51 protein-coding genes and 1 rRNA gene (1 of these 52 running past the window's edge) are annotated in these 57,671 nt (G+C 71.2%); 27 read left to right on the top strand and 25 right to left on the bottom strand.

The annotated features are described in order from the left end of the window. Window positions 1-9 precede the first annotated feature (9 nt). Window positions 10-126, top strand: a 5S ribosomal RNA gene (gene rrf / locus JAV51_RS14700). A 139-nt stretch (window positions 127-265) separates the two neighbouring features. On the opposite strand, the gene JAV51_RS14705 is transcribed toward rrf, so the two are convergent. From JAV51_RS14705 to JAV51_RS14720, 4 genes are all read right to left on the bottom strand, one after another. After that, window positions 266-718, bottom strand: coding sequence for a flavodoxin family protein (locus JAV51_RS14705; RefSeq protein WP_197321293.1), 453 nt, complete (start codon window positions 716-718; stop codon window positions 266-268). A 110-nt stretch (window positions 719-828) separates the two neighbouring features. After that, complete coding sequence (locus tag JAV51_RS14710) at window positions 829-2,478, bottom strand: phospho-sugar mutase (protein WP_197321294.1); 1,650 nt, start codon at window positions 2,476-2,478, stop codon at window positions 829-831. Window positions 2,479-2,870: 392 nt separating this feature from the next. Continuing rightward, entirely contained in the window at window positions 2,871-3,680 is an 810-nt protein-coding gene (locus tag JAV51_RS14715) for a purine-nucleoside phosphorylase (protein WP_197321451.1), read from the bottom strand. A gap of 112 nt (window positions 3,681-3,792) precedes the next feature. Further along, window positions 3,793-5,043 carry a serine/threonine-protein kinase gene (locus JAV51_RS14720; protein WP_197321295.1) on the bottom strand — a complete coding sequence of 417 codons (1,251 nt, stop codon included), beginning with the start codon at window positions 5,041-5,043 and terminating at the stop codon, window positions 3,793-3,795. Window positions 5,044-5,151: 108 nt separating this feature from the next. On the opposite strand from JAV51_RS14720, the gene JAV51_RS14725 reads away from it, so the two are divergent. The 6 genes from JAV51_RS14725 to JAV51_RS14750 all read left to right on the top strand — a co-directional run bounded on the left by JAV51_RS14725 (window position 5,152) and on the right by JAV51_RS14750 (window position 13,106). Then, window positions 5,152-7,005, top strand: a complete 1,854-nt coding sequence (locus JAV51_RS14725) for a methylmalonyl-CoA mutase family protein (protein ID WP_197321296.1) — start codon at window positions 5,152-5,154, stop codon at window positions 7,003-7,005. Next, entirely contained in the window at window positions 7,002-9,191 is a 2,190-nt protein-coding gene (gene scpA, locus JAV51_RS14730) for a methylmalonyl-CoA mutase (protein ID WP_197321297.1), read from the top strand. The genes JAV51_RS14725 and scpA overlap by 4 nt, the downstream gene beginning before the upstream one ends. Before the next feature lie 2 nt (window positions 9,192-9,193). After that, a complete protein-coding gene (gene meaB / locus JAV51_RS14735) occupies window positions 9,194-10,195 on the top strand; it encodes a methylmalonyl Co-A mutase-associated GTPase MeaB (protein WP_197321298.1) in 1,002 nt (333 codons plus the stop codon). Window positions 10,196-10,227: 32 nt separating this feature from the next. Continuing rightward, the gene (locus JAV51_RS14740) at window positions 10,228-10,542 is read left to right on the top strand and encodes a hypothetical protein (RefSeq protein ID WP_307845893.1); all 315 of its coding nucleotides are present in this window, start codon (window positions 10,228-10,230) and stop codon (window positions 10,540-10,542) included. Window positions 10,543-10,746: 204 nt separating this feature from the next. Next, window positions 10,747-12,027, top strand: coding sequence for an amidohydrolase (locus JAV51_RS14745; RefSeq protein WP_197321300.1), 1,281 nt, complete (start codon window positions 10,747-10,749; stop codon window positions 12,025-12,027). 191 nt (window positions 12,028-12,218) lie between these two features. Further along, window positions 12,219-13,106: an endonuclease domain-containing protein gene (locus JAV51_RS14750; RefSeq protein WP_197321301.1), complete on the top strand. Its 888-nt coding sequence runs from the start codon at window positions 12,219-12,221 to the stop codon at window positions 13,104-13,106. 170 nt (window positions 13,107-13,276) lie between these two features. On the opposite strand, the gene JAV51_RS14755 is transcribed toward JAV51_RS14750, so the two are convergent. After that, on the bottom strand, window positions 13,277-13,729 hold the full coding sequence (locus tag JAV51_RS14755; RefSeq protein ID WP_197321302.1) for a gamma-glutamylcyclotransferase: 453 nt from the start codon (window positions 13,727-13,729) through the stop codon (window positions 13,277-13,279). 101 nt (window positions 13,730-13,830) lie between these two features. Here JAV51_RS14755 and JAV51_RS14760 point away from each other — a divergent pair, with 101 nt between their 5' ends. Together JAV51_RS14760 and JAV51_RS14765 are read left to right on the top strand one after the other, a co-directional pair. Continuing rightward, on the top strand, window positions 13,831-15,231 hold the full coding sequence (locus JAV51_RS14760) for an NAD(P)H-quinone dehydrogenase (RefSeq protein ID WP_197321452.1): 1,401 nt from the start codon (window positions 13,831-13,833) through the stop codon (window positions 15,229-15,231). A 113-nt stretch (window positions 15,232-15,344) separates the two neighbouring features. After that, window positions 15,345-16,148, top strand: coding sequence for a VOC family protein (locus JAV51_RS14765; protein ID WP_197321303.1), 804 nt, complete (start codon window positions 15,345-15,347; stop codon window positions 16,146-16,148). 60 nt (window positions 16,149-16,208) lie between these two features. Here the strand turns inward: JAV51_RS14765 and glpK are convergent, their stop codons facing one another. Then, on the bottom strand, window positions 16,209-17,723 hold the full coding sequence (glpK, locus tag JAV51_RS14770) for a glycerol kinase GlpK (RefSeq protein WP_197321304.1): 1,515 nt from the start codon (window positions 17,721-17,723) through the stop codon (window positions 16,209-16,211). Between the two features lie 30 nt (window positions 17,724-17,753). Next, the gene (locus JAV51_RS14775; protein WP_197321305.1) at window positions 17,754-18,707 is read right to left on the bottom strand and encodes an MIP/aquaporin family protein; all 954 of its coding nucleotides are present in this window, start codon (window positions 18,705-18,707) and stop codon (window positions 17,754-17,756) included. A gap of 204 nt (window positions 18,708-18,911) precedes the next feature. Between JAV51_RS14775 and glpD the strand changes: the two genes are divergently transcribed. Then, window positions 18,912-20,627: a glycerol-3-phosphate dehydrogenase gene (gene glpD, locus JAV51_RS14780; protein WP_197321306.1), complete on the top strand. Its 1,716-nt coding sequence runs from the start codon at window positions 18,912-18,914 to the stop codon at window positions 20,625-20,627. Window positions 20,628-20,634: 7 nt separating this feature from the next. On the opposite strand, the gene JAV51_RS14785 is transcribed toward glpD, so the two are convergent. From JAV51_RS14785 to JAV51_RS14805, 5 genes are read right to left on the bottom strand one after another with little or no spacing between them, the layout of a single operon-like run. After that, window positions 20,635-21,528, bottom strand: a complete 894-nt coding sequence (locus JAV51_RS14785) for a hypothetical protein (RefSeq protein WP_197321307.1) — start codon at window positions 21,526-21,528, stop codon at window positions 20,635-20,637. Beyond that, window positions 21,525-22,775: a hypothetical protein gene (locus JAV51_RS14790; protein ID WP_197321308.1), complete on the bottom strand. Its 1,251-nt coding sequence runs from the start codon at window positions 22,773-22,775 to the stop codon at window positions 21,525-21,527. Before JAV51_RS14790 ends, JAV51_RS14785 begins: the two co-directional genes overlap by 4 nt. Beyond that, window positions 22,772-23,302 (bottom strand): GNAT family N-acetyltransferase, encoded by a 531-nt coding sequence (locus JAV51_RS14795; RefSeq protein WP_197321309.1) that lies wholly within the window; start codon window positions 23,300-23,302, stop codon window positions 22,772-22,774. The genes JAV51_RS14790 and JAV51_RS14795 overlap by 4 nt, the downstream gene beginning before the upstream one ends. A gap of 19 nt (window positions 23,303-23,321) precedes the next feature. Then, entirely contained in the window at window positions 23,322-23,729 is a 408-nt protein-coding gene (locus tag JAV51_RS14800; RefSeq protein WP_197321310.1) for a DUF1707 domain-containing protein, read from the bottom strand. A gap of 58 nt (window positions 23,730-23,787) precedes the next feature. After that, window positions 23,788-25,560 (bottom strand): acetyl/propionyl/methylcrotonyl-CoA carboxylase subunit alpha, encoded by a 1,773-nt coding sequence (locus JAV51_RS14805; protein ID WP_197321311.1) that lies wholly within the window; start codon window positions 25,558-25,560, stop codon window positions 23,788-23,790. Between the two features lie 180 nt (window positions 25,561-25,740). Between JAV51_RS14805 and JAV51_RS14810 the strand changes: the two genes are divergently transcribed. Continuing rightward, the gene (locus JAV51_RS14810; protein WP_197321312.1) at window positions 25,741-26,463 is read left to right on the top strand and encodes a hypothetical protein; all 723 of its coding nucleotides are present in this window, start codon (window positions 25,741-25,743) and stop codon (window positions 26,461-26,463) included. Between the two features lie 11 nt (window positions 26,464-26,474). Here the strand turns inward: JAV51_RS14810 and JAV51_RS14815 are convergent, their stop codons facing one another. The 3 genes from JAV51_RS14815 to JAV51_RS14825 are packed head-to-tail and all read right to left on the bottom strand — an operon-like array spanning window position 26,475 to window position 29,090. Continuing rightward, window positions 26,475-27,110 carry a nucleoside triphosphate pyrophosphatase gene (locus JAV51_RS14815; protein ID WP_197321313.1) on the bottom strand — a complete coding sequence of 212 codons (636 nt, stop codon included), beginning with the start codon at window positions 27,108-27,110 and terminating at the stop codon, window positions 26,475-26,477. 42 nt (window positions 27,111-27,152) lie between these two features. Further along, the gene (locus JAV51_RS14820; RefSeq protein ID WP_197321314.1) at window positions 27,153-27,401 is read right to left on the bottom strand and encodes an acyl-CoA carboxylase subunit epsilon; all 249 of its coding nucleotides are present in this window, start codon (window positions 27,399-27,401) and stop codon (window positions 27,153-27,155) included. Window positions 27,402-27,449: 48 nt separating this feature from the next. Further along, window positions 27,450-29,090, bottom strand: a complete 1,641-nt coding sequence (locus JAV51_RS14825; protein WP_197321315.1) for an acyl-CoA carboxylase subunit beta — start codon at window positions 29,088-29,090, stop codon at window positions 27,450-27,452. 101 nt (window positions 29,091-29,191) lie between these two features. Here JAV51_RS14825 and JAV51_RS14830 point away from each other — a divergent pair, with 101 nt between their 5' ends. From JAV51_RS14830 to JAV51_RS14860, 7 genes are all read left to right on the top strand, one after another. After that, a complete protein-coding gene (locus JAV51_RS14830; RefSeq protein WP_197321316.1) occupies window positions 29,192-30,025 on the top strand; it encodes a biotin--[acetyl-CoA-carboxylase] ligase in 834 nt (277 codons plus the stop codon). 88 nt (window positions 30,026-30,113) lie between these two features. After that, window positions 30,114-30,683, top strand: coding sequence for a PH domain-containing protein (locus JAV51_RS14835; RefSeq protein ID WP_197321453.1), 570 nt, complete (start codon window positions 30,114-30,116; stop codon window positions 30,681-30,683). After that, window positions 30,670-31,614, top strand: a complete 945-nt coding sequence (locus tag JAV51_RS14840; RefSeq protein WP_197321317.1) for a hydroxymethylglutaryl-CoA lyase — start codon at window positions 30,670-30,672, stop codon at window positions 31,612-31,614. The genes JAV51_RS14835 and JAV51_RS14840 overlap by 14 nt, the downstream gene beginning before the upstream one ends. A 135-nt stretch (window positions 31,615-31,749) precedes the next feature. Then, on the top strand, window positions 31,750-32,190 hold the full coding sequence (locus JAV51_RS14845; protein ID WP_197321318.1) for a YbaB/EbfC family nucleoid-associated protein: 441 nt from the start codon (window positions 31,750-31,752) through the stop codon (window positions 32,188-32,190). Next, window positions 32,187-32,519, top strand: coding sequence for a WXG100 family type VII secretion target (locus tag JAV51_RS14850; RefSeq protein ID WP_197321319.1), 333 nt, complete (start codon window positions 32,187-32,189; stop codon window positions 32,517-32,519). The genes JAV51_RS14845 and JAV51_RS14850 overlap by 4 nt, the downstream gene beginning before the upstream one ends. Before the next feature lie 11 nt (window positions 32,520-32,530). Next, entirely contained in the window at window positions 32,531-34,522 is a 1,992-nt protein-coding gene (locus tag JAV51_RS14855) for a TNT domain-containing protein (RefSeq protein ID WP_197321320.1), read from the top strand. Continuing rightward, window positions 34,519-34,788: a hypothetical protein gene (locus tag JAV51_RS14860; RefSeq protein WP_197321321.1), complete on the top strand. Its 270-nt coding sequence runs from the start codon at window positions 34,519-34,521 to the stop codon at window positions 34,786-34,788. Before JAV51_RS14855 ends, JAV51_RS14860 begins: the two co-directional genes overlap by 4 nt. A 27-nt stretch (window positions 34,789-34,815) precedes the next feature. Here the strand turns inward: JAV51_RS14860 and hisN are convergent, their stop codons facing one another. Continuing rightward, window positions 34,816-35,643, bottom strand: coding sequence for a histidinol-phosphatase (hisN, locus tag JAV51_RS14865; RefSeq protein ID WP_197321322.1), 828 nt, complete (start codon window positions 35,641-35,643; stop codon window positions 34,816-34,818). A gap of 9 nt (window positions 35,644-35,652) precedes the next feature. On the opposite strand from hisN, the gene JAV51_RS14870 reads away from it, so the two are divergent. Together JAV51_RS14870 and JAV51_RS14875 are read left to right on the top strand one after the other, a co-directional pair. Continuing rightward, window positions 35,653-36,375 carry a response regulator transcription factor gene (locus JAV51_RS14870; RefSeq protein WP_231642317.1) on the top strand — a complete coding sequence of 241 codons (723 nt, stop codon included), beginning with the start codon at window positions 35,653-35,655 and terminating at the stop codon, window positions 36,373-36,375. Between the two features lie 6 nt (window positions 36,376-36,381). Then, complete coding sequence (locus JAV51_RS14875; protein ID WP_197321324.1) at window positions 36,382-37,665, top strand: ATP-binding protein; 1,284 nt, start codon at window positions 36,382-36,384, stop codon at window positions 37,663-37,665. Window positions 37,666-37,676: 11 nt separating this feature from the next. Here JAV51_RS14875 and JAV51_RS14880 read toward each other — a convergent pair whose 3' ends face one another. Next, the gene (locus JAV51_RS14880; RefSeq protein ID WP_197321325.1) at window positions 37,677-38,207 is read right to left on the bottom strand and encodes a GtrA family protein; all 531 of its coding nucleotides are present in this window, start codon (window positions 38,205-38,207) and stop codon (window positions 37,677-37,679) included. Between the two features lie 10 nt (window positions 38,208-38,217). After that, window positions 38,218-40,572: a sigma-70 family RNA polymerase sigma factor gene (locus JAV51_RS14885; RefSeq protein ID WP_197321326.1), complete on the bottom strand. Its 2,355-nt coding sequence runs from the start codon at window positions 40,570-40,572 to the stop codon at window positions 38,218-38,220. Window positions 40,573-40,809: 237 nt separating this feature from the next. Here JAV51_RS14885 and JAV51_RS14890 point away from each other — a divergent pair, with 237 nt between their 5' ends. Genes JAV51_RS14890 through purE form a run of 3 tightly spaced genes read left to right on the top strand, consistent with a single transcriptional unit; the run spans window position 40,810 to window position 43,914 of the window. After that, window positions 40,810-42,135, top strand: coding sequence for a glycosyltransferase 87 family protein (locus JAV51_RS14890; protein WP_197321327.1), 1,326 nt, complete (start codon window positions 40,810-40,812; stop codon window positions 42,133-42,135). 36 nt (window positions 42,136-42,171) lie between these two features. Then, complete coding sequence (locus JAV51_RS14895) at window positions 42,172-43,353, top strand: 5-(carboxyamino)imidazole ribonucleotide synthase (RefSeq protein WP_197321328.1); 1,182 nt, start codon at window positions 42,172-42,174, stop codon at window positions 43,351-43,353. A gap of 51 nt (window positions 43,354-43,404) precedes the next feature. Beyond that, entirely contained in the window at window positions 43,405-43,914 is a 510-nt protein-coding gene (gene purE / locus JAV51_RS14900; RefSeq protein WP_197321329.1) for a 5-(carboxyamino)imidazole ribonucleotide mutase, read from the top strand. Window positions 43,915-43,921: 7 nt separating this feature from the next. Here purE and JAV51_RS14905 read toward each other — a convergent pair whose 3' ends face one another. After that, entirely contained in the window at window positions 43,922-45,580 is a 1,659-nt protein-coding gene (locus JAV51_RS14905) for a class I adenylate-forming enzyme family protein (protein ID WP_197321330.1), read from the bottom strand. Window positions 45,581-45,738: 158 nt separating this feature from the next. On the opposite strand from JAV51_RS14905, the gene JAV51_RS14910 reads away from it, so the two are divergent. Next, the gene (locus JAV51_RS14910; RefSeq protein ID WP_197321331.1) at window positions 45,739-46,242 is read left to right on the top strand and encodes a GNAT family N-acetyltransferase; all 504 of its coding nucleotides are present in this window, start codon (window positions 45,739-45,741) and stop codon (window positions 46,240-46,242) included. A 13-nt stretch (window positions 46,243-46,255) separates the two neighbouring features. On the opposite strand, the gene JAV51_RS14915 is transcribed toward JAV51_RS14910, so the two are convergent. From JAV51_RS14915 to JAV51_RS14925, 3 genes are all read right to left on the bottom strand, one after another. Next, on the bottom strand, window positions 46,256-46,969 hold the full coding sequence (locus tag JAV51_RS14915) for a TIGR03089 family protein (RefSeq protein WP_197321332.1): 714 nt from the start codon (window positions 46,967-46,969) through the stop codon (window positions 46,256-46,258). A 157-nt stretch (window positions 46,970-47,126) separates the two neighbouring features. Beyond that, window positions 47,127-48,674, bottom strand: coding sequence for an LCP family protein (locus tag JAV51_RS14920; RefSeq protein ID WP_197321333.1), 1,548 nt, complete (start codon window positions 48,672-48,674; stop codon window positions 47,127-47,129). A gap of 43 nt (window positions 48,675-48,717) precedes the next feature. Beyond that, on the bottom strand, window positions 48,718-50,292 hold the full coding sequence (locus JAV51_RS14925; protein ID WP_197321334.1) for an LCP family protein: 1,575 nt from the start codon (window positions 50,290-50,292) through the stop codon (window positions 48,718-48,720). 157 nt (window positions 50,293-50,449) lie between these two features. On the opposite strand from JAV51_RS14925, the gene rfbB reads away from it, so the two are divergent. Together rfbB and rfbD are read left to right on the top strand one after the other, a co-directional pair. Then, entirely contained in the window at window positions 50,450-51,442 is a 993-nt protein-coding gene (gene rfbB / locus JAV51_RS14930; protein WP_197321335.1) for a dTDP-glucose 4,6-dehydratase, read from the top strand. A 61-nt stretch (window positions 51,443-51,503) separates the two neighbouring features. Further along, window positions 51,504-52,439, top strand: a complete 936-nt coding sequence (gene rfbD / locus JAV51_RS14935; protein ID WP_197321336.1) for a dTDP-4-dehydrorhamnose reductase — start codon at window positions 51,504-51,506, stop codon at window positions 52,437-52,439. Here rfbD and JAV51_RS14940 read toward each other — a convergent pair. The 3 genes from JAV51_RS14940 to JAV51_RS14950 are packed head-to-tail and all read right to left on the bottom strand — an operon-like array spanning window position 52,415 to window position 57,008. Next, a complete protein-coding gene (locus JAV51_RS14940; RefSeq protein WP_197321337.1) occupies window positions 52,415-53,497 on the bottom strand; it encodes a glycosyltransferase family 1 protein in 1,083 nt (360 codons plus the stop codon). The two genes, rfbD and JAV51_RS14940, sit on opposite strands and share 25 nt — an antisense overlap. Continuing rightward, window positions 53,490-56,012, bottom strand: coding sequence for a glycosyltransferase (locus JAV51_RS14945; RefSeq protein ID WP_197321338.1), 2,523 nt, complete (start codon window positions 56,010-56,012; stop codon window positions 53,490-53,492). The genes JAV51_RS14940 and JAV51_RS14945 overlap by 8 nt, the downstream gene beginning before the upstream one ends. 30 nt (window positions 56,013-56,042) lie before the next feature. Beyond that, window positions 56,043-57,008: a glycosyltransferase family 2 protein gene (locus tag JAV51_RS14950; protein WP_197321339.1), complete on the bottom strand. Its 966-nt coding sequence runs from the start codon at window positions 57,006-57,008 to the stop codon at window positions 56,043-56,045. A gap of 40 nt (window positions 57,009-57,048) precedes the next feature. Between JAV51_RS14950 and JAV51_RS14955 the strand changes: the two genes are divergently transcribed. Then, window positions 57,049-57,671, top strand: the 5' portion of a protein-coding gene (locus tag JAV51_RS14955; RefSeq protein WP_197321340.1) for a glycosyltransferase family 1 protein. 472 nt of this gene lie beyond the right edge of the window; the window shows 623 of its 1,095 coding nt (coding positions 1-623); the start codon lies at window positions 57,049-57,051; the stop codon falls past the right edge of the window.

A 57,671-nucleotide genomic window follows, 5' to 3' on the forward strand; every position in this document is an offset into this window, starting at 1 on the left:
TCGTAGTGTTTCGGTGGTTATAGCGGTGGGGAAACGCCCGGTCCCATTCCGAACCCGGAAGCTAAGCCTGCCAGCGCCGATGGTACTGCACTCGAAGGGGTGTGGGAGAGTAGGACACCGCCGAACTATTTGTGGTGAGGGCCCGTCAGGGTTGGTCCAACGGCCAACCCCGACGGGCCCTTCTTCTATTTCGGGCATTATTTTGCTGATGGGCACGCGTAGGCGTGTCTCTTCATTTCCTTGAAGCTGCGGATTGTGCTCGCGCTCAGGGCATCAGGCTCGCGGCGATCGTCGCACCCAGTTCCCAGCACGCTTCCAGATCGGCCTTGCTCGGTTCACCGTGCACGACGACAGGCGCAGCCGCTCTGTGCCAGCTCAGACCCGTCGTGACCGAGTCGATCGACTTCGTGGCGCCTTCGGTGCCTTGATTGCCGTGCACGTAGTAGCCGAAGGGACGTTTCGCGGTCGCATCGAGACACGGGTAGTAGATCGTGTCGAAGAAGTGCTTCAACGCGCCGGACATGTAGCCGAGGTTCGCGGGAGTGCCCAGCAGGTATGCGTCGGCGTCCAGTACGTCCGAGACGGTCGCGGACAACGCCGGTTCCCGGACGACCTCCACGCCGGTGATCTCCGGATCGGTCGCACCGGAGACGACCGCGTCGAGCATGGTCGCCAGATGAGGGGACGGGGTGTGGTGCACGATCAACAACCTGGCCACGGTCATCGAGCGTGCCCGCCTCGCCTCTGCGCCGCAAGCGCTGTGCCGCGCAGCTCACCCGGCCACCGACCCAGGGCGGGCAGGCCGCAGGTCGATGGCCGGGTGAGTGGTCAGGACGACAGCAGTGCCGCGACGTCGTCGCGCAGGGCTCGCAACGTCTCCAGCGCCGCGTCGCGGGCTTCGGTGAGCCCGTCCGGTCCCGGCGGCGGGGCGGTGACCTCCAGGTACGCCTTCACCTTCGGTTCGGTGCCGGACAGCCGGATGAGGACCCGAAGTTGGTCGCCGCTGATCTTCAGCGCGCCGGCGTCGCGGATCTCTTCCGTCGACACGGCGACCCCCGCCAACGTGGTGGGTGGGTTGGCTCGCACCCTCTCCATCACCGCGGCGCGCTCGGCGAGGTCAGCGAACCGTGGCGCGACCTGGCCGGTCACCGAGACGCCGTGGTCGGCCATGAGCTCGTCGAGCAGGTCCAACAACGTGAGTCCTCGGCTCTTGGCCTCGGCGGCGACGTCAGCGGCGAAGACCGCTGCCCCGACGCCGTCCTTGTCCTTCACGAAGTCCGGGTTGACGCAGATCCCCAGTGCTTCCTCGTAGGCGAAGACCAGTCCTTCGCCGGCCCGCATCAGCCACTTGAAGCCCGTGAGCGTGCGCGCGTGTCGGGCGCCCCTGGCCCTGGCGACCTCCGCCAACAGGGACGAGGACACGATCGTGGTGGCGAGCAGCGGGTTCTCGACGGAAGTGCGGGCCAGCAAGCGGTCGCCGAGCAGCACGCCCGCCTCGTCACCCGTCAACATCCGCCAGGTGCCGTTGCGCTCCCGCGCGCCGAGGGCGCAGCGGTCCGCGTCCGGGTCGAGAGCCACGGCGAGGTCGGCGTCGACGTTCTCGGCGAGCTGCAGAAGCAGGTCGGTGGCGCCCGGCTCCTCGGGGTTGGGGAACGTCACCGTGGGGAAGTCGGGGTCGGGCTCGGCCTGCGCGTCGACGACGTGGACGTCGGTGAACCCCGCGCGTCGGAACGCGTCGACCACCACCGCGCCGCCGACGCCGTGCAGGGGCGTGACGGCGATCCGTAGATCCTTGGCACCGCTCGTGGCGAGCGTGGCGACGCGGTCGAGGTAGCCGTTCAGCACCTCGTCGTCGAGCACCTGCACGCCCCGGCCCCGGGGGACCGCGACCGAGGCGGGTGCCGCCGCGATCTCCGCCTCGATCTCGGAATCGGCCGGCGGGATGATCTGGATACCCGTGTTGTCGAAGACCTTGTAGCCGTTGTCGGCCGGAGGATTGTGCGACGCGGTGATCTGGACACCAGCGCAGGCGCCGAGGCTCACCGTGGCGTAGGCCAGCACCGGCGTCGGCAGCGGGCGGGGCAGGAGCTTCACGTCGAAGCCTGCGGCATCGAGAACCTCCGCCGCCGCCGTGGCGAACCGCTCGGAACCGTGTCGAGCGTCGCGGCCCACCACGACCGTGCCTCCCGGATTGCGCTGCGCGAGCCAGGCTGCGAGGCCCGCCGTCGTACGAACCACGACCGCGGTGTTCATACCGTTCGGGCCCGCTCGCACCGGCCCGCGAATGCCCGCGGTACCGAAACTCAGCGTGCCGGACATGCGATCGTCCAGTTCGGAGGTGGCGTCGTCGTCTCCCGCCATCGCGCGCGCAAGCAGGTTCTGCAACTCCGTGCGCGAGTCGCCGTCGACGTCGTCGGCGATCCAGCGGAATGTCCTGTCCCTGAGCTCGGGTGTGAGCTGGGGCGATCTGTGCTGCATCACGTCATAGTGGCAAGTCGAGTGGCCCGGGGATCGATCGACCCCCGGGCCGCGACTCTCGGCATGGTTCACCCGGAAGTGCACAATGCAATATTCATTGTGCGGAAATTGACAGTGATCAGCGGAAACGTCGCAATCTTTGTCATATTCCGGCACGTGTTGCCGATGGTGGACAGTCGTGTGCTCTGACAGCACACGATCGGGTTATTGTCGAACCGTCAATCGTTCGACAAATTCGTTGTCGGAGCGCGATCGCCGCTCGAAACCCACCACTCACGATGGCAGGGCGCTGCCTCCTGCGCGAAAGGACGAACGATGACGCGACCACCGGTATTGGCGGACTTCACCGACGTACCGATCACGACGGGAGGTACGACCGGGAAATAACGCGCTCAGACCTGGGCGGCCAGTGTCCGCAGAAGGGTTCCCATCCGTGTGGCCGACGCACGGCCCGCTTCGAGGACCTCTTCGTGGTTCAACGGCTCGCCCGTGATGCCCGCGGCCAGATTGGTGACCAGCGACAGCCCGAAGACCTCGACACCTTCGGCGCGGGCCGCGATGGCTTCCAGCACCGTCGACATGCCGACGAGATCGGCGCCGAGCGTGCGCAGCATCCGGATCTCCGCGGGCGTCTCGTAGTGCGGGCCCGGCAGACCCGCGTAGACGCCCTCGGCCAGGGTCGGGTCGATCTCCTTGGCCGCGGCACGAAGCCGGGGCGAGTACAGGTCGACGAGGTCGACGAAGTTCGCTCCCGTGATCGGCGAGGTCGCGGTCATGTTCAGGTGGTCGGAGATGATGACCGGCTGACCGACCTGGAAGCCGTCGCGCAGCCCGCCCGCGGCGTTGGTCAGCAGGACGGTGCGGGCTCCCGCGGCGGCAGCGGTGCGCACGCCGTGGACCACCCGTGCCACTCCCTTGCCCTCGTAGAGGTGGGTTCGGCCGAGGAGGACGAGGACCCGCTTGCCGTCGACGGTGACGGCGCGCGCGGTGCTGCCGTGTCCGACCGCGCGGGGCTTTTCGAACCCGGGCAGGTCACCGAGCGGGATCTCCGCTTCCGGCTGCCCGATGACGTCCGCGGCCGGTCGCCAGCCCGAACCGAGGACGACGGCGACGTCGAAGGCGTCGACGCCGGCGCGTTCGGTCAGGACGGACGCCGCGGCGGCGGCGAGGTCACGAGGTTGCGTGTCGCTGGAATTCACGATCGTGCAGCTTAGGCCCTGCCTGGCGGCTCCCGGTCAACGGCTGAGCGGCGGTCCGACGTGGACGCGCACGCGGTGTCCATCGTGGAAGGCACGAACGTCGAGCGCTCGGACCTCACCCCGCCAGGATGCGGGTGAGCGCGAAGCCGAGAGCGGCCGTCACCACGAACACCACGGCGGCCACCGCCAGCAGCACACTCCGACGATCGGTGATGGTGGCGGCCAGGTCCGTCAACATCTCGACGTGGCGACGCGGCACCCAGTCGGGCCACCGGTCGGCCGCCGTCCTGCGGGGCGGAGGGGACGGGGCGCGAGGGGCGGGAGGGCTCGACGCCGGGGTGACCGTGCGGTCGGTGGCGAACGGCAGCGGGCCCGGGTCGGCGGCCAGCGCGGCGTCGCCCTCGACCTCCGCCTCGGGCTCCGGCGCGAGTGTCGGCACCCGAGGGATGACTCGGGTCGCGCTGGCGTCGTCGCGGACCCGGCCGACGTCGCTCTCGGCGAAGAGTTCCGGCGGGAACAGCAGGTGACGGGGTTCCGCGAGCAGCGGATACAGCCTGCGCCGCACCTCGGCCAGCGACATGCGCTCGGACGGCTTCTTCATCATCAAGCCCCGGATCACCGGCGCCAGCGGACCGGGGGAGGGGCGCGGCACGTCGCCCTGCACGACGCTCACGACGGTTTCGAGCGGGTCGCCGTCGGCGTCGTAGGGCGGGCGTCCCTCGGTGGCGGCGAACAGCGTCGCGCCCAGTCCCCACAGGTCGGCGGTGTAGGTGACGGGGCCGCCGGTGGCGACCTCCGGGGCGATGAACGCGGGTGAACCGAGCATCATCCCCGTGTGCGTCATGGTCGCCTCGGAGACGTTGCGGGCGATGCCGAAATCGGTGAGCTTGATGCGTCCGTCGTCGGACACCAGCACGTTGCCCGGTTTCACGTCGCGATGGGTGATGCCCGCGTCGTGGGCGGCCTCCAATGCGCCGGCCACGGCCTCGCCCACCGCCGCCGCCTGCGCGACCGTCAACCGACCCGCCTGGCGGACGAGTCCGGCCAGGCTGCGCGAGGGCAGCAGTTCCATCACCACGTACGGGTCGTCGTGCTCCAGGACGACGTCGTGGAGGATCACCACGTTCGGGTGGGACAGCACCGCGATCGCTCTCGCCTCACGCAATGTCCGTTCGCGCAGCTCGGTGACGCGGGCGGGAGGCACCCCGTGCGGCATGCGGACCTCCTTCACCGCCACGGGGCGGTGGAGGAACTCGTCGTAGGCGGACCACACGGTGCCCATGGACCCGGAGCCGAGCACGGACCGCAGCCGGTATCGGCCGGCCACCAGTCGTCGGTCGTCAGTCGGAGCGGACACGCGCTCCATTGTCACCGAACGACGCCGGGAAGGACCGTCGGACCGCGAAAGCCGACGACGAAAAGTGAGAGAGCGAGGTCACAGGCTGAGACACAGGGGCCCACCTAGGATGCTGCTATGAGCAAGGGGGTAGCGCAGACGGACGATCTTGCGCTCGCGGCCGAGTTCGAGGCACCGAGCCGTCAGCAATGGGAACGACTGGTCGACAAGGTGCTGGAGCGGTCGGGCTCCCGTCGTGACCGGCTGGTGACGACCACCGACGACGGTATCGAGATCCAACCCCTGTACACCGCCGACGACCCGGCTCCCGAGCCCGGATTCCCCGGCGTCTTCCCGTACGTTCGCGGTGGTCGGCCGGACGGGCACGTGGCCGCGGGCTGGGACGTGCGGGCGTGGCACGAGGCCGACGACGTCGCGGCGGTCAACGAGGCCGTGCTCGCGGACCTGCACGGCGGGGTCACGTCGCTGTGGCTGCGGGTAGGCGACGGCGGCGTGCCGGTCGCGTCGCTGGCCGACGCGTTGCGGGAGGTGCGGCTGGACCTCGCTCCCGTCGTCCTCGACGCTGGAACGGAGTTCGTCCCGGCCGCCGAAGCGCTGCTCGCCCTGCACGCCGAGCAGGGCGTTCCCGACACCGAGGTCGCGGGCAATCTCGGCGCCGACCCGATCGGCGTGCGGGCTCGGACCGGGCAGGAGGCCGACGTCGCGTCCGCAGCCGCGTTCGCCGCGCGGCTTGCCGGACGTCATCCCCGACTCGCGACGTTCGTCGCCGACGGCCTGCCCTACCACGAGGCCGGGGCGTCCGACGCCCAGGAAGTCGGTGCCGCGATCGCCACGGCCGTGGCGTACCTGCGGGCGATGACCGACGCGGGCCTCGACGTGCGCGAGGCGGCGTCCAGGATCGAGTTCCGGCTGGCGGCCACCACCGACCAGTTCGGCACCATCGCGAAGTTCCGAGCGGCACGACGGGCGTGGGCCCGCGTGGTGGAGGTGTGCGGCACGCCGGAGTCGGCCATGCGCCAGCACGCCGTCACGTCGCCCGCGATGCTGACGCGCCGTGACCCCTCGGTGAACCTGCTCCGCACGACGGTCGCCTGCTTCGCCGCGGGCGTGGGCGGCGCCGACGCGGTCACCGTGCTTCCGTTCGACCACGCACTCGGCCTGCCCGACCGGTTCTCGCGGCGGCTCGCCCGCAACACCCAGGCGATCCTGCTGGAGGAGAGCCGTCTCGCCGCGGTGATCGACCCGGCGGGTGGTTCCTGGTACGTCGAGAATCGCACCGACGCGCTCGCCCACCGAGTGTGGGACGAGTTCACGGCCATCGAGCGAGCGGGCGGTATCGAGGCGGAACTCGACTCGGGCGCGCTGGAGGAGCGCATCGCGCGCACCTGGGAGGCACGGTCGCGACGGATCGCCACGCGCCGCGACCCGATCACCGGCGTCAGCGAGTTCCCGCTGCTGGAGGAGAAGGAGTTCGACCGCGCGCCGCGTCCGACGGCCTCGGCGAACGGTGGGCTGCCGCGTCGGCGTTACGCGCAGGACTACGAACGGCTGCGCGACCGCTCGGACGCCCACGTCGCCGCCCACGGCAGCCGCCCGAAGGTCTTCCTTGCCACGCTCGGCTCGTTGGCCGAACACACGGCCAGGGCGACGTTCGCGGCGAACCTCTTCCTCGCCGGAGGGATCGAGCCGGTGAACCCGGACCTCGACTCCGCCTCCACCGACGAGCTGGTCGAGGCGTTCCGGGCCGCCGGCACCCCGGTGGCCTGCCTGTGCGGCACCGACGCCGCCTACGCGGAGAAAGTGTCCGAGGTGGCGAACGCGCTGCGCGCGGCAGGAGCCACCACGGTGCTGGTCGCGGGCCACCCCGGCGACCACGGCACCTACGACGGCATCAGCGGGTACGTCCACCGAGGCTGCGACGCGCTGGCCGTCCTCACCGACACCCTCGACACCCTGGGAGTCGCGTCATGAGCATCCCCGACTTCAGCGGCATCGAACTGGGGGCGAGTCCCGCCGGTTCCGAGCCGGACGCAGGCCGGACGGCGTGGACCGACGCGCTGCGCGCCGCCACCGGGAAGGACGTCGACGCGCTGACGTGGGAGACCCCGGAAGGCATCGGCGTCAAACCGCTGTACACGGCCGAGGACCTCGCCGACGTCGACTTCCTCCACACCTATCCCGGCATCGCGCCGTACCTGCGCGGCCCGTACCCGACGATGTACACGACCCAGCCGTGGACCATCCGCCAGTACGCGGGTTTCTCCACGGCCGAGGAGTCGAACGCCTTCTACCGCCGCAATCTCGCCGCGGGGCAGAAGGGGCTGTCGGTGGCGTTCGACCTCGCCACCCACCGCGGCTACGACTCCGACCACCCGCGGGTGGCCGGTGACGTCGGCATGGCCGGGGTGGCCATCGACTCGATCTACGACATGCGGCAGCTCTTCGACGGCATCCCGCTCGACCGCATGAGCGTGTCGATGACGATGAACGGCGCCGTGTTGCCCGTGCTGGCGCTGTACGTCGTGGCGGCCGAGGAACAGGGTGTGCGGCCCGAGCAGCTCGCGGGGACCATCCAGAACGACATCCTCAAGGAGTTCATGGTCCGCAACACCTACATCTACCCGCCGCAGCCGTCGATGCGGATCATCTCCGACATCTTCGCGTTCACCTCGCGGCACATGCCGAAGTTCAACTCGATCTCGATCTCCGGCTACCACATGCAGGAGGCCGGGGCGACGGCCGATCTGGAGCTGGCGTACACGCTCGCCGACGGCGTCGAGTACATCCGCGCGGGGCTGGACGCGGGACTCGACATCGACGCGTTCGCGCCGCGCCTGTCGTTCTTCTGGGCGATCGGCATGAACTTCTTCATGGAGGTCGCGAAGCTGCGGGCGGCGAGGCTGTTGTGGGCCAAGCTCGTCAAGCAGTTCGACCCCGGCAATCCGAAGTCGCTGAGCCTGCGCACCCACTCCCAGACGTCGGGGTGGTCGCTCACGGCCCAGGACGTCTACAACAACGTGGTCCGGACCTGTGTCGAGGCGATGGCCGCCACGCAGGGGCACACGCAGTCGTTGCACACCAACGCCCTCGACGAGGCGCTGGCGTTGCCCACCGACACGAGCGCCCGCATCGCGCGCAACACGCAGCTTCTGCTGCAACAGGAGTCCGGCACCACCGACGTCATCGATCCCTGGGGTGGCAGCGCATACGTCGAGCGACTCACCTACGAGCTGGCCCGGCGCGCGTGGTCCCACATCGAGGAGGTCGAGTCGGCGGGCGGCATGGCGCGGGCCATCGACGCCGGGATCCCGAAGTTGCGGATCGAGGAGGCCGCGGCTCGCACGCAGGCGCGGATCGACTCGGGTCGACAGCCGGTGATCGGCGTCAACAAGTACCGCGTCGGCGCCGAGGACGAGACCGAACTGGACGTCCTGAAGATCGACAACGCCGAGGTGCGGGCCCAGCAGGTGGAGAAGCTGCGCAGGCTGCGTGAGGAGCGTGACGAGTCCGCCACCCAGGACGCGTTGCGCAGGCTCACCGCCGGAGCCGAGGGCGACGGCAACCTGCTGGAACTCGCCATCGACGCCGCCAGGGCCAAGGCCACGGTCGGGGAGATCTCCGAGGCCCTGGAGAAGATCTGGGGCAGGCACTCCGGTCAGATCCGTACCATCTCCGGCGTGTACCGCGAGGAAGTCGGCCGGACGGCGGGCGTGGAGACGGCTCGTCGGCGGGTCGAGGAGTTCGCCGAGGAGGAGGGCCGCCGCCCGCGCATTCTCGTGGCCAAGATGGGGCAGGACGGTCACGACCGGGGCCAGAAGGTGATCGCCTCCGCGTTCGCCGACCTCGGCTTCGACGTCGACGTCGGCCCGCTGTTCTCCACTCCGGCCGAGGTCGCCCGACAGGCCGTCGAGGCGGACGTGCACATCGTCGGGGTGTCGTCGCTCGCCGCGGGACACCTGTCGCTGGTCCCGGCGCTGCGTGAGGAACTGGAACGGCTCGGCCGCGACGACATCATGATCGTCTGTGGTGGAGTCATCCCGCCGCAGGACTACGACGAGCTGCGGGCCGCCGGAGCCGCCGCGATCTTCGGACCGGGCACGGTGATCGCCGACTCGGCCGTCACCCTGCTCGACGAGCTCGAAGCACGACACTCGTAGGCATGGCACGCATCCTCGACGTCCCCACGTACGCCAAGGGTGTCCTCGACGGTGATCGCGGCATCCTCGCCAGAGCGATCACGCTGGTGGAGTCGCAACGCGCCGAACACCGCGAACGTGCGCAGGAGTTGCTCGTCGAACTCCTGCCGCACGCGGGCAAGGCGACCCGGGTGGGCATCACCGGGGTGCCCGGCGTGGGCAAGTCGACCTTCATCGACCAGCTCGGCACCCAGCTCACCGCGGCGGGACACCGTGTCGCGGTGCTGGCCGTCGACCCGTCGTCCACGCGCACCGGCGGGAGCATCCTCGGTGACAAGACCCGCATGTCCCGGCTGGCCGTCGACCCGGCGGCCTTCATCCGGCCGTCGCCCACCTCCGGCACGCTCGGCGGGGTGGCGAGGGCTACCCGCGAGACGATCGTGCTCATGGAGGCGGCCGGCTATGACGTCGTCCTCGTCGAGACGGTCGGGGTGGGGCAGTCGGAGGTCACCGTCGCGGGAATGGTCGACACCTTCCTCTTCCTCACGCTGGCGCGCACCGGTGACCAACTGCAGGGCATCAAGAAGGGCGTGCTCGAACTCGCCGATGTGATCGCCGTCAACAAGGCCGACGGCGAGCACGAACGCGAGGCGCGGCGTGCCGCGCGGGAACTGTCGGGCGCACTGCGCATGATCTACGGTCCGGACGCCGATTGGACGCCTCCCGTCCTGACGTGCAGCGGACTGACCGGGGCCGGGCTCGACACCGTGTGGCGGCAGCTCGTCCGGCACCGGCAGCACCTGGCGGACTCGGGTGAGCTGGAGGCCCGCCGCCAACAGCAACAGGTGGACTGGACCTGGGCCATGGTCCGCGATCAACTGCTCGACCGGCTCGTGCGGCACCCCGACGTGCGCGCGATCGTCGACGAAGTCGAACAGGACGTCCGTGAGGGACGCAGCACCGCGACACTCGGAGCCGAACGGATCTTGCGCGCGTTCGGCGTCGAGTCCCGGCGTGGGGGCTGACGCATCGCCACCGGACACGGCAGACTGTGATCGTGCGTGTTCTCACGGTTCTCCTGGGTGCCCTCACCGTCCTCGTGCTGTTCGCCGCCGGCCCTACGCGTGATGCGCTGGCGGCCACACCGGATTCGCCGGTCGGCCCGGTGCTCGTCCAGCTCGCGCAGGACTCCGATTCGGAGGACGAGGAGTCGTCCGACTCGTCGGAGGACGGACCTGCGCTCGACCCGCAGTCGGAGGCCGACGCGGCCAAGAACAAGAGCAAGGTCGTCGTCGGGGTCATCGCCGCCGCGTTGCTGGGCATCGTGGTGTGGGGACGCTACGTGCGCGCCAAGCGGGCCAAGAGTGGCTGACGGGCAGTACAGCCAGGCCGAACGATGCGTCACCGTTTAGCGCAAACGGGCTACCTTCCGTCTACCCATTAGGACATCCGGGTTACGCATACTCTGGTTGGTGTCAAACTGACAGCAAATGCGTATGGCAACGATGGACCAGCGGACGACGGAGACTGTCACGACGTGTGACCTCGGAGCGCTGGTCGCGTGCGGAGGTGCGGCGTGACCGTTCTCGACTCGCGACCCGACCTGCCGGGCGAATCCGGCCCGGACACGTCGGTCGAAGACCTGCTCGCCGCCTCGGGTGCGGCCACCATCGACGATGTGGGACAGGGACGTGGCCCCGACTGGCTCGATGCGTGGCTCGCCGAACGGACGACGGACGTCGTGGCGTGGCGCAGGCACATCCACGCACACCCCGAGCTCGCTCGGCGCGAGTACGGCACCACCGAGCTGGTGGTCAAGCTGCTCACCTCCGCCGGGCTCCGGCCGAAGGTGCTGCCCGGCGGAACCGGCGTCGTGTGCGACGTCGGCACCGGCTCCCGATGCGTGGCCCTGCGGGCCGACCTCGACGCGCTGCCGCTGACCGAGGCGACCGGGTTGCCCTTCGCCTCCACCGTGGACGGCGTCGCCCACGCATGCGGCCACGACGTGCACACCACCGTGTTGCTCGGCGCCGGGCTCGCGCTCGCCACCGCGGCCGAACTGCCCGGCCGGGTGCGGCTCATCTTCCAGCCCGCCGAGGAGGTCATGCCCGGCGGCGCGCTCGACGCCATCGACGCCGGTGCGCTCGACGGCGTGGAACGCATCTTCGGATTGCACTGCGACCCCCGGTTGCCGGTCGGCAAGATCGGGACGCGCGTCGGCGCGCTCACCTCGGCCGCCGACCTGGTGGAACTCTCCCTGTCGTCGCCGGGTGGGCACACGTCCCGGCCGCATCTGACTGCCGACCTGGTGCACGGCCTGGGCACGGTGATCACGTCGCTGCCCGCCGTGTTGTCGAGGCGGGTCGACCCCCGCTCGGGAACCGTGTTGGTGTGGGGCGCCGTTCACGCCGGTGAGGCCGCGAACGCCGTGCCGCAGGAGGGGGTGCTGCGGGGGACGCTGCGCACCGCCGACCACGAGACGTGGACGATGCTGGAGCCGCTGGTCGAGTCGTCGGTGAAGGCGTTGCTGGCGCCCACCGGCGTCGGCTACGAGCTGAACTACCGACGCGGTGTGCCACCCGTGGTGAGCGAGCCCGAGAGCACGAGCCTGCTGCGTGCGGGCGTCGAGGCGGCGCTGGGCGCCGACGCGTTGACCGGCACCGAGCAGTCGTCCGGCGGAGAGGACTTCGGCTGGTACCTGGAGCACGTGCCCGGGGCGTTCGCGCGACTCGGCGTGTGGTCCGGCGAAGGGCCGATGCGGGACCTCCACCAGCCCACGTTCGAGGCCGACGAGCGCGCCCTGATCACCGGCATCCGGATGATGGTGCACACCGCTCTGGCGGCGCTCGCAGCCTGATTCCCGGGTCTCTGCGCATCGTGTCCGCGAGTTGCGCGCGCGTGTCCGCAGTTCCCGCGCGCATGTCTGCGACGTGGGGCGCGGACACGCGTTCCTGCGTCGAGGACACGAGTTATCCACAGGTTTGAGAGTTATCCACAACCTGTGGACAACTCGTGGTGTGGGTCGGTGGCTGCCGTCAGGCTGGGCCCATGTCGCAACTCTGGGAACGTCGCGGCGCCGTCCCGCGGCGCGAGGTGGTCGCCCACATGGGCGAGCGGGCATTGCGGGCGGCACTGGCCGTCGGCACGTTGACCCAGCCCTGGCGTGGCGTCGTGATGCGGACCGCCGACCTCGACGATCTGCGGATTCGTGCCGAAGCTGCCCTGTTGGCCGCCCGCTCTCCCGCCGTGGTGTCGGGTCCTACCGCCCTGGCGCTGCATGGCTGCGTCGCGGTCGGCCAGACGGGGCCGATCCATGTCACGGTGCCCTACTCCAGGTCGGCGCGGTCACGGCCGGGACTGGTGATGCACCAGAACCGGTACGCGCCGGACGACGTCGTCGACCTCGACGGACTGCCCGTCTTCGCGCTCGACCTCGCCGTGGCCGACCACCTCTGCGGTCGCGACCGTCGACGGGCCTTCGGCTGTCTCGACGAGGTGCTGCGTTCGCACCCCGATCCCGAGTCGTTCCGCGCGTCGGTGCGTCGGCGACTCGCGACCCGTGACGATCGGCGGGGTGTGGCGAAAGCCTCCCAACTCACCGACCTCGCCACCGGACGCGCGGACTCACCGCCCGAGAGCTCGTTGCTGTTGATCGTGGTCGAAGCCGGGTTGCCGATCCCCGAGGCCCAGCACTGCGTGTACACGATCGACGGGCGGCTGCTCTACGTCCTCGACCTGGCGTGGGAGTCGTGGCGGATCGCGCTGGAGTACGACGGCTACGACGCACACGAACACCGCGCCGACGCCGATGCCGAGCGTGATCGCCGGTTGGCAGGGCGGGGCTGGCGGGTGATCCGTGCGACGGCGGCGGACCTGCGGGATCCCACCCGGATGCTGACGGAGCTGAGAGAGGTTTTCGCCGCGCGGTTCCGGTGAACGTGTCCGCCGGCGCCGTGCGCCGCGGACACGTGTGCGTGGGGTCGTGACACGTGTGCGTGGGGTCGTGACACGTGTGCGTGGGGTCGTGACACGTGTGCGTGGGGTCGTGACACGTGTGCGTGGGGTCGTGACACGTGTGCGTGGGGTCGTGACACGTGGGGTGGGGGTTAGGGGCCTACTCGTTTGCAGGGGCGCGTGCGCAGGTCGTCCACGTAGTCCGCCGGGGCGCCCGCCGCTTCCGCGGCGTCGGCCAGCACTCCGAGGTAGCGCGCCGACGGCAGGCCGCCCTCGTAGGCGTCGAGGACGTACAGCCAGGCCAGCACGGACCCGTCCATGGTCTGCACCCGGAGCCTGATCTTGTTGTGCAGCCCGAGTTCGCCGCCCTCCCACTGGTCGAGTCTCGACTCGTCCAGTGAGGTCACGTCGTAGAGCACCACGAAGACCCGCGAGCCCGGGTCCTCCACGATCGTGGCGAGTGCTCCTTCCCAGTTCAGGTCTTCGCCACCGAAGGTGAGCCGCCAGCCTTCCAACCAGCCGGTGCCCGCCATCGGCGAGTGCGGGGCTCGCTGCGTCATCTGGGAGGGATCCATGTTGGACCCGTATGCGGCGTAGAGGGGCACGGTCCCAGGGTAGCGACCACTGCGTCACCCGAGCGGATGCACTCGGCGTGTCCCCACATAGAGTTGGGGACCGAGCGCTGGTGTCCGAGGAGGGAACGAAGTTGACCAAGATCGTGATCATGGGTGGCGGGCCCGCCGGTTACGAGGCGGCACTGGTCGCCGCGCAGCACGACGCGGACGTCACCGTGGTCGAGCGGGACGGTCTCGGCGGCGCGTGCGTCCTGTACGACTGCGTTCCCTCGAAGACGTTCATCGCCTCGTCCGGCGCGCGGGCGAGTCTGAAGAGCTTCCCCGAGCTGGGGATTTCGGTCCAGCCGTCGAGTATCGACCTGCCGACCGTGCACGGGCGGGTGCGGGGGCTCGCGCTGGCGCAGTCGGCCGACATCCGGGCCCGCGTGCAGCGCGAGGGCGTTCGGGTGATCCACGGCACGGCGCGGTTCCGCGACGCCGAGCCGGGGCTCGCGACGCACAAGGTCGGGGTGACCGACGCCGAGACCGGTGAGGAGGAGATCCTCGACGCCGACGTCGTGCTGGTGGCCACGGGTGCGACGCCGCGCGTGCTCCCGGGCGCGGTGCCCGACGGCGAGCGCATCCTCGACTGGCGGCAGCTCTACAGTCTGCCGGAACTGCCCGAACACCTCGCCGTGGTGGGGTCCGGTGTCACCGGTGCGGAGTTCGCCTCCGCCTACACCGAGATGGGCGTGAAGGTCACCGTCGTGTCCAGCCGCGACCGCGTGCTGCCGCACGAGGACGCCGACGCCGCCGCCGTGCTGGAGGAGGTCTTCTCCAAGCGCGGCACCACGGTGGTCAAGCACGCGCGGGCCGACCGGGTCGAGCGCACCGACGACGGGGTGATCGTCCACCTCACCGACGGCAGGCAGATCGAGGCCAGCCACGCGCTCATGACCGTCGGGTCGGTGCCGAACACCACGGACATCGGGTTGGAGCGCGTGGGCATCGAGCCCGGCCCCGGCGGGTTCATCAACGTCGACCGGGTTTCGCGCACCAGCGCGCCCGGCGTGTACGCGGCGGGCGACTGCACGGGCGTGCTCATGCTGGCGTCGGTCGCGAGCATGCAGGGACGCATCGCGATGTGGCACGCCCTCGGTGAAGGAGTGGCGCCGATCCGGTTGCGGACGGTCGCCGCGAACGTGTTCACCCACCCCGAGATCGCGACGGTGGGGGTCAGCCAGCAGGCGATCGACTCCGGTGAGGTCCCCGCGCGCACGATCATGCTCCCGCTGTCGACCAACGCCCGCGCCAAGATGGAGGGCGTGCGGCACGGCTTCGTGAAGCTGTTCTGCCGCCCCGCCACGGGTGTCGTGGTCGGTGGGGTCGTGGTGGGTCCGAACGCCAGCGAGCTGATCCTGCCGATCGCGTTGGCGGTGCAGAACCAGCTCACCGTCGACAACCTGGCGCTGACGTTCTCGGTGTACCCGTCGCTGTCCGGTTCGGTCACCGAGGCGGGCCGCCAGCTCATGCGGCACGACGACCTGGACTGACCTCGGCGACGAAGTCCGGGCGGCGTTTGCGGGCCTTGCGCTCCGGTCGCATGCTGGACTCGTCGGCGTGCCGCGACGTCGCGGTGTCGGCCGACCGGTCCGAGGAGCGAGCGATGACTGTCCGCGACACCGCGTATCCCGACGGTGCGCCGTGTTGGGTCGAGCTGACGGTGCCCGATCCGCGCATGGCGATGGACTTCTACGGCGCGTTGTTCGGCTGGGCCTTCGCCGACCAGGGCGACGAGACGGGCAACTACCTGGTGTGTTCCGTGGGCGGGCACCGCGTGGCCGGGCTCGTGGGCGGTGATCCGTGGCAGGAGGCTCCGGCGGCCTGGACCACGTATTTGGCGACGTCCGACGTGGACGCGACGATCGCCGACGTCGAGCGTGCGGGTGGGACGGTGCTCGTCGGACCGAAAGTCGTGTTCGGCGACGGGCGCACGGCGATCGTCTCCGACCCCACGGGCGCGGTGTTCGGGCTGTGGCAGGCGGGCCGGGTCGCGGGAGCCGAGATGACGGACGAGCCGTCGTCGGTGATCTGGAACGAGTGTCTGACGCGGGACTTCCGGACGGCTCGGACCTTCTACGAGAGCGTCTTCGGCCACACTGCCCGGTTGTTGGAAGAAGAGGAGCTCACCTACGCGACGTTGCTGGTGGGCGACGAACTGGTGGCCGGACTCGGGAAGCTGCCCGCCGAGGTGCCCGCGGACGTGCCCGCGCACTGGATGACGTACTTCGCCGCCGCCGACGTCGACGCGATCGTGTCGAGGTCGGCGGAGCTGGGCGGCACCGTCGTGTCGCCGCCCACCGACAGCCCGTACGGGCGCCTTGCCGCGGTGGCCGACAACCAGGGGGTGGTGTTCTCGCTGATCACCCTGGTCGGCGAACCGGATCTCGAACGACTCGAACGACTCTGAGCACGCCGAAGGCCGTGCCCCGGGAGCAGCGGGACACGGCCTTCGTGATCGGTTCGTCCGTCAGTCCTCGTCCTCGACCCAGTCGAAGGTGCGGGTGACGGCCTTCTTCCAGTTCCGGAACTCACGCTCGCGCCGCGCCTCGTCCATGTTCGGCTCCCAGCGCGTGTCCTCCGCCCAGTTCTCGCGGATGTCGTCCTCGCTTTCCCAGAACCCGACGGCGAGACCCGCGGCGTAGGCGGCACCGAGCGCGGTGGTCTCGTTGACCTTCGGCCGGATCACCGACACTCCGAGAATGTCGGCCTGGAACTGCATGAGCAGGTCGTTGACCACCATTCCGCCGTCCACTTTGAGTGTCTTCAGTGGAACACCGGAGTCGGCATTCATGGCCTCGATCACCTCGCGGGTCTGGAACGCGGTCGCCTCCAGCACCGCCCGGCATAGGTGTCCCTTGTTGACGTAGCGGGTCAGCCCGACGATGGCGCCGCGGGCGTCGGAACGCCAGTAGGGCGCGAACAGACCCGAGAACGCGGGCACGATGTAGGCGCCGCCGTTGTCGTCCACCGTGCGGGCGTGCTGCTCGATCTCGGCCGCCGACCCGATCATCTTGAGGTTGTCGCGCAACCACTGCACCAGCGAGCCCGTGACCGCGATGGAGCCCTCCAGCGCGTACACGGTGTCCTTCGAGCCGATCTTGTAGCAGACGGTGGTGAGCAGACCGTTCTGCGACATGACCTTCTCGTGGCCGGTGTTGAGCAGGACGAAGTTGCCGGTGCCGTAGGTGTTCTTCGCCTCGCCGACGTCCAGGCAGGCCTGCCCGAACGTCGCCGCCTGCTGGTCGCCGAGGATGCCCGCGATGGGCACGCCGCCGAGCGCCCCGCGTTCGCGGGTGGTGCCGTACGTCTCGGACGACGACCGGATCTCCGGCAGCATCGACAGGGGAATGCCCATGTCGGCCGCGATGTCCTCGTCCCACGACAACGTGTCGAGGTTCATCAGCAGGGTCCGCGACGCGTTGGTGGGATCGGTGACGTGGACACCGCCGTCGACGCCGCCGGTCATGTTCCACAGCACCCAGGTGTCCATGTTGCCGAACAGCAGGTCGCCGTTCTCCGCCCGTTCGCGGGCACTCTCCACGTTGTCCAGAATCCATTTGATCTTGGGTCCGGAGAAGTACGTGGCGAGCGGCAGGCCAGTGCGATCCCGGTAGCGTTCCTGGCCGCCACCGAGCGCGCCCAGCTCCTGGATGATGCGGTCGGTGCGGGTGTCCTGCCAGACGATGGCGTTGTAGACGGGTTTGCCGGTCTTGCGGTCCCACACCAGCGTCGTCTCGCGCTGGTTGGTGATGCCCACCGCGGCGATGTCGGCCGCGGTGAGGTCGGCGTTGGCGAGCGCCCCGGCGGCGGTGGCCCGCGAGTTGGCCCAGATCTCCTCCGCGTCGTGCTCGACCCAGCCGGCCTTCGGGAAGATCTGCTTGTGTTCCCGCTGGTCGACGGCCACCACCTGTCCGGAGCGGTCGAAGATCATGGTGCGCGTCGACGTGGTGCCCTGGTCGATCGCGGCGACGTACGAAGTCATGGTGTCCTTTCCTTCCGCGGCAAGGTCGGCTCACTCGGCCGACTTGCGCGTCTCCGTCTCGTCGGTGGGCTCGGGCACACGTCCCGGCGGCGGTCCCTCGACCTCGGCGGGTGCGGTTTCCCTGGCCTTCAGGACCTGGCCGATGAACAGGTCGTAGACCACGATGCCGATGACGCCGCCGACGAGCGGCCCCAGGATCGGAATCCACCAGTAGTTGCTGAACCATTCGCCGTTGCCGGGGAACGCGGCGTCGCCCCACCCCGCGAAGTACGCGAGCAGCCGGGGCCCGAAGTCACGGGCCGGGTTGATGGCGTATCCGGCGTTGGTGCCGAAGCTCAGGCCGATCGCCGTCACGACGAAGCCGATGGCCCACGGACCGAAGTTGCTCTGTGGCGCCTGGTTACGGCTGTCGATCAGCGCGGCGATGGCCAGCACGAGGATGGCGGTGCCGACGATCTGGTCGAACAGCGGTCCCCACACCCCGCCGCCGAAGTACTCGGCGGGGAACGTCGCGAAGATGGAGAAGCTCGGGACGGACTCGGACCTCTCGGCGAACCCTTCCGCCGCGTTGAACGCGTTGATCGCGTCGGCGTACACCCAGTACACGATGGCCGCGCCGACGAAAGCCCCGAGGACCTGCGCGATCCAGTAGGGCACCACCTTGACCCAGGGGAACTTCCGGCGCACCGCGAACGCGAGCGTCACCGCCGGGTTGATGTGCGCGCCGCTGACCCCGCCCGCGACGTACACCGCGAACGTCACCGCGAGTCCCCAGCCGAACGCGATGATCAGCCAGTTGCCCGGTCCGAAGGCATCCATCTGCCGACCGGATCCGGGTAGGCCGGCGAGCGCGACCGCGACCGAACCGCACCCCAGCAAGATGAGTACCGCCGTGCCCAGGAACTCGGCCAGCAACTCCCCGCCGGTGGTCGACCGGAGTCGTGCCAGGCCGCTGGACCGGTGACTGGTGTCCTTCACACTCATGCCACACCTCCGCCGTCAGCCGGGACGTCGTTATCCCTAATCCCTCATCGTGCTCCGCACGTACCGGCCGAACAACATCTGAACGGCGCAGTCGCACTGGTTCTGATTGCCCCTGATTGCCCACACCGGAACGTGGGAACCTCAAGTAGGGCCGTATGTTGCGAATGAGGACGGTGAGTGATCGCCGTTGGCGAGGAGGGCAGCGTGACTGTGGCGTTGGGACCCGCGAACCGCGAAGAGACCTGGCAGCGACTGGGCAGCGAGACCTTCGACCTCGTCGTCGTGGGCGGAGGGGTGGTCGGCGTCGGCACGGCACTCGACGCGGCCACGAGGGGACTGCGGGTCGCCCTGGTGGAGGCGCGGGACCTCGCCTCGGGGACGTCGAGCAGGTCGAGCAAGTTGTTCCACGGTGGGCTGCGGTACCTCGAACAACTCGAGTTCGGGTTGGTTCGGGAGGCGCTGCGGGAACGCGAGTTGATGCTCACCACCATCGCGCCGCACCTGGTGAAGCCGGTGAGCTTCCTGTACCCGCTGACCCACCGGGTGTGGGAGCGGCCGTACACGGCGGCCGGGTTGCTGTTGTACGACACGATGGGCGGCGCCCGATCCGTGCCGGGGCAGAAGCATTTGACGCGGGCCGGGGCGTTGCGCATGGTGCCCGCGTTGAAGCGGGACGCGCTCATCGGCGGCATCCGCTACTACGACGCGACGGCCGACGACGCCCGGCACACGATGATGGTGGGCAGGACCGCCGCCCACTACGGCGCGGTGGTGCGGACGTCCACCCAGGTCGTGCGGTTCCTGCGGGAGGCCGACCGTGTCACCGGGGTGCGGGTGCGTGACGTGGAGGACGGCAGGGAAACCGACGTCCACGCGTCCGTCGTGGTCAACTGCACGGGAGTGTGGACGGACGAGTTGCAGCACCTGGCGGGCAGCCGGGGCCGGTTCCGGGTGCGGGCGAGCAAGGGCGTGCACATCGTGGTGCCGCGCGACCGCATCGTGTCGGAGACCGGGATGATCCTGCGCACCGAGAAGTCGGTGCTGTTCGTGATCCCGTGGCGGAGCAACCACTGGATCGTCGGCACCACGGACACCGACTGGAACCTGGACCTCGCGCATCCCGCCGCGACGCAGGCCGACATCGACTACATCCTGGGCCACGTCAACAAGGTTCTGGCCACCCCGTTGACGCACGACGACATCGAGGGTGTCTACGCGGGACTGAGGCCGTTGCTCGCGGGGGAGAGCGAAGAGACGTCGAAGCTGTCGCGGGAGCACGCCGTGGCGCGGGTCGCGCCGGGACTGGTCGCGATCGCCGGTGGGAAGTACACGACGTACCGGGTCATGGCGGCCGATGCGGTGGACGCCGCCGCGGCCGATCTTCCCGGACGCGCGCGTTCGTCCATCACGGACAAGGTGCCGCTCGTGGGTGCCGACGGCTACCACGCGCTCGTGAACCAGGCCGACCACTTGGCGGCGCAGCACGGTCTGCACCCTTACCGCGTGCGGCACCTGCTCGATCGGTACGGCTCGTTGGTGACCGAGGTGTTGGCGGAGGCCGAGGGGAAACCGGAACTGCTGAAGCCGCTCGACGCTGCACCCGACTACCTGAAGGTCGAGGTCACCTACGCGGCGAGCCACGAGGGCGCGCTGCACCTGGAGGACGTCCTCGCCCGGCGTACGCGGATCTCCATCGAGTACCCGCACCGAGGAGTGGACTGCGCCGAGCAGGTGGCCGAGCTGGTGGGCGAGGTGCTGGGCTGGTCGGCGGAGACGAAGGCCCGGGAAGTGGAGGTGTACCGGGCACGGGTCGAGGCCGAACGGGAGTCGCAGACGGAGCAGAGCGACGAGGGCGCGGACGCACGCAGGCTGACGGCCCCCGAGGCTCGGTCGGGCCTCGCGGACCTGGCCGCGAGCTGACCCGGGCTCACCGCAGGGTCGTCTCCAGCCGCTCGACCTGCTTCGCGACCTCGTCGAGTCGACGCCTGTCCTTGCCCTTGGCGACCTTGTCGAGCTGCTGGTACGCCCGCGCGTAGGCTCTCGCCGTCGTCGCGATCTCGGGGTCGGTGAGCCTGCCGGGGGCCATGAGCCGGGGCGCGAGCCGGTCGAGCCGTTCCCGCAGTCCGGTGGCGCGGGGTCGGGTGACGCCGCTGTGGACCAGAGCCCACGTGACGTCGCGCGTGATGAGGTAGCCGCTGACACAGATGCCGAAGATCGCGAGGAAGCCGAGGCCGAGTTCGGCGGCGTCGGGCGCCGCCGCGATCGGCCCACGACGCGGCGGATCGCCGTATGCCGCGCCCAACTCCCGGTCGAAGGCGAACACGTACTCCGTGACGAGCGCGGTGACGTCGGCGTCGGGGTCGAGGTACGTCGCCGCGCCCTCGGCGCTCCATCGCACGGACGACAGGACGCTGTCCGCGTCACGGTCGACGAGTGTGGGAGCGGGAAACTCCCAGCCCGTGCACAACAGATGCTCCGTCTCGTCGTCGGCGAGCGAGACGGCCAGCACCGCGGTGGTGGGAGCCAACTGGGCGATCTCGTCGCAGAGCTCGTAGGTCGACGACACCTCGTCGAACACGCCCACCACCAGGTTGCGGTCGCCGATCACCTGGCGGATCGGCTCGGGGTCCACGGCCACGCCCTCGGCGACGTGGACCGGGGTGCGCGTGAACGTCTCCACGGCGGCGACGGCTCGGTCGTCGTGCCGCGCCAGGTCGTACGTCGAGAAGAAGAGCGTGATGCCCATGATGATCGTCACCACGACGCCGTAGGGGAATCGGGCCTGCGTGGTGTTCTGTCCGGACCGTTTCGTGGCGGTCATGACGTCTCCCGGGTCGCGTCGGCTCGTTTCGTCAGTGCCTTCGAACCGCGCGTGGCGAGCTTCTTGACCTCCCGAAGCTCTTCGGCGGTGGTGGCCCGCTCGAAGAGCATGGTCGCCGTGGCGTGGCGTTCGGCTGCGGCTGCCGTGGTCTCCGAGGGCTCGCTCTTGCTCAGCCGGGCTCCGAGCTCGGCGAGGGAGGCGAACGCGTCGGCCCTGGCCCCGCGGAAGGCCAGCCGCGCGGCGCGCCGGTCCCGCCAGCGACGCAGCAGCGCCCGCCGCAGGGGAGTGGTGACGATCAGCACCACCGAGCTGCCTATCAGGAAGAGCGCGGAGTCGGAGACCTCCTGACGCTGCGTCGCCGGGGCGGGCTCACCCAGCGGGCGGTCGAGGCTCAGCTCGCGCGCGCGGCTGAGGATCCAGTCGATGCGGTCGGCCATCGAGGGCCGGGACACGGATTCGATCGTCTCGTCGTAGTGCTGGTTGCGAGCGGAGATCAGGGCGGGCGGACCCGCCACGTCCACCCAGTCCCCGTGCGCCACGAGGACGACGTCGTCGGGGAAGTGCTCGGCGAGGGCTGGGGCGTGGTCGACGAGAGCCTCACCGGGGGCGACCGGCGGGAACGCGGCCACGCGGACGGTGAAGCCGGTCCTGCGCGTGAACTCCTCCGCGGTCACGTCGATCGGATCGGTGCGGCCGGGCGCGTTGACGATCCGCTCGTCGGTGAGCTGCTCCACGAGCGCCGCCGTCTGACTCCGCGTCGGGGACACGACGTCGAGGGGCGGGTGCGGGGAGGGCTCGTTCCGTCGGAGCGTGGGGTAGTGCACGGCCTTCCACAGTTGGTTGGTCACGTCGTGGGCGGCGGTGTGCTGGCGCAACGCGGGCAGGTCGGCGGGGCCGCGGACGTAGTCGGCGGTCGACGTGACAAGCAGCCCTTCGACGTGGATCAGCGTGTGTCCGTTGCGGTCCACCCACTCCTCCACCTCGTCGAGCCCCGAGTCAGCACTCAGCGTCGGTGTGACGAGGAGGCGGAACTCGTCGGTCAGTTCGCCGCTGATCAACTCCTCGTCGAAGGTGGCGATCGCGCCCGGCGCCCGGTGGATGCGGTTGGCGGCGAAGTCGGCCAGCACGGCGGCGACGTCGAGGGTGGCCAACTCGTCGGTGGTCTGGCGAGCGTGTGCGGGGGTCGACCCGAGCAGCACCAGCAGCACCGCGACGGACACCCCGAGGGTGCGAAGTGTTCTGCTCACGCGTCGGTGTCCTGACCCCGGACCCAGAGCTGTCGGCCGTCGACTGTGCTCCGTGTGGTGAACCCGCAGCGCCGGGCCAGCGCGCGGGCGGCCGGGTCGTCCTCGGCGTGCGCGCAGGTGATCTCTCGCAGGCCGAGTGCGCCGAACCCGAACCGGACGACCGTGTCGACGACCGTGGTGGCGAGGCCGTGGCCACGCTGCGACGCCGCGACCCACGCCGTCGCCCGGGCGGTGCCGTTCGCCAGGTCGAGCTCGGCGAGCCCCACCTCTCCGAGCAGGTCCCCGGTCGTCGGCTCCGCGACCGCCCACGAACAGCGCCGGTCGGACTCCCACTCGTCCGCGCGGCGCAGCACGTAGTCGGCGGCGGCGTCGAGGGTGTCGGGGGTGTTGACGACGAGGGCGGGGTCGAACCGGCGCAGCAGTGGGTCGGTGAACGCCGCGACGAGTGCGGGTCGGTCGTCGAGCAGGCGATCCGCCCGCAACTGGCGCAGGTAGTAACCACCCGCGTTGATCTCCACCGGCTCCATGAGCGGGGAGTCTAAGGCGTCACCGCCGCGGTCGGGTGATCATGCCCATCGCCAACGCGACGATGATCGGAATGACGAAGACGAAGATGCCGAACCGGCCCACGGTGAAGAACAACACGGCCGCGATCACCGCGGCGGCGGGGACGGCCATCGCCGACAGTCGCTGCCCGACGCTCGGGGCGGGCGGAGCCGCCGGTCGGGCCGTGTCGGGCGGGCGTGCCGACGCCAGCACACTCGGCCGTGGGTCGGGCAGGTCCTCGAACGCGGGCAGCAGGTCACCGCGGGTCTTCGCCGCGCTCACCAGCGCCGACCGTTCCTCGTACTCGGTGAGGTCGAGTCGCCCCGTGCGCACGTGCTCCGCGAGCGCGTCGAGGGCTTCGGCGCGCTCGGCGTCGCTGAGACGGAAGTGCGGTCGGTCGACGGCCATCAGTCGATGATAGGTCGGGTGGGTGAGGCCGAACCACGCCGGAGCGTGGCCGTGCGACTCAGTCCTTGAGCTCCAGCAGCACGGAGCCCTGGCTCACCGACTGGCCGACCTCGGCCGCCAGCCCGGTGACGGTGCCTGCCTTGTGCGCGGTGACCGGGTTCTCCATCTTCATGGCCTCCAGCACGACGACGAGGTCACCTGCCTCGACCTGCTCGCCCTCGCTCACCGCGACCTTGACGATGGTGCCCTGCATCGGCGCGGCGACCGCGTCCCCGCTGACGGCGGTCTTGGTCCGGCCGCCGCGCTTGCGTGGCTTGGCCTTCGCCGTGGGCGCGGGGCCACCGCCGAGTGCGAGGTCGCCGGGCAGCGACACCTCCAGCCTCCGGCCACCGACCTCGACGACGACGTTGCGTCGCGGTGCCTCGGCCTCGGCTTCCTCGGCGGGTGCCGTGAACGGCTCGATGGTGTTGTCGAACTCGGTCTCGATCCAGCGGGTGTGCACGGAGAAGCCGTCGTCGTCGCCCACGAACGCGGGGTCGCGCAGCACAGCGCGGTGGAAGGGCAGCACCGTGGCCATGCCCTCGACCTGCATCTCGTCGAGCGCCCGCCTGCTGCGTTCGATGGCCTGCCGCCGGTCAGCGCCGGTGATGATCACCTTGGCGAGCATCGAGTCGAACTGCCCGCCGATCACACTGCCTTCCTCGACACCGGAGTCGACGCGCACGCCGGGGCCCGACGGGAAGCGCAGTGTCGTGACGGTGCCGGGCGCAGGGAGGAAGTTGCGGCCCGCGTCCTCGCCGTTGATCCGGAACTCGATGGAGTGCCCGCGCGGGGTGGGGTCCTCGGTGAAGGGCAGCGTGCCGCCCTCGGCGATGCGGAACTGCTCGCGCACCAGGTCGATGCCGGTGGTCTCCTCCGACACCGGGTGCTCCACCTGAAGTCGGGTGTTGACCTCCAAGAAGGAGATCGTGCCGTCGACGCCGACGAGGTACTCGACGGTGCCCGCGCCGTGGTATCCGGCCTCCCGGCAGATCGCCTTGGCGGACGAGTGGATGCGCTCGCGCTGCTCGTCGGTGAGGAACGGCGCCGGAGCCTCCTCGACCAGCTTCTGGTGGCGCCGCTGCAACGAGCAGTCGCGCGTGCCCACGACGACGACGTTGCCGTGCTGGTCGGCCAGGACCTGCGCCTCCACGTGCCGGGGCCGGTCGAGGTAGCGCTCGACGAAGCACTCGCCGCGGCCGAACGCGGCCACCGCCTCCCGGGTGGCCGACTCGAACAGCTCGGGGATCTCCTCGCGCGTCCGTGCCACCTTCAGCCCACGACCGCCGCCGCCGAAGGCGGCCTTGATGGCCACCGGCAAGCCGTGCTCGTCGGCGAAGGCGACGATCTCGTCGGCGCTCGACACCGGGTCCTTCGTGCCCGGCACGAGCGGCGCGCCCGCCTTCAACGCGATGTGGCGGGCGGTGACCTTGTCGCCGAGGTCGCGGATCGCCTGCGGGCTCGGGCCGATCCACGTCAGGCCCGCGTCCAGCACCGCCTGCGCGAAATCGGCGTTCTCGGAGAGGAAGCCGTAACCGGGGTGGACGGCGTCGGCGCCGGAGCGCTTCGCGACGTCCAGCAGCTTGTCGACGACGAGGTAGGTCTCCGCGGCGGTGGAGCCGGACAGCGCGAACGCCTCGTCCGCCATTCGGGTGTGCGGGGCGTCGCGGTCGGGATCGGCGTAGACGGCCACACTGGCGATCCCCGCATCCCGGGCTGCGCGGATGACGCGTACGGCGATCTCTCCGCGGTTCGCGACGAGCACCTTTCGCACAGCGGCGGACTCCGGCACGCTTACCTCCTCGTTAGCTGCTCAGGCGATGAGTCTACGGAGCGAGTACGGGAGCCGAGACGAGAGAAGGGTCACCCCGGCCAGGTGGGTACTGGTTCCCGTACCGGTGCCGCACCGAGGTGGTGTGCCCACGACGGGCCCTCCCTTACCCTCTCCCACGACGAGGGAGGAGGTCGGTCGTTGACGCGCGCAACGCCACCCCGAGGCGTGGTGGTCACCGTGGTGGTGTCCTGCGTCCTTGCCCTGGGCGCTCAGCTCGCCGCCGCGCTGTGGGGATCGACGGCACCCGATCCGGTGGAGCCCGAACCGCCGCGCGCGGCCGAGGACGTCGGCTGTGGGGACGAGGCGTGTCGGGTGCTCGCGTCGACGGTGGTGAACGGCATGCCGGTGGAGTTGCTCGCCGACCGTGAGGGCGGGCACGGGCGGCTCCGCGCGGGCGCGCCGTCGGGCGGCAGTGTCACCGCGGTGGCGCTGACCGAACGCGGCATCCGCCTGCACCACGACTCGTTGCGGTGCGCGCTCGGTGCGACACCGGTGTGTCTCGTGCGAGGCCCGTACCGCGGTGAGGTGGCGGGGGAGGTCCACACCTGGCGTGGCGACAGTTGGCAGGCCGTCGGAGGTGTCCGGTTCGCCGACGGCGGGGCGTTGGTGCTCGCCGACGTCGTGGATTCCGGACTGCCCGAGGTCGTGCTGGTCCGCCAGGCGTGCGCGGACGAGAAGTCCGGTGAGGACGGCGGAGCGTGCTCCGATCCGGGAGTGCTCGCCGAGGTGGTGCGGCTCGACGGCGGGACCGTCGGGTGCACGCGTCCGGTGAGTTCGCCGGGGGAGCTACGCGGCTGGCCGGAGGTCGAGGTGACGGAGTCCGACCTGACCGAGTGCCCCGCCGATCTCGACGCGTCCTGACGACGTGTCGCTCAGGACCGGGCGGACCACAACGACACGACGTCGACACCGACCTCGGCGAGCAGTCGCCGAGTGAGGGGCAGGCTGATGCCGATCACGCTCGACGGGTCGCCGTCCACCCCTTCGACGAACCAGCCGCCCAGGCCGTCGAGCGTGAACGCGCCCGCGACGGCGAGCGGCTCTCCCGTGGCGAGGTAGGCGTCGAGTTCCGCGTCGCTCGGCGTGGAGAATTGCACGGTGGTGGTCCGGGTGCCCTCGGCGCGAGCCACGACGGCGCCGTCACGCAGCCGCACCACGGCGTGCCCGGTCAACAGGTCACCGGTGCCGCCCGCCATGGACTTCCAGCGGGTGCGGGCGACGTCGGCCGTGCCCGGCTTGCCCACAACCTCCCCGCCGATGGAGAGCATCGAGTCGCAGCCGACCACGACGGTGTCGACGGACTCGGCCGCGTCGTCGTTCAGTCGCGACGCCACCTCGTCGGCCTTGGCCCTGGCCAGGGCGGTCACGAGCTCCGAAGGAGTGGGGTTCGACAGCGACGCGGTGATCGCGTCCTCGTCGACACCGGAGACCACGACGTCGGGCTCGACCCCGGCCGCGCGAAGCACGGCCAGCCGGGCGGGTGAGGCGGAAGCCAGGACGAAACGCACGCAGCAAGGCTAGGACATCGCGAGTCCCGTCCGTGCGCGACGTCAGGCCGGGTAGCCGGAGGTCCGCCACCCGGTCGGCCCGGGGCGGGGAGCCAGCCGCAGGCGCGACGCGGGGTCGGCCCAGCGGGACGTGGGCCCGGCCGCCGGGGCCTCGGGCCGCGCCGACGCGAGCGCCGCCACCACGGCGGTGAGCGCGGCCACCTCGTCGTCGGTGGGAGCACCCTTCACGACGTGCAGCAACGGGCGGGCCTGCTCGGAGGTCTGCCCGGCGGCCTCAACGCTGTGCGACATCGACGACTCCTTCGCTCGCGAGCGGGCACATTCCGCGCGGACGGGCTGTCACAGCGGGATGTTGCCGTGCTTCTTGGGCGGCAGCGTCTCGCGCTTGTCCCGCAGCAACCGCAGCGCCCGCGCGACGTGGCCCCGGGTGTGGGACGGCGGGATGACGCTGTCCACGTACCCGCGCTCGGCGGCGACGTACGGATTGCACAGCGTGTCCTCGTACTCCTGGATCAGCTCCGCACGCAGCGCTTCCACGTCCTCGCCGGCTTCGGCGGCCTGGGCGAGCCGCTTGCGGTGCACGATGTTGGCGGCGCCCTGCGCGCCCATGACCGCGATCTGGGCGGTGGGCCACGCGATGTTGATGTCCGCGCCGAGGTGCTTGGAGCCCATCACGTCGTACGCGCCGCCGTAGGCCTTGCGCGTGATGACGGTGACCAGCGGGACCGTGGCCTCCGCGTAGGCGTACAGCAGTTTCGCGCCGCGGCGGATGATGCCGTTCCACTCCTGGTCGGTGCCCGGCAGGAAGCCGGGGACGTCCACGAACGTCAGCACCGGGATGTTGAAGGCGTCGCAGGTACGCACGAAGCGCGCCGCCTTCTCCGAGGCGTTGATGTCGAGGCAACCCGCGAACTGGGTCGGCTGGTTCGCCACCACGCCCACGCTGTGGCCCTCGACCCGGCCGAAGCCGACGATCACGTTCGGGGCGAACAGCTCGTGCACCTCGCAGAACTCGCCGTCGTCGACGACCCGCGAGATCACCTCGTGCATGTCGTACGGCTGGTTGGCCGAGTCGGGGACGAGCGTGTCGAGTTCGAGGTCGGAGTCGGTGAGGTCGTCGGCGATGGAGCCGGCGCCGGAGTCGGGGGCGTCGAAGACGGGCGGCTCGGAGAGGTTGTTCGACGGCAGGTACGACAGCAGCTCCTTGACGTAGGAGACGGCGTCTTCCTCGTCCGAGGCGAGGTAGTGGGCGTTGCCCGACTTCGTGTTGTGGGTGCGCCCGCCGCCGAGGTCCTCCAGCGTCACCTCCTCGCCGGTCACCGTCTTGATGACGTCGGGGCCGGTGATGAACATCTGCGACGTCTTGTCGACCATCACCACGAAGTCGGTGAGCGCGGGCGAGTACACGTGGCCGCCCGCGTTGGCGCCCATGATCAGCGAGATCTGCGGGATCACGCCGGACGCGTGGGTGTTGCGACGGAAGATCTCGGCGTAGAGCCCGAGCGAGACCACGCCCTCCTGGATGCGGGCACCGCCGCCCTCGTTGATGCCGATGATCGGTCGGCCCGTCTTCATGGCGAGGTCCATGACCTTCACGATCTTCTCGCCGTAGACCTCGCCGAGCGAGCCGCCGAACACGGTGACGTCCTGGCTGAACACGCACACCGGACGGCCGTCGACGGTGCCGTAACCGGTGACGACGCCGTCGCCGTAGGGGCGGTTGCGGTCCTGGCCGAAGTTCGTCGAGCGGTGACGGGCGAGCGCGTCGAGCTCCACGAAGGAACCCGGGTCGAGCAGCAGGTCGATCCGCTCGCGCGCGGTCTTCTTGCCCTTCGCGTGCTGGCGTTCGACGGCGCGCGCCGAGCCCGCGTGCACGGCTTCGGAATCGCGGCGGTACAGATCGGCGAGCTTGCCCGCCGTGGTGTGGATGTCCGGCTCCTCGGCCGAGGGCGTTCCGAGTGGCTCCGTCGCGCTGCTCATGGTGGCCGAGCTTAATCAGCCGGGCGGCGTCGTAACGGATCGCGTAGGCAATCTCACCACGTCGTTCGGCCCCGTGACAGGCCGCTGTCTAGGGTGAGGGCGTGACAGCGTCGCGACACCTCGACGCGAGCCGGTTGCGCTCGCTCCTGCTCGCCCCGGACGGGCCGTACGCGTCGGTGACGGTCGTCGAGCGGACCGGGTCCACCAACGCCGACCTGCGGGCCGCGGTGGCGTCCGGACAGCCGGACCGGACGGTGCTGATCGCCGAGGAACAGACGGCGGGCTCCGGTCGTCGGGGCCGGAGCTGGTCCTCACCACCGGGGCGTGGCCTCTACCTCAGTGTCCTGTTGCGACCTGCAGAGGTGCCGATGGCGGCACTCGGCTCGCTCGCCGTCGTGGCCGGGCTCGCGCTGACCGACGTCACGGCCGAGTTGGGTGTCGACGCGGTGCTGAAGTGGCCGAACGATGTGCTCGCGGGCCCCGACCGAGCCAAGTGCGCCGGGGTGCTCGCCGAGGCGGTCTCCTCCGACGAACAAGCGGTGGTGCTGGGCATCGGGCTGAACGTCCTGCCGCTGCGGGAGCCGGTGCGGCCCGGCCCCGGCGGACTTCCGGCCACTTCGCTGGCCGAGCAGGGAGCGCGCCTCACCGACCGCACCGACGTCGCCGCGTTGCTGCTGGCCGCGTTGCACGAGCGGGAGGTGCCGTGGCGGCGCGCGAGGGGCGACCTCGCGGAGGCCGGACTGCTGGACGACTACCGCGAACGCTGTGCGACGCTGGGCCGGCCGGTGCGGCTGGAGGTCGCGGGCGGTCGGGGCCGGATGGGCAGGGCCGTGGACGTCGACCCGAACGGCGCGCTCGTGGTGGACGAGGAGAGCGGTCGCCGGAGGACGGTGTACGCGGCCGACGTCGTGCATCTGCGACCGTTGCCCGACTAGGGCACGACCGCCGAAACGGCGGGTGACACGCTTCGCGCACGCGGTACGGTGAGGCCACGGCGACGGACGAACGGTGGGGGTTGACGAGGTGGCCTATCCCGACAGCCTGCTCAGCGAGGGCGAGCAGGTCGTGGCGCACAAGCATCCACACGCCAAGATGCTCGTCTTCCCGGTGCTCGCGCTGGTGCTGACGGTGGCCGCTGCGGTCGCTGTCGCCGTGTGGGCCCGTGACCTGGACCCGCCGTGGGACATGGTGGCGCTCGTCGCGGTGGCCGCGATCGGCGGGATTCTCGTGATCTGGCTCTTCCTGGTGCCGTTCGTGCGGTGGCGTACGACCCACTTCGTGGTCACCACCGACCGGGTCATCGTCCGCGAGGGCGTGATCAAGCGCACGGGCATCGACATCCCGATGCAGCGCATCCACAGCGTGCGGTTCGAGCACGGGCTCGTCGACCGGATCTTCGGGTGCGGCACGCTCGTCATCGAGTCCGCCTCGGACGAGCCGCTCACCTTCGACGACATCCCGCAGGTGGAGCGGATGCACACCTACATCTACCGGCAGGTCAACGACAACCCCTACGACGACTTCGACGCCCGGGGCGGCACCCGGCCCTATCCCGTGGCGGACGAACGGCAGGAGCGCTATGGGCGTGCGTGAACTGGGGCTGCCCGAACGACTCGGCTCGACGGACGCGTTGCCGTCACGGGTCACGATCTGGGAGGTCGGCCCCCGCGACGGGTTGCAGAACGAGTCGGACGTCGTGCCCGTCGAGGTGAAGCTGGAGTTCCTCGACCGGCTGGCGCGCGCGGGCCTCACCACGCTGGAGGCCACGAGTTTCGTGCACCCGAAGTGGGTGCCGCAGCTCGCCGACGCCGAGGAGCTGCTGGCCAGGCTCGACCGACGGGACGGTGTCCGCTACCCGGTCCTGGTGCCGAACGAGCGCGGGCTCGACCGCGCGCTGGCGGCGGGCGTGACTCACATCGCCGTGTTCGCCAGCGCCACCGAGACGTTCGCGCGTCGCAACCTGAACTCCGGCCTCGACGCCCAGTTCGCCATGTTCGAGCCGGTGATCGCGCGGGCCAGGGAGGCGGGCCTCGACGTGCGGGGCTACGTGTCCATGTGTTTCGGCGATCCCTGGGAGGGCGCGGTGCCGCCCGAGCAGGTGGTGGCCGTGGGCAAACGACTGCTCGACGCGGGGTGCTCGCAACTCTCCCTCGGCGACACCATCGGGGTGGCCACCGCCGCGAGCGTCGAGCGCGTGCTCGACGCGTTCACCGCGGCCGGGGTCGCGATCGACGACCTCGCGGTGCACTTCCACGACACCTACGGTCAGGCGCTGGCCAACACGCTCGCCGCGCTGCGCAAGGGTGTCACGACGGTGGACTCGTCGGCCGGTGGGCTCGGCGGTTGCCCGTACGCCGAGTCCGCCACCGGCAACCTCGCCACCGAGGATCTCGTGTGGCTGCTCGACGGTCTCGGCATCGAGCACGGGGTCGACCTCGACGCGTTGGTGGAGGCCAGCGTGTGGATGGCGGAACGGCTGGGCCGGCCGAGCCCGTCCCGCGTGGTCCGCGCGCTCGCCGGGTGACGTCGGACTCCGGTCAAGCCACCGAAGGGTCGTGCCGATGGGGGTGCGTGGGGTCGGGAACCGATCCGGCGCCGCGTACGTCAAATTCGGGGCCACTGCTGCCATCAGTGACCCTTCGACGTCGGGGGAGAGGCCGTGACGGAGCATCGGCTGCGCGTGGAGGAACTCGTCGCCGAGTATCGCCGCAGTAGGGCGCAGCTCGCCGAGGTGCACCAGCAGTTGGCGAGGGTGAGCGCCACCGCACAGAGCGCCGAGGGGCTCGTGACCGCGACGGTGGGTGCGCGTGGCCAGCTCGTCGACCTGGTCCTCGACCCCGAGGTCTACACCCGCTACCGGCCGTCCGAACTGGCCGCCCACATCGTGCGCGCGGTGAACGAGGCGACGGCCGAGGCGTTCAGCGGGGCCGAGGAGGTGTTGACGCCCGCACTGGGGAGAGGCGTCGATCCGGGTGCGGTGTTGTCGGGGACCGCCGATCTGTCCGACGACGAGCTGGCCGAGGCCGACGCGGGCCCGGACGACGGTGGCTTCGAGGACCACAACTGGATCGACGACAGCGAATGGTCGAAGACCCGATGAGCGGCGGGTTCGAGGTCGATCCCGGCAGGCTCGCCGCCGAGGCGGGGGAGTTCGCGGCGCTCGCCGAGCGGGCGCGGGCCGTGGCCAGGGAACTCGCGGACGCGCTCGACGCGGTGCCACGGCCATGGGGAACGGATGCCGTGGGGGAGAGCTTCGCGGCGATCCACGTCGACGCGGCAGGTCGGACGCGGTCCAGGGCCTCCGAGGTCGCGGCGGCCCTGGAGCAGTTCGGGACCGCTCTGCGGGAGGCGTCCGGGGCGTACGCCGACGCCGACACCGACGCCGCCGACGCGGTGCGCGCCGTCGAGCAGCCGGACCGCACGCGGTAGAGGGGGCTCCGATGGGAATCGAACTGCCCCCCGAACTGGCGGCCATGGCCGACGTGACCGGGGTGAGGTGGCCGGAGGCCGACGAGGACGCGTTGCGTGCGCAGGCCGAGGCGTGGCGCCGCGCCGCACGGGAGCTGACGGCGCTGGCCGGTGACGCCGACGCGTGTGCCGAACGAGCGCTCGCGGCGCTGGCGGGCTCGACGGCGGAGGCCGCTCGTCGGCGATGGTCCTTGCTCGGGGACTCCGACACGGGCCTGCTCGCCGAGGTCGTGCGCGGTGCCACGCAGGCGGCGGATCGGCTCGACCACGCCGCGGAGCAGGTGGGGAGGGCCAAAGTCGAGATCGTCCGGCAGCTCGTGACGGCGGCGAGTACCCGTGACGCCGCCGTCGTGGCCGCCGACGCCGGTCATCCCACGGCGTTGCTCGGGGTCGACACGGTATTGCGTGCGGCGGCACACGAGGTCGGGGCGGTGACCGAGGACTTGATCGGCGCCGTGGCCTCGCCCGCGTTCGGGGGTGAGACCGCGACGCCGGTGGCCGACGTTCCGGTGTCCGGCGATCCCGACGGGCGCGAGTCGGCCGAACCGGTCGAGGCGATCGACCCGGCGGAGCCCGGCGACGTGTCCGATGACGCGTCCAGCGATGTATCCGGCAGCGGCCCCGACGACGTGGTGGAGCAGGACGGCGCTCCGACCGACGCGGGCGACGCCGGGCTCTCGACGGAGGACACCGGCCCGATCGCGATCACCCAGTTGCCCACACCACCGAGCGGACAGGCCGTGCCGGGCGCGGACGCACCCACACCCCCCAGCGGGACGGCCTTCCGGCCGCTGGACGTCGCCGCCGCGGGCACGCACCTCTCCGGGTTGGCATCCTCACCGGCCGGTGCGCCTCCCGTGTACTCGCCACCGCCCGGACCGGGGATGCAGGCCGGGCCGCCGCCCGCCCAGACTCCGTTCGGCCATTCCTGGGCACCGCAGCAGCCCTACCGTCCTCCCACGGCCTACGCGCCCGGTCACCAGGGTCAGTACGGTGCGGCCCCGCCCGCGTACGGCGCGCCCGCGCAGCCCGGTCGTGTCCCGGCCGGGCCGACGCGTGGGCCAGCACAGGGGCCCTGGCCCACGGCGTATCCCGCCACGGGCTACCCGGCGCCCGTGCCGCCCGGACGACCGCCCGTGGCACCACCTCCCGCGCCGCCTGCGTCCGGGGCATTCGCCGGGGGACCGCCACCACAGCAACAGCCACAGCCGCAACCACAACCACAGCCGTCGGCGCCACACCCGGGCGCGGCAGCGGTCGCCGTGGGCGCGCCGCGACAGGAACGCGAGAGCATCGTCGCGCTGTTCGTCGTGCACATGTTCCCCATCGGGCACCTGCCGGTGGCCTCCGACAAGCCCGCGCGCCAGCTTCCCGTGCCGACGGGGGACGGTGAGTGCGGCGTGGCACGGTTCGAGCCCCACGACCACCCGCAGTCCCATCTCGTCGACGGTGAGCAGGCGTTGGCCGCGCTGCGACACGGAGGGCGACGACCGGCTCCGCCCCCGACGGAGGTGCTTCCCCCGGTACCGTCCGAACTGCTCGACGAGTACGAGCCGTTCGGGGAGCTGTCCGAGGCCGAGTGGAGGAAGCGCTACCTCGTGCGGGACGGCGAGCGGCCCGAGTACGCGTGGCCGCCGCGCGAGAACTGGCCGGAAGGGGGCCATGAGCCCGGCGAACCGGTCGTGCTGGAGGAGGGCACTGTGCTCGACCGCTTCGGCGACGCGAACGGCCGCGTCTTCGCCGAGGACGGCACGGCCTTCGCGCGGCGCTCGTTGCCACCTTCCCACCGGCAATACGGCTATCGCCGGTATCGGGTGGTGCGGTCGGTGCCCGCGTGGAAGGCGATCTCGGCGCCGTGGTTCGGTCAACCTGGTGGCGGTGTGCGCTACCGCACGGTGTACTCGGCGGCAGAGCTGGTGGTGCTCGGCCACCTGGCGGACATCACGTTCGAGGAGAGGGCATGAACACCGAGTCGATCAAGCGTTGGCTGGACGCTGTGGGGGTGCCCGGCGAGGTCGTCTCGATCGGCAGCGAGACGGACAACGCCTGGTGCTTGCTCCGTGCGGAGGAGGGTGCCGACGGGACGGTGGCGTGGGAGGTCTTCTGGCGGGAGCAGGGCAACCGGTACGACTGGGCCCGGTTCTCCAACGAGCAGGTGGCGTGTCACTACCTGTTCGGCAGGCTCGCCTGGGCCCAGGTCGCGCGGGGAGCCGTCGGCGTCCTGCCGTAGGACCGAGGTCGACGGTCCCGTCGATCGTCAGGCGTCGGAGGTCGAAGCGGCGTTCGGCGCCTCGTCGGTTCCCGCCAGCAGCGTCAGCGCGGGTTCGTGCAGCAGTCCGTTGGTGGACAGCGCCGAACCACCGTCGATGCCGGGCTGCCCGGAGAGGTCGCTGAACCGGCCGCCCGCCTCGCTCACCAGCACCCGCAGCGGTGCCACGTCCCACGGGTTGACGATCGGTTCGACCGCGACGTCGAGGGCACCTTCGGCGACGAGGCAGTGCTGCCAGAAGTCGCCGAAGGCGCGGCTCTCCCAGCAGGCGTCCACGAGCCGCAGGTAGGCGTCCCGCGAGTGGTGGGTGACCCACGACCCGAGGTCCGTGGTCGACAGGGTCGCGTCGTCGAGCGAGGCGACCTTCGACACCGAGATCCGCCGTTCACCCGCCGCGTCCCGCACGAACGCGCCCTCGCCCGTGGCTGCCCACCAGCGCCGCCCGAGCAGCGGGGCACTCACCACACCCACCACGGGCACCCCGTCCTCGACGAGCGCGATCAGGGTGGCCCAGACCGGCACGCCGCGCAGGAAGTTCTTCGTGCCGTCGATCGGGTCGATCACCCAGACCCGACCGGGCTGCGTGGCCGATCCGCCGCGTTCCTCGCCCGCCACCGCGTCGCCGCCGCGCTCGGCGGCCAACAGGGCACGCACGGCGTCCTCGACGGCGGTGTCGGCGTCGGTCACGGGGGTGCGGTCGGGTTTGCTCCGCACCCCGAGGTCGAGTGCGCGGAACCGTGTCGTGGTGATCGCGTCGGCGGCGTCCGCCAGGCGCTGGGCGAACGTGAGGTCAGCGGAGTATCCCAACACGGTCACGATGGTTTCATGTCGGCGAGCCGTAAGGTTGGCGAGGTGAGCGTGGTCCTACTTGCCGAAGACGATCCGGCGATCGCCGAACCGCTGTCGCGCGCGCTGCGCCGGGAGGGGTACGAGGTCACCGTGGTGGCCGACGGGCCGTCGGCGTTGGAAGCCACGGCGCGCGAACGGGTCGATCTCCTGGTGCTCGACCTGGGGCTTCCCGGGATGGACGGCCTGGAGGTGTGTCGCAGACTGAGGGCCACCGACCAGGCACTACCGGTGTTGATGTTGACTGCCAGGACCGACGAGGTGGACTTCGTCGTGGGGCTCGACGCGGGCGCCGACGACTACGTGGCCAAGCCCTTCCGGCTGGCGGAGCTGCTGGCGCGCATCCGGGCTCTGCTGCGGCGGCGCGCACCGGAGGTGCTGGAGTCCGGTGGTGTGCGCATGGACGTCGCCGCGCGGGTCGTCACCGTGGGTGGTCGCGAGGTGGCGCTGGCGAACAAGGAGTTCGAGCTGCTGCGGGTGCTGCTCACCAGGGCGGGGCAGGTCGTCAGCCGGGCTGAGATCCTGTCGGAGGTCTGGAACGACCTCTCGCCCGAGACGTCGCGGACGTCGAAGACGCTCGACATGCACATGTCGTGGCTGCGTCGCAAGCTCGCCAGGGCGGCCAACGGGACGGCACGCAAGCAGGGTGAGGAACGCATCGCCACCGTTCGGGGTGTCGGATTCCGGTTCAACACCGACTAGGACTTCATGCGTCGGCGCATTCTCTTCGCGATCCTGTCGGCCGTGGCCGTCACGGGCATCGCGCTCGGCATCCCGCTCGGGGTCACCGGCTGGTTGTTCGTCGAGAACCTCACCCGGGAGGACCTGGCGTCGAGTGCGCAGCGCATCGCCGCGATCCTGGACGACCAACTCGCCGACGGCCGTCCGCTCGACCTCAGCCAGGTGCGGGCCGCGGTGCCGAGGACCGGCAACCTCGCCGTGATCAGGCAGGACGCGCCCGCGTTGCGCTACGGTCCGCCGCTCGGCGACGACGTGGTCGTGGAGACGGTGCCGATCGCGCAGAACGGCACCGTGCGGTTGGCGGTTCCGGCGCAGCCGATGCGCACGCAGCAGACTCAGGTCGCGGCGGCGGTGTTGTTGCTCGTGGTGTTGTCCGTCGGCACGGGCACCGTGGTGGCCACGGTCACCGCCCGTCGGCTCGCCCGGCCGCTGCGACACGTGGCCGATCGGGCGGCGCGGCTCGGCGGTGGCGACTTCCGGCCCGACCCGCGTCGGTACGGCGTCGCGGAGCTCGACATGGTGGCCGACGCGCTGGACACCTCCGCCACGGCGCTCGCCCAGCTCCTGCAGCGGGAGCGGCAACTCGTCGGCGACGTCTCCCACCAGCTGCGAAGCCGACTCACGGCCCTGCAACTGCGGTTGGAGCCGCTCACCGACCACTCCGACCCGGAGGTGGCCGAGGCAGCGGGGACGGCGCAGGAGCAGGCCGATCGGCTGGCGGCCGTGCTCGACGAACTACTCGCCGCCGCCCGTGCCGCGAGCGAGGTGGGGGCCGAACCGATCGATCTCTCCGCAGTGTTGAACGAGATCGCCGACGAGTGGCGGCCCGTCCTGCGGCGGCACAACCGGTCGCTGCGCCTGCGGGTGCCCGACGGGCTGCGGGCGCGCGCCACGCCGGGGCGGCTGCGGGAGGTGCTGGGCGTGTTGCTCGACAACTCGACGAAGCACGGTGCGGGCACCGTGTCGGTGACGGCTCGGCGCGGCAACACCGACAGCACCGTGGTCGTGCAGGTGTCCGACGGGGGCACCGGCATTCCGGACGACCTGGCCTCGCACGTGTTCGAACGGGGGTTCTCCGGCAGCGGTTCCACCGGGGTCGGCTTGGCACTGGCGCGGGCGCTGGCCGAGGCCGACGGGGGACGGCTGGAGCTGTCGGTGAAGCGGCCGGCCACGTTCAGCCTGTTCCTGCGGATGCCGAACCCCGGTGACGTTGGCGGGGTGAGCTGGCCCGCCGAGCGGGTGCCGCGATAGCGGCGGAGCACTCAGCGCGGGGCCTCGGCCTCGGCGGGCGCGTCGCGGCGCTTGCGGCCGAGTTCGTCCGGGAAGACCCAGCGGCGGAAGCCCCAGAACCGGAACGCCATCGCGAGCAGCATGCCGATCACCGAGCCCGTGGCGAAGTCCGCGACCTCCTGCACGAACCGCGAGACGTGTGGGACCTCCAGGTCGAACACGTATCGGGACAGGTACAGCGGAATGAGGTTGATGACGATCGCCACGCCGCTGACCAGGAAGAACAGGGCTGCCTCGTGAGCGCGTTCGCGCCCGCCCCTGGTGCGGAAGGACCACTCGCGGTTCAGCACGTACGACACGACGACCGCGATCATGATCGCGATCGCCTTGGCCGTCGTGGGTTTCGTCGCGAGGATCGTGAGTTTCAGCAGGTACCAGATGCCGTTGTCGACGACGAACGTCGTGCCGCCCACGACCGCGAACTTGAGCAGCTCCCGGTGCTTCACCAGGACGGCGCGCAGGGGCTGGGGCACGCGGGCGAGAACGGATTCGACGACGGCCACGTCGCGCAGTCTACGCAGACCGACCTCGCCGGACGTGCAGCCCGGGGCGGCGGGAACGCCGTTCGTGCAGGAAGGAACGGATCGGTGACCGTGCGTGGGCGACGTCGGCGACGTCCGGGGTGGTGCTGGTCGGTGGGCTCACGATCGGCTCGTCCGGCGCGGTCGTGGTGGGCATGACCGGCGTCGGGGTCGGCTCGGCCGTCCCGTCGGTCTCGTCCGTGGGATCTGCCTCGTCGTGCCCGAGGAACCCGGGCAGCAGGGACGGCAGGTCGACGGTCTCGGACACGGTGTCCTCACCGAGCGTGGCGGTGACCGTCACGGTGTCCGCCCGGTGGCCGAGAGGGACGTGGGCGCCGAGGCGCGCGCTGTCGCCGGGGTCGAGGGCGGACCGGGACGCGCACTGCAGCGACTGTTCGTCGCGGTCGCACGTCCACCGGTGCGCGTGGACCGCCCACGCGGGCGCGTCGACGACGACGGAGGCGTCCGCACTGCGTACGCCCTCGCTGCGCACGGTGACGTGGAGGTGCCTGCCGATGGCGCGGACGTCGAGGTCGAGGACGTCGAGTCGCACGGTGACCGGGACGCTGAACGGCGTCGGCCGCGCACCGGCCGCGCTCACCACGCCCGCGAGCGTGCCCGACCGGGCTTCCGGCGAGGCCTGCAACCGGAATCGCAGCACCTCCCGTTGTCCGGGGGCCAGCTCATCCGGGACCTCGCAGGAGACCGACTGCTCCCCGGCGGGGCAGGGCACCGGCGCCGCGACGGAAGGTTCCGTCGATTCCGAGTCGGTGTCCTCGGCGGTGTCGTCGGAGGCCCGGGGGGTCGCCTCGGGCGACTCGGCCGAGGGGGTGTCGTCCGCCTCGGTGCTCGACGCGTCCTCGACGTCGTCCGGGACACCGGTGTCGTCCGGCTCCGGGTCGGTGGCCCCACCCGCCTCGGGCTGGGCGATCGCCGAGACGCCTTCGGGCAGGGTCAGCTCCACGGCCGGTGCCGCCGCCACCACGTCGCCGTCGTTGCGCACGGTGACGTCGAGATCGGCGGGCGCGCCACCGGCGTCGAGCGTGACGCCCTTGTCGGAGGACGCCGACACCGTCGGTTGGGACGCGGGCCGCTGCGGGCGCGGGGGCACGGCACCCTGGTCCGGTTCGCGGTCGTCCGGTGGTGTCCCGGGTTCGTCGTCGTCGGGCGGAGGTGTCGGCGAGCTGGGTGGATCGAGCGTCAGCGGAGGTGGGGGCAGCAGCGTGGGCGGCACGAGCGGCCGGTAGGAGTCCGGCCGGGGCTGCGGCACCGGCAGCGTCGGATGGGACGGTTCGGGCGCCGGGGTCTCCGTCGTCGGGGCGGTCTCGCTGGGAGCCGACGTGCTCGGCGCCTGGGGGGACTCGTTTGCCTGCGGTTGGTACGACGCCATCGGCCCGCCCGTCACTCCGCCCGCGGCCAGGGCCACGGCCACGGCGGTGGCCAACGCGACGCCGGAGACGGCCACGCCGAGGAACTGCCGGGGGCCCGCCTCCACCGACCCGGGTGAGTCCCCGGGACCGGCCGTGGTCGTCGTGGCCGCCGCCGCGGTGGGCGCGGTCTCGGCGGAGAGGTACCCGAGAGCGGCGCTGCCGAGGACGAGGAAGGCCACCACCCCGCGCAACGCGCCGTTGACGTCGGCGAGCTCGTCGGCCAGGGCACGGCAGCGGGCGCAGCGGTCCAGATGGTGCTCCACCTGCGCGCGCTCCCGCAGCGAGAGGCCGTCCCGGGTCCAGGCGCCGAGCTTCGTGGCTGTCGCCCGGCACCGAGGTGCCGACGTCTCGGAGAGATGCGCCTGCAGGTACTCCTGACGCAGCCCCGCGCGTGCCCGGTAGGCCAGCGCGGACACGGCGTTCGCCGACATCCCGAGCAGGGGAGCGACCTCAGCCGGGGGCTGCTGCTCGATCACCGTGTGCCACAGCACCGCCTGCCACCGCTCGGGCAGGCGATGGAAGGCCCGGGTCACGAGGCTGCGTTCCAGCTCTTCCACCGCGGGGTCGGTGAACGTCGTGGTCGTGTCCGCGACCGTCGGGATGTCGTCGGTGGGTCGGACCCGGTTCGCCGCCTTCGCCCGGCCGTAAGCCGTGTGGCGCACCGTGGTCAGCAGGTACGGGCGGAAGGCGTGGTCGGGGCCCTTGCCGTCGCGGATCGCGTCGAGCACCTTGGCGAAGGACTCCGCCACCACGTCGTCGGCGTCGGCACTGCTGCGGCACAACTGCCGGGCCAGCCGGGTCGCGGACGCGACGTGGCGTTCGTACAGAACGCCGTACTCCTCGATCCGGCCCGCGCGGACCGACGCGATCAACTCGGCGTCGCCGCGGTCGTGCGGACCCCCGGAGTCGGTGGTCAACGGCTGTCCTTCCTCTCGCGCGAGAACCTCGGTGCGGTCGCGGTCAGTGTGCCGATCCGCCAGAGGGCAGCATGCCTCGGGGCGGGCTCTCGCGGAACTGCGACACCCGCCGTCATTCCATCGGATGACGTCGAACGGATCGGGGGCCGCAGCGGGGCTGGCGGCCTCGCCGATGTCGTTTCGTGATTTCCTTGTCATCGTGAGGCAGTCGATGTGTGACAAGTGGTGACGCCCCCGATGTCCACCACCACCGGTCCCGAGGTGTCCGCCGAGTCGCAGCTGTCGCTGAGGGCGTCGCTCGCGAGGTTGTCGGTGCGGCCCCGGTCCCTGGCCCTGCTGGGTCTGTTGCCCGGGCTCGCCGTCGTCGCGGGCGTGCTCGGCTGGCTGTTCGACTGGCGACTCGGGGTCGACAGTGCCGTCTACCGTGCGGGCGCGTTGACCCTGCTCCAGGGCGACCCGCTGTACGCGGGTGACACGCTGGGGTCGGAGCCGTGGTGGGCGCTGCTGCCGTTCACGTATCCGCCGGCGGCGGCGCTGCTGTTCACCCCGCTCGCGTTCTTCCCGGTGCAGGTGGCCTGGGGCGTGGTCGCGGCCGTGTCCTTCCTGGCATTGGCCCTGGTGGTGCGCATCACCATCGCCGCACTGCCGCGACTGAGCCGGGACCTGCCGCGCTGGGCCTCACCGGCACGCGCGACGCTCGTGTTCACGATCGTCTTCTTCGGGCTCGAGCCCGTGTGGCGCACGATCTTCCTCGGCCAGATCAACATCATCCTGATGGCGTTGGTCATGGTCGACGTGCTGGTGGTCTGCCGCAGGGACAGCCGCTGGGGCGGGGTGCTCGTCGGGGTGGCCGCCGCCGTCAAACTCACTCCGTTGATCTTCATCCCGCACCTGTTGTTCACCGGCCGGAAGTGGGACGCGGCCAGGGCGCTCGGCACGTTCGTCGGGTTGCAGGCGCTCATGTTCGCGGTGGCCCCGTCCGACGCGGTGCGGTTCTGGACGCACACCGTGTTCAACCAGGGTCGCATCGGGCCGATGCACTGGGCCGGGAACCAGTCGCTGAACGGCTTCTTCAACCGGGTCAGCGACCTCGCCCCGTGGGCCACGACGGCGGCGCTGGGCCTCGGTGCCCTGCTGGCGCCGTTCGCGATCTGGGTGATGCTCCGCTTCCACCGTCGGGGACAGCACCTCTACGCGTTGCTGGTGACCGCCTTCTACGCGCTGCTGGTCTCGCCCGTGTCGTGGTCGCACCACTGGGTGTGGGCCGTCCCGCTGATCGTCGTCCTGGTGGCCCGCCTGCCGCAGACCACACCCGCCACGGCGTGGCGACGCTGGGTGCTGGCGGGCTCGGTGGTCGTCGTGTTCCTGAGCTGCGTGCTGCTGGTGCTGCCCAACGGCCGCAACCTCGAACTGCACTGGGAGTTCTGGCAGTTCGTCCTCGGCAGCGCCTACCTGCTCGTGCCGGTGGCATTGACCGCGACGTTGGGTGTGCGGTGGTGGCTGCGGCGCCGCACCGCCGCGCCCGAGGCCGTGGGGGACGACACCTCGGCGCGGGCGGGCTGAGTCACCGAGCGAGGCCCCCTTAGGGTGGGAACCACCATGGACTCCCGAACAGGACTGCCCGTCGTGGGCATGGTGGGCGGCGGTCAGCTCGCCCGCATGACTCATCAGGCCGCCATTTCCCTCGGCCTGTCGCTGCGTGTGCTCGCAGCCGGAGAGAACGAGTCCGCCGGCCTCGTGGCGGGCGACGTCGTGCAGGGACACCACACCGACCTGGAGGCGCTGCGCCGTTTCGCCGGTGACGTCGACGTGGTGACCTTCGACCACGAGCACGTTCCCGGCGAACACCTGCGCACGCTGGAGGCCGAGGGCGTCGTGCTGCGGCCGGGGCCCTCGGCGCTCGCGTACGCCCAGAACAAGCTGCTCATGCGGGAGCGGCTCGCCGCGCACGGGCTGCCGGGACCCGACTTCGCGGCGGTCACCGACCCCGACGACGTGCGGAAGTTCGGTGACGCGCACTCCTGGCCCGTGGTGCTCAAGGCGGCCAGCGGTGGGTACGACGGCCGCGGCGTGTGGGTCGTCGACTCGGCCGACGAGGCGCGCACCCTGGTGCCGGAACTCCTCGACGCGGGCACGCCGTTGCTCGTGGAGGAGAAGGTCGCCATGCGGCGGGAGCTCGCGGCGCTCGTGGCGCGGTCGCCCTTCGGCCAGGGATCGGCGTGGCCGGTGGTGGAGACCGTCCAGCGCGACGGCATCAACACCGAGGTCCTCGCCCCCGCACCCGGGCTCTCCGAGGAGCGCACCCACCAGGCTCAGGAGCTCGCGCTTCGCATCGCCGACGACCTCGGCGTCGTGGGGGTGCTGGCCGTGGAGCTGTTCGAGACCGACTCCGGCCTGCTCGTCAACGAGCTCGCCATGCGGCCCCACAACTCGGGTCACTGGACCATGGACGGCTCCCGGACCTCGCAGTTCGAACAGCACGTCCGTGCGGTGCTGGATTACCCGCTCGGCGTCACCGAGCTGTTGTCGCCCACCGTGATGGCCAACGTGCTCGGGGCTCCCGAGACGCCGACGATGAGCCCGGACGAGCGGCTGCACCACCTCTTCGCCCGCTTCCCCGACGTGCGCGTCCACCTCTACGGCAAGGGGGAGCGGCCCGGGCGCAAGCTCGGCCACGTCAACGTGCTCGGCCCGATCGACGACGCGACCCGGAACCGGGCGCGGTTGGCCGCGCACTGGCTGTCGCACGCCGAGTGGCTCGACGGTCACCAGAACCACTGACGACCCGACGGCCGTCCGCCGTCGCCGGTCCCGCACAGCAAGGAGCACCACGTGAGCACGCCCGCCGTCGGCCTCATCATGGGCAGCGACTCCGACTGGCCGGTGCTGGAGGCCGCCGCGACGGCACTCGACGAGTTCGACGTGCCGTACGAGGTCGGGGTCTACTCCGCGCATCGCACGCCGCAGCGGATGCTGGACTACGCCACCTCGGCCGCGGGCCGGGGACTGCGTGTGATCATCGCGGGTGCCGGGGGAGCGGCGCACCTGCCGGGCATGGTCGCCGCCGCGACGCCGCTGCCGGTGATCGGCGTGCCCGTGCCGCTCAAGCACCTCGACGGGTTGGACTCGTTGCTGTCGATCGTGCAGATGCCCGCCGGGGTGCCCGTCGCCACGGTGTCCGTGGGCGGTGCCCGCAACGCCGGGCTGCTCGCGGTCCGCATGCTGGCCGCCTCGGACGACGCGCTCCGCGCCCGGATGGAACGGTTCCAGGCCGATCTGGAGACGCTCGTCCTCGACAAGGACGCCGCGCTGCGTCAGCGGGTCGCGCAGCCCGAGGACTGATCGCGCCTCAGCGCAGCCGCTCGCGTAGCTCCCGCTTCAGCACCTTGCCCGCCGCCGACACGGGAATGGTGTCGACGAAGTGCACCTCCCGTAGCCGCTTGGCGGGTGGTACCTGCGCGTTGACGGCCGCCAGCGCGGTGTCGGCGGTGAGCGAGTCGGCCTCCGGCGAGCGGACGACGAAGGCCACGGGCAGCTCGCCGACGTCGTCGGCGGGGCGGCCGACCACTGCGGCGGCAGCGACCCCGGGCACCGTGAGCAGCAGTTCCTCCAGCTCGCGCGGGTACACGTTGTAGCCCTTGTAGAGCAGGACGTCCTTCTCGCGGTCGACGATCGACAGGAAGCCGTCGTCGTCGACGACGCCGATGTCGCCGGTCCGGAGCCAGCCGCGGTCGAGGACGGCGGCGGTCTCCTCCGGGCGGTCGAGGTAGCCGTGCATGACCTGCGGTCCGCGCACGCACACCTCGCCACGGGTGTTGGCAGGCAGCGCGTCCTGCTCCGGATCGCCACCGGGCGGCACGATGCGGATCTCGGTGTCGAACAACGGCACGCCCACCGTCCCCACCTTGCGGGTGCCGGAACGCCAGCTCGGGTTCGCGGTCACCCCCATCGTCGCCTCCGTGAGGCCGTACCCCTCGGCGAGCACCGCGTCGGGGAAACGAGCAGCGAGGGCCTCGCCGAGTGCCTTCGGCATGGGCGCGGCACCGGACGACAGACTGCGCACCGACGACAGATCGGCGGTGCGGAACCGCTCGCAGCGCAGCAGTGCGGCGTAGAGCGCGGGTGCCCCGCTGAGCGACGTCACGCGCAGCCGCTCGGCGTCGGCGGCGTACTTCTCCGGCACGAACCGGCCGTGCACCGTGACGCTCGCGCCGCTGAGCACCCCGATGTTCAGTCCGCCCAGGCCCATCGCGTGGAACCACGGCGTGAGGTTCACCGACACACCCGTGCCCAGCTTCGACGGCCACTCGGCCTCGTCGCCGATCTGGGTCACCGTGACCTCGCCCCCGTCGTCGAGGGTCGGGACGCCCCCGCTGCCCCAGCAGGCATACTGCACCGCGTTGACCACAACGTTGCGATGGGTCAGCGGCACGCCCTTCGACCGGCCCGTCGTGCCGCCGGTGTAGCCGATCTGGGCCACGTCGACGCGGGGGTCGATCGTCACGTCCGGCCTCGTCGCCGGTGCTTGCGCGAGCAGGTCCCGGAAGTCGAGCGCCGCGGAGTCGTCCGGCTCCACGGTGATCACCAGCTCGGCGGCGACGTCCTGCAACGCCGCGGCGACACGGCCGTGGGTGACCACCACGCGCGCATCGCAGTCGGCGAGTTGGTCGGCCAGAGCCCGCGGCGGCAGCAGCGGGTTGGTCGGGGTGACGGTGGCACCGGCGAGCAGACAGCCGTAGTAGGCGATCGGGAACGCCAGGCCGTTGGGCATGTGGAGGGCGACCACGTCCCCGTGCCCGACACCTCGCCGGATCATGCCGTTCGCGAAGCGACAGGCGGCCTCCCACAGGCCGGTGAAGGTCAGTTCCTCGTCGCGGTGTCGGAAGGCCACGCGGTCGCGATACCGTCGCGCGGCTCCCGCCAGGATCGATCCCACGGGCACGTCCGGGTAGGACAACGACGTCGGCAGCCCGGGAGGGCGGACGGGCGGTGTGGTCTCGGTGGGCATCGTTCGACGGTACGAAGCCACCTCGGGCGGCGACAAGACGCGGTCTCCGAGTGGAGCAGACCCCTCGGTGCGCTCGCCCAACGACGGGCCGCAGTGTTGGGCGCCGGGCACGACCGCACCGGCGACGAACCGGTTGCTCGGGCCCGTAGGGTCGAGAAGTGATCGTCGACGACAAGGCCGTGCCCCGCACCGACATCCGGGAGGAGGCGGTGGACTCGGCCGCGGCTGCAGCGCTGCTTCGCGTGTACTTCGCCGACGTCGCCAGCCGCTACTACGGGCGGCCCGCCACGGACGCCGAACTCGACGCGGCGATGGCCGAGGACCCGAGCGACCAGCTCACCCCACCACGAGGAGCGTTCCTCATGGCGTGGTGGGGCGATGAGCCCGTCGGCTGCGTCGGCCTGGCACCGCTCACCGACGGAGTCCTCCAGCTCGGGCGCATGTTCGTGGTGCCGACGCAGCGAGGCCGTGGTCTCGGGGCCCGGCTGCTCGTCGCCGCCGAGGACGTCGCCCGCGAGCGCGGGGCGCGCGCGATCCGCCTGAACACGCGCCGCGATCTCGTGGAGGCGCAGCGGCTGTACCGGGTGCACGGCTACCGCGAGATCGACGCCTACGTCGACGAGCCGTACGCCGAGGTGTTCTTCGAGAAGCTCCTGCGGTGACCGTTGCGGCCGGTCAGGCCAGGTCGACGGTGGTGCGTTCCGCGTCGCGGTGAGCCTGGGCGCGAGCCGGGTCGGGGTTGGTCACCTGCACCACGTGCGCGCCGACGGCGATCGGGGCGAGCACGGCGTCGACCACGCCGTCCGGCAACGTCCAGTCGCGCGTGGAGTACACGCGATCGCCTTCCGCGACGCCGAGCACGGCGGCCCGCTCCCGAGCCCGAGCGAGCAGGTCGTCCACGCTCGTGCCCAACAACGCCGGGGTGTCGCCGTCGACGGGTGTCAGCGGCGAGAAGTCGTCCCCGCACACGCGGGCCTCGTTCAGGTAGTCGAACGCGCCGTCGGGGGCGGGTCCGGTCAGTCCCCGGCCGAGCGGGTCGAGCGCGACCAGAGCCGTGGCACGGGCCGTGCTGCCGTCGGCGTCGGGACCGACGAAGGCCACCGCCGCCGAGTCCGCGTCGTCGGCACCCACGACGTGAGCGCCGCACCACCAGGCACCGAGCAGCACACCCGCCGTCTGCCAGTGGGCCGGGAGCGCGACCGCGACGTCATCGCCGGGCTCCACGTCGAACTCCTCGACGAGCCAGTTGGCGGTCTTGGCCGCCCAGTTGGCGAGGGTGGCGACCGAGAGCTCGATCCGGCTGCCCACGGCGTCGTCGTAGTGGGTGATCAGCGGTCGTGCCGCCGACGTCGACAACAGGGGCCGAAGGAGGTGCTCGGTGAGACTCATGCCCCCAAGTTAGCGTCCGCCCACCGTCTCCCCACCCGCGTGTCCGCGTCGCACGCACGCATGTCGGCGTCGCAGGGACGTGTGTCACCGTCGCAGGGACGCATGTTGGCGTCGTGCGTACGCGTGTCGGCGTCGTGCGCGCGGCATTCGGCGGGGTTCAGTCCACGCAGGTCACGCCGTCGGCCGTGATGCCCTCGTCGTCGGGGGAGGTCTGCGGCGCGGAGCCACCGCCGGACGGCCCGGGTTCGGACGCGTCGCCACCGGACTGCCGGGCGGAGTCGGGCACGACACCGGCGACGAACTCACGCACCTCGGCCACGTCCACCGTCACGATGCTCTGCTCACCGTCGGGGCTCCAGGCGGCGATGTCGACGACCGGGATCGTCACGAACGAGAAGTCGCCCGACGCGATGCCCCGCGTCTGCTCGGTGAACTCCAACAGGTCGAGGTCCGCGTCGAGGACCAACGACTTGCGCAGTGTCTTCGCGAGCTTCTCCAGCCGTTGTGGGTCCGTCAACGTCCCGGCCGACAGCACCTTGTGCAGTGCCGAGGCCAGGAACGCCTGCTGCCGTTGGATGCGCCCGAGGTCGCCCTGCGGCACGCCCTTGCGTTGCCGGACGAACGACAGCGCCTCCCCACCGGAGACCGTCTGCACGCCCGCCGCGAAGTTCGCGCCCGAGTCCGGGTCGGACGTCGGGTTGTTGAGGCACACCCGCACCCCGTCGAGCGCTTCGGTGAGCAGGTAGAAGCCCAGCAGGTTCACCTCGGCGTAGTGGTCGACGCGAACGTCGATGAAGCGTTGCACCGTCCGCACCAGAGCGGCGCGCCCTGCCTGGTCGGACTCGCGGGACAGCTCCGCGCGGTCGGTGACGCCCTTGGCGCGCAAGGCCCGCTCCGCGTCGTACTTCGCAACCCCGTACACCGAGTTGATCTTCGCGTGGCCCCTGCCCGGCACCTCCACCCACGTGTCGCGGGGGATCGAGATGCCGGTGGGCGGCGACCCGTCGTGCGGGATGCGCAGGACGATCAGGGTGTCGGTGCTCACCCCGGGACTGCTCTCGGTCCGCAACTGCGCGAGCACGTGCGCGGGCAGGGGACGCCCTTCCATGTCGGTGCGGGAGTCCGTGCCCACCAGCAGGATGTCGGTGGCGCCGTCGTTCTCGGGCGGTGGCGGGTGCTCGTCGTCGGGAGGGGCGTCGTTGAACCGCAGCGCGTCGGTGGTGGTGACGTTGTCCTGGAGCCGGTCGAGCGTCGAGTACGCGTACCCGGTCACGCCGAGGGCCACCACCGACAGCAGTGCGACCACCGTGCGCACCAGTCCCCGGGTCGCGCGCCGACCTCGCCGCGCCCCGCGGCTCCGCGTCGCTCCGTCGGGTTCATTCGACGAGGCCGGCTCGTCGGCAGGTTCGGGCACGGCGTCCGGTTCGGCGGCCTTCTCGGCCTCGGCGCCGGGTCCGTCCGTGGTCCGCGCGGCCTCGGCGGCGTCCGCGCTGTCGTCGCCCGTGCCGCCGCTGGCCGAGCTCTCCTGCTCGGTGTCGGGCTTGCGACGTCCGGAGGTCTCCTCGCCCGTGCCGCCGCTGGCCGAGCCCTCTGCCTCGACGTCCGGCTCCCGACGCCCGGAAGCCCCCTCGCCCGGGTCGCCGATGTCGTTCGCGCCGCCCGTGTCGTCTGCCTCGTCGGCGGACCGTGTCCCGCCCTCGTCCACGGTGGCTCCCCTCCACCCGCGTGCTGATTACCAGCGGGTCAGCTTAGTTGACGCAGGGCACTCCTCCGGCCGTGATCGGGCCGTCCTCGGACTCGTCCTCCTCGGAGTTCTCCGGGACGTCGTTCGCGCTGTCGTCCACCTGGCGGGGTGCCCCGGTGGCGAGGAACTGCTCCGGCCCCTCCCCAGGCGCGTCGGCGGTGTCGGTGGACAGTACGAAGTCGATGCCCAGGTGGACGGCCAGCGTGCCGCTCGGCAATTGCGGGTCGACCTCGACGGGCAGGTCACCGCCCAGTGCGCGCAGCAGCAGGTCGGCGCCCTCGTCCTCGCCTTGGGCGTGGTAGATCACCGTGTCCGGCCGCGGGTCGATCGTGGCATAGCTCTCGCCGCCGAAGCCCTGTCCGCTCAACAGGTCGCGCGTCGCGTCCCCGAGGGCGGCGTCACCCGTGCCGTTGTAGATGTCGACGGCGTAGGCCTCCGCTCCGGGTACCGACTCCGGAAGGTCCATGCGCGGGTCGCCCTTGCGCTCGTCCGGGATCAGCTCGTCGACGAACGTCTTCACCTGCATCGGGTCGACCTCCAGCACCTGCGCCGTGCCGACCACCATGTCGCCCACGACGGGCACGGTGTGGAACTCGATGCTGCCGCCGGTGAGCCCGCGCATCTGGTTGGCGAACTCCAGCAGGTCCCAGTCCTTGGAGATGACCACCGAACGCTGCACGGCCCCGATGAGCTCGGACAGCCGACTCGGGCTCAGCAGGACGTCCTTGGAGAGGACCTTGCGCGCGAGCCCGGAGAGGAACGCCTGCTGCCGTTGGATGCGGTCGAGGTCCCCGCGCGGCAGCCCTTGGCGTTGCCGCACGAAGGCGAGCGCCTGGACGCCCTCGATCTCCTGCAGCCCGGCGGGCAGGTTGATCCCCGACTTGATCTCCTTGGCGGGGTTGTTGAGGCACACCTCGATGCCGCCGATCGCCTTGGTGACCTCGTAGAAGCTCCCGAGGTTGACCTCGGCGTAGCGGTCGATCATGCCGGGCCTGCCGACGAGCGTCTCGATGGTCTCGATCAGATTCTTGCGACCGGCGACCTTCGCCTGTTCCTCGATGGAGTCCTGGTCGGTCTCGCCCTGCGCGGTGAGGGTGCTGACGGTGTCGTTGTAGGCGTAGGCGAACGCGCTGTTGATGCGGCTCTGCCCGTAGCCCCCGGCGATGTCCACCCAGGAGTCGCGGGGGAACGAGATCGCGGTGGCGCTCGTGCCGTCCTGGGGGATGTGGACGAGGATGATCGTGTCGGTCTGCCGGTCGCCCTGCTCGACGCCCGCGTGCAGCATGTCGAGGACTTCCTGGGGAAGCGGGTTGCCCTGCGCGTCGGTGCGGCTGTCCATGCCGACGAGGAGGATGTCGACGGCGCCGTCGAGCGGGGGTGCGCCCGCCTCGACGTCGAACAAGTCGGTGGTGGTGAGGTTGTTCTGGACCGAGTCGACGAACTGCCAGCCGTAGGCGGTGAGTGTGAAGACAGCCACGGACAGTAATGAGATGATTGTGCGTCCGCCGGCAAGGCCGATGGTGCCGAGCCGGGACCGTCGTGCCACCGGCGCCTTCACGTCTTCCGCACCGTCGGTCACGTGAGTTCCTCCCCAGTGGTGTTGTCCGGCGCACAGGGTACTGACGCCTTGTCCACCAAGACGCCAACGAGAGCGAAAACGTTGCTTCGACGTTGTGTTCGTTCGCGCCGTTCCGCGTGGCAGACTGCGAAGTCGGAGTACGGCGTGGGAGGACGCGATGCGAGTACTGGTCACCGGCGGCGCGGGATTCATCGGGTCGCACTATGTGCGGCAGGCCCTGTCCGGAGAGTACGAGGCGTTGAGCGACGCGGAGATCGTCGTCCTGGACAAGCTGACCTACGCGGGGAACCGGGCGAACCTCGATCCTGTCGCGGACAGTCCCCGACTGCGTTTCGTGCGTGGTGACATCTGTGATCCCGCCGTGGTGACCGAGGTGATGGCCGGGGTCGACCTCGTGGTGCACTTCGCCGCCGAGTCGCATGTGGACCGTTCGATTCTCGGTGCTGCCGACTTCGTTCTGACCAATGTGCTCGGTACGCAGACGTTGTTGCAGGCGGCTCTCGATGCCGGAGTCGGCAAGTTCGTCCACGTGTCCACCGACGAGGTGTACGGGTCGATCGACGAGGGTTCGTGGCCCGAGGATCATCCGTTGGAGCCCAATTCGCCGTACTCGGCGTCGAAGGCGTCGTCGGATCTCGTGGCGCGGTCCTTCCACCGCACCTACGGACTTCCGGTGTGCATCACCCGGTGCTCGAACAACTACGGTCCGTACCAGTTCCCCGAGAAGGTCATCCCGCTGTTCGTCACGAACCTCATGGACGGCAAGCGGGTCCCGCTCTACGGCGACGGGTCGAACGTCCGTGACTGGTTGCATGTGGACGATCACTGTCGTGGCATCCAGCTCGTGGCCGACAATGGCCGCCCCGGCGAGGTCTACAACATCGGTGGTGGCACGGAGCTGACGAACCGGGAGCTCACGGAGCGGCTGCTCGCGGCTGTGGGTGTCGGCTGGGAGATGGTGGAGCAGGTCGAGGACCGGAAGGGCCACGATCGGCGGTACTCGGTCGACATCACGAAGATCAGCGACGAACTCGGGTACCGCCCGCAGGTGGACTTCGACACGGGTCTCGCCGACACTGTCCGCTGGTATGCGGACAACCGCCAGTGGTGGGAGCCGCTCAAGGAGCGGGCCGCACTGGCCGCCGGGTGAGGCGACCCGACCGATCGGCAACGGGGCCGAGGACGTGGCTGAGGACGGAGTGGACGTGGCGATGAGTCGAGCTGACGGTGCGGGTCTGGCGGTACTGGTGCCCGGCGGGAGCGGACAACTGGGTCGGGACCTGGCGGCGTGGGGCGCGAAGCTCGACGTCGAGGTCGCGGCCCCCGGTTCGGCCGATTTGGACGTCACCGAGCCCGGCGCCGTGGTGGAGGCGGTGGCCGATCTCGCCGCGGGCGCCGAGGCGTCCGGACGGCGGGCGGTGGTCGTCAACGCCGCCGCCTACACGGCGGTCGACGCCGCCGAGGAGGACGAGGAGGCGGCGTTCGCGGTGAACGCCGACGGTCCGCGCATGCTCGCGGCCGTGTGCTCGTCACGGGGCGTTCCGCTCGTGCACGTGTCCACCGACTACGTCTTCGCCGGTGACGGTGACCGGCCGTACGAGCCCGACGACCCGATCGCGCCACGCAGTGCCTACGGTCGCACGAAGGCGGCTGGGGAGGACGCCGTGCTCGGTTCCGGCGCCCACGCCTGGGTCGTGCGCACGTCGTGGGTCTACGGGGCGTCCGGCAAGAACTTCGTCCGGACGATGATCGAGCTGGAATCGCGTCGCGACACTTTGTCCGTTGTGGACGACCAGGTCGGAAGTCCGACGTATTCGGCGGATCTCGCGCGCGGACTTTTGGAACTGGCCGACCGGATCACCTCCGGCAACCCTCCACAGTCGACGGTGCTGCACTGCACCAACGCGGGGGAAACGACGTGGTGCGGGCTCGCTCGGGCGGTCTTCGACGAACTCGGCGCCGACCCGGAGCGGGTGCGGCCGTGCAGCACCGAGGAGTTCCCGCGTCCCGCGCCGCGTCCGGCGTACTCGGTCCTGTCCTCCGCGTCGTGGACGAATGCCGGGCTGACCCCGCTGCGTCCGTGGCGGGAGGCGCTCTCCGCGTTCTTCGCCGAAATTCGCGCTCAGGACTCCACGGCCCGCCGATAGGCGGCCAGGGTGGTCTCGGCACACCGGCGCCACGTGAAGCTCGCCGCGTGCGCGCGGCGGGCCGCGGACGCGGACGCCGCGGGCGGTGTCGCGACGGCCTCGCGGAGTGCCTCGGTGAGCGCCTCCACGTCGCCGTAGGGCACCAGCGTGGCGAACCCGCCCGACACCTCGCGCAACGTGGGCACGTCGGTGCACACCACCGGGACGTCGCACGCCATCGCTTCGAGCACGGGCAGTCCGAAGCCCTCGTCGCGTGACGGGAGCGCGAGGGCCGACGCGCCCGCCACCACCCGTTGAAGGTCCACATCGGATAGATAGCCGACCTGTGTGGTGCGGGAGGTGTGCGGGAACCGGCCGGGCCCCGCGAAGACCAGCCGCGGCAGGTCGGGGTCGCGCTCGTGGGCGCGCAGGAGCCAGTCGAGGCCCTTGCGCGGTCCGGGCGCGCCCGCGAACAGCAGGTACTTCTCCGGCAGTCCGAGCCGACTGCGCCGTTCCTCCGTGGGCGGACGACCGGTGAACCAGCCCGCGTCGACCCCGAGCGGCGTCACCTCGATCTTGTCGCGGTCGACGTCGAGCCGTTCGGCCACCGCGTCGGCGACGGCGGCGGTGGGGGTGCAGATGACGTCGGCCCCCGCAGCACCGCGTCGGACGAGGGCGGGCAGGTCCTTGTCGCTCGGAGCGAGTTCCTCCGGGGCGTCGAGGAACGCCAGGTCGTGGATCGTGAGCACCCGCGCGGCCCGCAGCGTCGCCGGCAGGACGAAGTTGGTGCCGTGCACGACGTGCGCGCGCCCGGCGAACGACTCCACGGGCGGGAAGTCGGAACGCAACCAGCTCGCGCGCAGCAAGCGGGCGGCGACGGGCAGGCCCCGGGCGCGGACGCCGTGCGGCAGCGACGACCGCAGGCCACGCCAGCCGCGCAGCGTGAACGCCACCGCTCGCGTGTCCACGTCGGGACGGGACGCCAACGCCTCCGACAGCGACGCCGTGTAGCGGCCGATGCCGGTGCGGTGGCCGAGCAGCGGCGTGCCGTCGAGCAGGACCCGCAGCCGCCTAGCCACGGCGCAACCCCTGTCGGGCGACCTTGCGAAGTCGACCCGCCGCGCGGCGGGCCAGTTCGGTGGGGCCGCCGTCGGCGAGGTACGAGCGCACCAGGTCGAGATCGCGGCGGACGCGCTCCGTCGCGCCCGGACGCGGGGTCACCGTGAGATGGTCGGCCCCGGGAAGCCGGTCGGCGGCAGGGCGCGGGTCGCGGCAGAACTCGACGAGCGGTTGCAGCACGTGCGGCCAGGTGAACCGCTGTGCGACCGCCTCCATCCGCTCGCGGCAGCCCTGGGTGAACTCCGTGTCGTACAGGCAGCGCTCCAGCGCCTCGGCCAACGCGTGCGCGTCCTCCGCGGGCACCACCACGCCGAGGCGCTCCTCGCGGACCAGGTCGGCGAAGGCATCGCCGTCGGTGGTGACGATGGGCAGCCCCGCCCACAAATAGTCGAGCACCCGGGTGCGGAAGGCGAACATGGTCTCGACGTGCTCGTAGTGGGTGGTGACGCCGCAGTCGGCGTCGAGCAGCCAGTTCTGCCGCTCGTCGTAGGGCACCCACTGCTCGTTGAAGAACACGTGCTTGCCGGTGAGTTCGAGGTCGTCGGCGAGTTGCCGCGTGCGGGCGGCGACGTCCATCTCGCCGACCTCGGGGTTCGGATGCTTCATCCCGAGGAACACCAGCCGCGCGTCGGGGCGGTCCTCGCGCAGGATGTCGACGGCGCGCACGAGCGTGAGCGGGTCGAACCAGCTGTAGACGCCACCGGCCCACAGCACCACCCGGTCACCGGCGGAGATTCCGAGGGTGGAGCGCAGGCCGGGACCGGTCCGGCGCGGGGGCTCGGGGGAGAGGCCGAACGGCACCACCGCCAACAGGGAGCGCGTGGTGGGGTCGGCGTCGTAGAGCTGGGGCGACAGCCTGCCGAGCGCGGTCAGGTGGCCGAGCCAGAAGTGGCGTTGCCGTTCGGACGCGCAGAGGAAGAAGTCACCCCGTTCCAACTGCGCGTCGAGGACACGGGTGACGCCCGCGAGGTCGGCCTCGCGCCGGTCGTCCGGGGCGTCCTTGCCCTGTTCCAGCAGCTCCAGGTGCATGGGGTCGTAGACGTCGCAGACGACGATCTTGTGAGCGTGTTCGCGCTTGAGCGACGGGGCGAGTTCGAGCACATGGCCCTGGAGCACCACGATGTCGGCCCACGCGATGTGGTCGACGAGCTCGCGTCGCGTCGCCCCGGTGACGGTGAACGGTGCGGGTGGCGGGTCGACGACGGGGTTGACGCTCACCAGCCGCACGTCGTGTTCGGCTGCCAGCACGGCGGCGATGTTCCAGGCCCGGATCGCGGGTCCGGCCATGCGGCTGGTCAGGGTGTCGCCGGTGACGACACAGACGGTGCGGCGCTTGCCGAACGTCCGCTCGATGCCGAAGACCTCGGTGAGGATGTCGTGCGCCGCCAGGTAGCGGGGCAACGGGTACGCGGGTTCGAGTGCCTTGCGCAGCAGTGGCAGCAGGTCGGCGTCGGTGCGTACCCGCTTGGCCTGCTCCTCGGCCCGGGATCGTTGCAGCGAGGGCAGGCGCTCCACGAACGCGTCGATCGCGAGCACCCCGGCCAGCGCGCCCCGCGACACCGGCACGGGGGAGGTCTCCGGCGGTCCGACTCCCGAGGCCAGGTCGAGCTGCGTCGGGTCGAGTTCGCCCCGCGCGGTGGCCCGCCGCACCGTCAACGCGAGCGCCGCGGGCAGCACCGAGGTCAGCGTCTCGTCGGAGAGGTTCTTGTAGAGCGCACACAAGGCGTTGCGCTCCAACAGGAACGTCTCCCGGCCGCTGTCCGGACTGTCCACTGCGGACATCGTGCCGTGGTGGCGGTGGTAGGCGATCGACTCGGGCACGTACCGCACCCGCCAGCCGCGCAGGTTCAGCCGCCAGCCCAGGTCGACGTCCTCGTAGAACATGAAGAAGTCGTCGTCGAAGCCGCCCAACTCGGCGAACACGCTCGCGCGCACGAACATGGCGGAGCCGGTGGCGAACAGCACGTCCTTGGCGACGTCGTGCTCGGCGTCCGGCAGCTCCGCCAGCGGGGTGTCGGCGTGACGCTTGTAGCCCATGCCGAACCAGGTGAGTCCGCCGTCCACGAAGTCGGCGCGCTCGCCGTCGAGGTCGAGCACCTTGCTGGCGACGGCGGCGACGGTCGGCTCGGCCCGCAGTGTCTCCACGGCGGCGTCGATCCAGCGTGCGTGCGGGCGGGCGTCGTTGTTGAGGAAGGCCAGCACCGTGCCCGTCGCGTGCCGGGCGCCCAGGTTGCAGCCTCCGGCGAAGCCGAGGTTGCGGTCGGAGTCGACGACCCGGGCGGCGGGGACGGCCGCGCGGATGCGGTCGGCGTCGTCACCCGGCGAGGCGTTGTCGACGCAGACGATCTCCAGGTGGGGGTAGTCGAGTTCGGTGAGCGCGCGCAGGCACGCGATGGTGTCGTCGGCTCCGCGATAGTTCACCACGACGACCGAGACCAGCGGTTGTGTGTTCCGCGTCGTTTCCCCCTGGGCCACCACCGAGCTCCCTTCGACCGCGGCGTCAGACTACTGCCCGGCCCACCGCGACCAGACGTCACCTCGGCCGCACACGCTCCGTCGTTGCACCTCTGCGCGCTGTCGCAGCGTCGACGGCAGTCGGGTGGCGACGTCGGCCAGCACCCGGCAGCGCAGCCCGAGCCGGAAGTTCGCCGCCTCGGGCACCGGCGGGCCGGTGCGGAGGAGCCGCCGCAGCGGGAGGACGGCGGTGAGGGCGGCGAACCGCGCGAGTTCGGCAGTGGCCACCCGGGCGGGGGCACACCGCAGGAGCATCAGGAGCCGGTTGCGCTCGTTCCAGTGGTGGAACCGCACGGAACCGGGGCGGCTGCTGACCCCGTGCCGGTGGCACACCGTGGCGTCGGGGCAGACGGCGACGTCGTGTCCGGCCAGGCGCAGCCGCCACGCGGTGTCGGTGTCCTCGTAGTAGCAGAAGAACTCGGCGGGCACGCCGCCGATCGCCGCCAGGGTGTGTGTCCGCAGCAGCACCGCGCCGCCGCAGAAGCCGAAGGGGCGGTCGCGCGGGGCGGGCTCGGTCAGATCGGCGCCGTGTCCGTCGGCGGTCAGCCGCACCCCCGCCGACTGGACGCTGCCGTCGGCAAGCCGCAGCACCGAGCCGACGGCGCCGAGCCGGGAGTCCGCCAGCAGCGTCCGCTCCAGCGCGCCCAGCCAGCCGGGAGCGGGCACGGCGTCGTCGTTGAGCCAGGCCACCAGGGGCGTGTCCACGTGCTCCAGCGCCGCGGCGACCCCGCCCGCGTAACCGGTGTTGCGGGGAAGCCGGACGACGTCGGGACGGCTCGGGTGGTGAGCCAGCAGTGCGGCCGTGCCGTCGTCGGACGCGTTGTCGATCACCAACGTCCGGTGTGGACGGTCCTGGGCGGCGAGGCCGTCCAGGCACTCGGTGACGTGGTCCGCACCGCGCCAGGTCACCACGACCACGGTGGTGAGGGCGCCGGGCGGCGGGGCGCTGGTCGGCACCGGGGCAGGATAGCCCGCGTCCCGGCGGCAGAATGGCCGTGTGCCGGAACTCGTGGTGATCGCGGAGCAGTTGCTCGCCCCCGTCCCGGGCGGGACCGGGCGGTACACGGCCCAACTGCTGCGCGCGCTTGCCGCCACCGCACCTCCGGGCTGGACGGTACGCGGCGTCGTCGCCCGGCACGCCGATGTCGAGGCGGCGCGCATCGAGGGCGTCGCGGGGCCGCGCGTGTTGCCGCTCCCGCCGCGAGCGCTGGTGGCCGCGTGGGAGACGGGAGCACCGCTGTGGCCGGGCGGCGACGCGGTGCACGCGCCCACCCCGTTGGCGCCACCGCGTGCACCACGGGGACGTTCGCTCACCGTGACCGTGCACGACACCGTGCCGTGGTCGCACCCGGAGACCCTCACCCCGCGCGGGGTGAGCTGGCATCGCCGCATGGTCGCGCGGGCGGCGCGGCGCGCGGACGGTCTCGTCGTGCCGACCCGGGCCGTCGCGGCCGACCTCGCGCGCCGGGTCGCGGTGCGGGTGCCCGTCCGCGTGGCCCCGCACGGCGTCACCGACCTCGGGCCACCCGCACCCGTGCCCGGGCTGCCCGATCGCTACGTGCTCGCCGTGGGCACCGTGGAACCCCGCAAGGGTGTCGACGTGCTCGTCGAGTCGTTCGC

The sequence above is a fragment of the Saccharomonospora sp. NB11 genome, assembly GCF_015910535.1.
Classification (GTDB): domain Bacteria; phylum Actinomycetota; class Actinomycetes; order Mycobacteriales; family Pseudonocardiaceae; genus Saccharomonospora.

Coding starts and splice junctions, on each gene's coding strand:
- JAV51_RS14710 (WP_197321294.1), bottom strand. CDS start 2,478: ATGCAGCACAGATCGCCCCAGCTCACACCCGAGCTCAGGGACAGGACA.
- JAV51_RS14720 (WP_197321295.1), bottom strand. CDS start 5,043: ATGGAGCGCGTGTCCGCTCCGACTGACGACCGACGACTGGTGGCCGGC.
- JAV51_RS14725 (WP_197321296.1), top strand. CDS start 5,152: ATGAGCAAGGGGGTAGCGCAGACGGACGATCTTGCGCTCGCGGCCGAG.
- scpA (WP_197321297.1), top strand. CDS start 7,002: ATGAGCATCCCCGACTTCAGCGGCATCGAACTGGGGGCGAGTCCCGCC.
- meaB (WP_197321298.1), top strand. CDS start 9,194: ATGGCACGCATCCTCGACGTCCCCACGTACGCCAAGGGTGTCCTCGAC.
- JAV51_RS14750 (WP_197321301.1), top strand. CDS start 12,219: ATGTCGCAACTCTGGGAACGTCGCGGCGCCGTCCCGCGGCGCGAGGTG.
- JAV51_RS14765 (WP_197321303.1), top strand. CDS start 15,345: ATGACTGTCCGCGACACCGCGTATCCCGACGGTGCGCCGTGTTGGGTC.
- glpK (WP_197321304.1), bottom strand. CDS start 17,723: ATGACTTCGTACGTCGCCGCGATCGACCAGGGCACCACGTCGACGCGC.
- JAV51_RS14775 (WP_197321305.1), bottom strand. CDS start 18,707: ATGAGTGTGAAGGACACCAGTCACCGGTCCAGCGGCCTGGCACGACTC.
- JAV51_RS14785 (WP_197321307.1), bottom strand. CDS start 21,528: ATGACCGCCACGAAACGGTCCGGACAGAACACCACGCAGGCCCGATTC.
- JAV51_RS14795 (WP_197321309.1), bottom strand. CDS start 23,302: ATGGAGCCGGTGGAGATCAACGCGGGTGGTTACTACCTGCGCCAGTTG.
- JAV51_RS14800 (WP_197321310.1), bottom strand. CDS start 23,729: ATGGCCGTCGACCGACCGCACTTCCGTCTCAGCGACGCCGAGCGCGCC.
- JAV51_RS14820 (WP_197321314.1), bottom strand. CDS start 27,401: ATGTCGCACAGCGTTGAGGCCGCCGGGCAGACCTCCGAGCAGGCCCGC.
- JAV51_RS14825 (WP_197321315.1), bottom strand. CDS start 29,090: ATGAGCAGCGCGACGGAGCCACTCGGAACGCCCTCGGCCGAGGAGCCG.
- JAV51_RS14840 (WP_197321317.1), top strand. CDS start 30,670: ATGGGCGTGCGTGAACTGGGGCTGCCCGAACGACTCGGCTCGACGGAC.
- JAV51_RS14850 (WP_197321319.1), top strand. CDS start 32,187: ATGAGCGGCGGGTTCGAGGTCGATCCCGGCAGGCTCGCCGCCGAGGCG.
- JAV51_RS14855 (WP_197321320.1), top strand. CDS start 32,531: ATGGGAATCGAACTGCCCCCCGAACTGGCGGCCATGGCCGACGTGACC.
- JAV51_RS14860 (WP_197321321.1), top strand. CDS start 34,519: ATGAACACCGAGTCGATCAAGCGTTGGCTGGACGCTGTGGGGGTGCCC.
- JAV51_RS14870 (WP_231642317.1), top strand. CDS start 35,653: ATGTCGGCGAGCCGTAAGGTTGGCGAGGTGAGCGTGGTCCTACTTGCC.
- JAV51_RS14875 (WP_197321324.1), top strand. CDS start 36,382: ATGCGTCGGCGCATTCTCTTCGCGATCCTGTCGGCCGTGGCCGTCACG.
- JAV51_RS14890 (WP_197321327.1), top strand. CDS start 40,810: ATGTCCACCACCACCGGTCCCGAGGTGTCCGCCGAGTCGCAGCTGTCG.
- JAV51_RS14895 (WP_197321328.1), top strand. CDS start 42,172: ATGGACTCCCGAACAGGACTGCCCGTCGTGGGCATGGTGGGCGGCGGT.
- JAV51_RS14905 (WP_197321330.1), bottom strand. CDS start 45,580: ATGCCCACCGAGACCACACCGCCCGTCCGCCCTCCCGGGCTGCCGACG.
- JAV51_RS14915 (WP_197321332.1), bottom strand. CDS start 46,969: ATGAGTCTCACCGAGCACCTCCTTCGGCCCCTGTTGTCGACGTCGGCG.
- rfbB (WP_197321335.1), top strand. CDS start 50,450: ATGCGAGTACTGGTCACCGGCGGCGCGGGATTCATCGGGTCGCACTAT.
- rfbD (WP_197321336.1), top strand. CDS start 51,504: ATGAGTCGAGCTGACGGTGCGGGTCTGGCGGTACTGGTGCCCGGCGGG.